The organism is Amycolatopsis sp. CB00013 (genome assembly GCF_001905755.1).
GTDB lineage: Bacteria > Actinomycetota > Actinomycetes > Mycobacteriales > Pseudonocardiaceae > Amycolatopsis > Amycolatopsis japonica.
The window spans coordinates 802,517-857,703 of sequence record NZ_LIWC01000001.1; the positions used below are offsets into that span (position 1 = coordinate 802,517).

The 55,187-nt window shown below is 69.2% G+C and carries 60 protein-coding genes and 1 pseudogene (2 of these 61 running past the window's edge); 41 read left to right on the forward strand and 20 right to left on the reverse strand.

Annotation, left to right across the window (positions count from 1 at the left end; all coding sequences use genetic code 11):
- Both AMK34_RS43090 and AMK34_RS43095 read left to right on the forward strand, forming a co-directional pair.
- Positions 1–572, forward strand: a pseudogene (locus AMK34_RS43090) (MFS transporter); its annotated part reaches 544 nt to the left of the window's first position; the annotation flags it as partial.
- Between the two features lie 138 nt (positions 573–710).
- Entirely contained in the window at positions 711–1,535 is an 825-nt protein-coding gene (locus AMK34_RS43095) for a metallophosphoesterase family protein (protein ID WP_198941658.1), read from the forward strand.
- Between the two features lie 84 nt (positions 1,536–1,619).
- On the opposite strand, the gene AMK34_RS03515 is transcribed toward AMK34_RS43095, so the two are convergent.
- Complete coding sequence (locus tag AMK34_RS03515) at positions 1,620–2,519, reverse strand: PAC2 family protein (RefSeq protein ID WP_037337460.1); 900 nt, start codon at positions 2,517–2,519, stop codon at positions 1,620–1,622.
- A 178-nt stretch (positions 2,520–2,697) separates the two neighbouring features.
- Here AMK34_RS03515 and AMK34_RS03520 point away from each other — a divergent pair, with 178 nt between their 5' ends.
- The 5 genes from AMK34_RS03520 (at position 2,698) to hisG (ending at position 6,618) form a co-directional block, all read left to right on the forward strand.
- Complete coding sequence (locus tag AMK34_RS03520; protein WP_038513912.1) at positions 2,698–3,378, forward strand: HAD family hydrolase; 681 nt, start codon at positions 2,698–2,700, stop codon at positions 3,376–3,378.
- A gap of 56 nt (positions 3,379–3,434) precedes the next feature.
- Positions 3,435–4,898, forward strand: a complete 1,464-nt coding sequence (locus AMK34_RS03525; protein ID WP_073842870.1) for an AlkA N-terminal domain-containing protein — start codon at positions 3,435–3,437, stop codon at positions 4,896–4,898.
- Between the two features lie 14 nt (positions 4,899–4,912).
- Positions 4,913–5,404, forward strand: a complete 492-nt coding sequence (locus AMK34_RS03530; protein ID WP_038513907.1) for a methylated-DNA--[protein]-cysteine S-methyltransferase — start codon at positions 4,913–4,915, stop codon at positions 5,402–5,404.
- A 72-nt stretch (positions 5,405–5,476) separates the two neighbouring features.
- Positions 5,477–5,740, forward strand: coding sequence for a phosphoribosyl-ATP diphosphatase (locus AMK34_RS03535; RefSeq protein ID WP_016334149.1), 264 nt, complete (start codon positions 5,477–5,479; stop codon positions 5,738–5,740).
- 32 nt (positions 5,741–5,772) lie between these two features.
- Positions 5,773–6,618: an ATP phosphoribosyltransferase gene (gene hisG, locus AMK34_RS03540; protein WP_038513903.1), complete on the forward strand. Its 846-nt coding sequence runs from the start codon at positions 5,773–5,775 to the stop codon at positions 6,616–6,618.
- 71 nt (positions 6,619–6,689) lie between these two features.
- Here the strand turns inward: hisG and AMK34_RS03545 are convergent, their stop codons facing one another.
- The 3 genes from AMK34_RS03545 to AMK34_RS03555 form a co-directional block, all read right to left on the reverse strand.
- Complete coding sequence (locus tag AMK34_RS03545) at positions 6,690–7,625, reverse strand: ParA family protein (protein WP_037337476.1); 936 nt, start codon at positions 7,623–7,625, stop codon at positions 6,690–6,692.
- 67 nt (positions 7,626–7,692) lie between these two features.
- Positions 7,693–8,478, reverse strand: coding sequence for a thioesterase family protein (locus AMK34_RS03550; RefSeq protein WP_073842872.1), 786 nt, complete (start codon positions 8,476–8,478; stop codon positions 7,693–7,695).
- A gap of 9 nt (positions 8,479–8,487) precedes the next feature.
- Entirely contained in the window at positions 8,488–9,381 is an 894-nt protein-coding gene (locus AMK34_RS03555; protein WP_038513898.1) for a RecB family exonuclease, read from the reverse strand.
- A 128-nt stretch (positions 9,382–9,509) separates the two neighbouring features.
- On the opposite strand from AMK34_RS03555, the gene AMK34_RS03560 reads away from it, so the two are divergent.
- On the forward strand, positions 9,510–10,661 hold the full coding sequence (locus tag AMK34_RS03560; RefSeq protein ID WP_052120516.1) for a M50 family metallopeptidase: 1,152 nt from the start codon (positions 9,510–9,512) through the stop codon (positions 10,659–10,661).
- Positions 10,662–10,719: 58 nt separating this feature from the next.
- Positions 10,720–11,544 carry a tRNA (adenine-N1)-methyltransferase gene (locus AMK34_RS03565; protein ID WP_007035384.1) on the forward strand — a complete coding sequence of 275 codons (825 nt, stop codon included), beginning with the start codon at positions 10,720–10,722 and terminating at the stop codon, positions 11,542–11,544.
- A 501-nt stretch (positions 11,545–12,045) separates the two neighbouring features.
- On the opposite strand, the gene AMK34_RS03570 is transcribed toward AMK34_RS03565, so the two are convergent.
- Together AMK34_RS03570 and AMK34_RS03575 are read right to left on the reverse strand one after the other, a co-directional pair.
- Complete coding sequence (locus AMK34_RS03570; RefSeq protein WP_083649727.1) at positions 12,046–12,501, reverse strand: hypothetical protein; 456 nt, start codon at positions 12,499–12,501, stop codon at positions 12,046–12,048.
- A gap of 7 nt (positions 12,502–12,508) precedes the next feature.
- Positions 12,509–13,330, reverse strand: a complete 822-nt coding sequence (locus tag AMK34_RS03575) for a hypothetical protein (protein ID WP_038513892.1) — start codon at positions 13,328–13,330, stop codon at positions 12,509–12,511.
- A gap of 362 nt (positions 13,331–13,692) precedes the next feature.
- Between AMK34_RS03575 and arc the strand changes: the two genes are divergently transcribed.
- Entirely contained in the window at positions 13,693–15,495 is a 1,803-nt protein-coding gene (gene arc / locus AMK34_RS03580; RefSeq protein ID WP_037337492.1) for a proteasome ATPase, read from the forward strand.
- Positions 15,496–15,549: 54 nt separating this feature from the next.
- Here arc and AMK34_RS03585 read toward each other — a convergent pair whose 3' ends face one another.
- Positions 15,550–16,461: a DMT family transporter gene (locus tag AMK34_RS03585; RefSeq protein ID WP_073842874.1), complete on the reverse strand. Its 912-nt coding sequence runs from the start codon at positions 16,459–16,461 to the stop codon at positions 15,550–15,552.
- A gap of 144 nt (positions 16,462–16,605) precedes the next feature.
- On the opposite strand from AMK34_RS03585, the gene AMK34_RS03590 reads away from it, so the two are divergent.
- The 3 genes from AMK34_RS03590 to AMK34_RS03600 are packed head-to-tail and all read left to right on the forward strand — an operon-like array spanning position 16,606 to position 18,562.
- Entirely contained in the window at positions 16,606–16,950 is a 345-nt protein-coding gene (locus tag AMK34_RS03590; protein WP_038513887.1) for a hypothetical protein, read from the forward strand.
- A complete protein-coding gene (locus AMK34_RS03595) occupies positions 16,947–17,900 on the forward strand; it encodes an aldo/keto reductase (protein WP_073842876.1) in 954 nt (317 codons plus the stop codon). The genes AMK34_RS03590 and AMK34_RS03595 overlap by 4 nt, the downstream gene beginning before the upstream one ends.
- A gap of 56 nt (positions 17,901–17,956) precedes the next feature.
- Positions 17,957–18,562 carry a hypothetical protein gene (locus tag AMK34_RS03600; RefSeq protein WP_073842878.1) on the forward strand — a complete coding sequence of 202 codons (606 nt, stop codon included), beginning with the start codon at positions 17,957–17,959 and terminating at the stop codon, positions 18,560–18,562.
- On the opposite strand, the gene AMK34_RS03605 is transcribed toward AMK34_RS03600, so the two are convergent.
- Positions 18,559–19,077, reverse strand: coding sequence for an NUDIX hydrolase (locus AMK34_RS03605; RefSeq protein ID WP_037337505.1), 519 nt, complete (start codon positions 19,075–19,077; stop codon positions 18,559–18,561). The genes AMK34_RS03600 and AMK34_RS03605 overlap by 4 nt on opposite strands.
- 43 nt (positions 19,078–19,120) lie before the next feature.
- Between AMK34_RS03605 and dop the strand changes: the two genes are divergently transcribed.
- From dop to prcA, 4 genes are all read left to right on the forward strand, one after another.
- The gene (gene dop, locus AMK34_RS03610; RefSeq protein ID WP_038513877.1) at positions 19,121–20,623 is read left to right on the forward strand and encodes a depupylase/deamidase Dop; all 1,503 of its coding nucleotides are present in this window, start codon (positions 19,121–19,123) and stop codon (positions 20,621–20,623) included.
- A gap of 97 nt (positions 20,624–20,720) precedes the next feature.
- The gene (locus AMK34_RS03615; RefSeq protein WP_005150863.1) at positions 20,721–20,915 is read left to right on the forward strand and encodes a ubiquitin-like protein Pup; all 195 of its coding nucleotides are present in this window, start codon (positions 20,721–20,723) and stop codon (positions 20,913–20,915) included.
- Positions 20,916–20,992: 77 nt separating this feature from the next.
- On the forward strand, positions 20,993–21,829 hold the full coding sequence (gene prcB, locus AMK34_RS03620; RefSeq protein WP_038513874.1) for a proteasome subunit beta: 837 nt from the start codon (positions 20,993–20,995) through the stop codon (positions 21,827–21,829).
- A gap of 52 nt (positions 21,830–21,881) precedes the next feature.
- Positions 21,882–22,643 (forward strand): proteasome subunit alpha, encoded by a 762-nt coding sequence (gene prcA, locus AMK34_RS03625; protein WP_038513871.1) that lies wholly within the window; start codon positions 21,882–21,884, stop codon positions 22,641–22,643.
- Positions 22,644–23,033: 390 nt separating this feature from the next.
- Here the strand turns inward: prcA and AMK34_RS03630 are convergent, their stop codons facing one another.
- Positions 23,034–23,672: an RICIN domain-containing protein gene (locus tag AMK34_RS03630; RefSeq protein ID WP_073842880.1), complete on the reverse strand. Its 639-nt coding sequence runs from the start codon at positions 23,670–23,672 to the stop codon at positions 23,034–23,036.
- 286 nt (positions 23,673–23,958) lie between these two features.
- Between AMK34_RS03630 and AMK34_RS03635 the strand changes: the two genes are divergently transcribed.
- Entirely contained in the window at positions 23,959–24,933 is a 975-nt protein-coding gene (locus AMK34_RS03635; RefSeq protein ID WP_073842882.1) for an ArsR/SmtB family transcription factor, read from the forward strand.
- Here the strand turns inward: AMK34_RS03635 and AMK34_RS03640 are convergent.
- The gene (locus AMK34_RS03640; RefSeq protein ID WP_038513863.1) at positions 24,930–26,408 is read right to left on the reverse strand and encodes a bifunctional phosphatase PAP2/diacylglycerol kinase family protein; all 1,479 of its coding nucleotides are present in this window, start codon (positions 26,406–26,408) and stop codon (positions 24,930–24,932) included. The two genes, AMK34_RS03635 and AMK34_RS03640, sit on opposite strands and share 4 nt — an antisense overlap.
- Positions 26,409–26,555: 147 nt before the next feature.
- Between AMK34_RS03640 and pafA the strand changes: the two genes are divergently transcribed.
- The 4 genes from pafA (at position 26,556) to AMK34_RS03660 (ending at position 30,326) form a co-directional block, all read left to right on the forward strand.
- A complete protein-coding gene (gene pafA / locus AMK34_RS03645) occupies positions 26,556–27,914 on the forward strand; it encodes a Pup--protein ligase (RefSeq protein WP_037337524.1) in 1,359 nt (452 codons plus the stop codon).
- An 80-nt stretch (positions 27,915–27,994) separates the two neighbouring features.
- On the forward strand, positions 27,995–29,038 hold the full coding sequence (locus AMK34_RS03650) for an oxidoreductase (RefSeq protein WP_073842885.1): 1,044 nt from the start codon (positions 27,995–27,997) through the stop codon (positions 29,036–29,038).
- A 12-nt stretch (positions 29,039–29,050) separates the two neighbouring features.
- Positions 29,051–29,392: an ArsR/SmtB family transcription factor gene (locus AMK34_RS03655; protein ID WP_037337530.1), complete on the forward strand. Its 342-nt coding sequence runs from the start codon at positions 29,051–29,053 to the stop codon at positions 29,390–29,392.
- A gap of 70 nt (positions 29,393–29,462) precedes the next feature.
- Complete coding sequence (locus AMK34_RS03660) at positions 29,463–30,326, forward strand: TIGR03620 family F420-dependent LLM class oxidoreductase (RefSeq protein WP_073842887.1); 864 nt, start codon at positions 29,463–29,465, stop codon at positions 30,324–30,326.
- On the opposite strand, the gene AMK34_RS03665 is transcribed toward AMK34_RS03660, so the two are convergent.
- The 3 genes from AMK34_RS03665 to AMK34_RS03675 are packed head-to-tail and all read right to left on the reverse strand — an operon-like array spanning position 30,323 to position 32,438.
- Complete coding sequence (locus AMK34_RS03665) at positions 30,323–31,021, reverse strand: SDR family oxidoreductase (protein WP_073842889.1); 699 nt, start codon at positions 31,019–31,021, stop codon at positions 30,323–30,325. The two genes, AMK34_RS03660 and AMK34_RS03665, sit on opposite strands and share 4 nt — an antisense overlap.
- Positions 31,018–31,470, reverse strand: coding sequence for an SRPBCC family protein (locus AMK34_RS03670; protein WP_073842891.1), 453 nt, complete (start codon positions 31,468–31,470; stop codon positions 31,018–31,020). The genes AMK34_RS03665 and AMK34_RS03670 overlap by 4 nt, the downstream gene beginning before the upstream one ends.
- Before the next feature lie 32 nt (positions 31,471–31,502).
- On the reverse strand, positions 31,503–32,438 hold the full coding sequence (locus tag AMK34_RS03675; RefSeq protein ID WP_073842893.1) for an NADP-dependent oxidoreductase: 936 nt from the start codon (positions 32,436–32,438) through the stop codon (positions 31,503–31,505).
- 103 nt (positions 32,439–32,541) lie between these two features.
- On the opposite strand from AMK34_RS03675, the gene AMK34_RS03680 reads away from it, so the two are divergent.
- The 7 genes from AMK34_RS03680 to AMK34_RS03710 all read left to right on the forward strand — a co-directional run bounded on the left by AMK34_RS03680 (position 32,542) and on the right by AMK34_RS03710 (position 37,476).
- Positions 32,542–32,973 carry a winged helix-turn-helix transcriptional regulator gene (locus AMK34_RS03680; protein ID WP_073842895.1) on the forward strand — a complete coding sequence of 144 codons (432 nt, stop codon included), beginning with the start codon at positions 32,542–32,544 and terminating at the stop codon, positions 32,971–32,973.
- 9 nt (positions 32,974–32,982) lie between these two features.
- On the forward strand, positions 32,983–33,963 hold the full coding sequence (locus tag AMK34_RS03685) for a helix-turn-helix transcriptional regulator (RefSeq protein ID WP_038513844.1): 981 nt from the start codon (positions 32,983–32,985) through the stop codon (positions 33,961–33,963).
- Positions 33,960–34,937 carry a helix-turn-helix transcriptional regulator gene (locus tag AMK34_RS03690; protein WP_038513841.1) on the forward strand — a complete coding sequence of 326 codons (978 nt, stop codon included), beginning with the start codon at positions 33,960–33,962 and terminating at the stop codon, positions 34,935–34,937. The genes AMK34_RS03685 and AMK34_RS03690 overlap by 4 nt, the downstream gene beginning before the upstream one ends.
- Before the next feature lie 9 nt (positions 34,938–34,946).
- Positions 34,947–35,156: a bacteriophage holin gene (locus AMK34_RS03695; protein ID WP_038513838.1), complete on the forward strand. Its 210-nt coding sequence runs from the start codon at positions 34,947–34,949 to the stop codon at positions 35,154–35,156.
- 38 nt (positions 35,157–35,194) lie between these two features.
- Positions 35,195–35,527, forward strand: coding sequence for a Sec-independent protein translocase subunit TatA (gene tatA, locus AMK34_RS03700; RefSeq protein ID WP_073842897.1), 333 nt, complete (start codon positions 35,195–35,197; stop codon positions 35,525–35,527).
- A gap of 94 nt (positions 35,528–35,621) precedes the next feature.
- On the forward strand, positions 35,622–36,593 hold the full coding sequence (tatC, locus tag AMK34_RS03705) for a twin-arginine translocase subunit TatC (RefSeq protein WP_073842899.1): 972 nt from the start codon (positions 35,622–35,624) through the stop codon (positions 36,591–36,593).
- Positions 36,594–36,600: 7 nt separating this feature from the next.
- Positions 36,601–37,476, forward strand: a complete 876-nt coding sequence (locus tag AMK34_RS03710) for a diacylglycerol/lipid kinase family protein (protein ID WP_073842901.1) — start codon at positions 36,601–36,603, stop codon at positions 37,474–37,476.
- Here AMK34_RS03710 and AMK34_RS03715 read toward each other — a convergent pair.
- Entirely contained in the window at positions 37,460–38,047 is a 588-nt protein-coding gene (locus tag AMK34_RS03715) for a hypothetical protein (protein ID WP_073842903.1), read from the reverse strand. The two genes, AMK34_RS03710 and AMK34_RS03715, sit on opposite strands and share 17 nt — an antisense overlap.
- Positions 38,048–38,159: 112 nt before the next feature.
- Between AMK34_RS03715 and AMK34_RS03720 the strand changes: the two genes are divergently transcribed.
- The 5 genes from AMK34_RS03720 (at position 38,160) to AMK34_RS03740 (ending at position 44,932) form a co-directional block, all read left to right on the forward strand.
- The gene (locus tag AMK34_RS03720; protein ID WP_038513824.1) at positions 38,160–40,937 is read left to right on the forward strand and encodes a DEAD/DEAH box helicase; all 2,778 of its coding nucleotides are present in this window, start codon (positions 38,160–38,162) and stop codon (positions 40,935–40,937) included.
- A 279-nt stretch (positions 40,938–41,216) separates the two neighbouring features.
- On the forward strand, positions 41,217–41,993 hold the full coding sequence (locus tag AMK34_RS03725; protein WP_037337566.1) for a DUF4333 domain-containing protein: 777 nt from the start codon (positions 41,217–41,219) through the stop codon (positions 41,991–41,993).
- A 41-nt stretch (positions 41,994–42,034) separates the two neighbouring features.
- The gene (locus AMK34_RS03730; RefSeq protein ID WP_073842905.1) at positions 42,035–43,234 is read left to right on the forward strand and encodes a GNAT family N-acetyltransferase; all 1,200 of its coding nucleotides are present in this window, start codon (positions 42,035–42,037) and stop codon (positions 43,232–43,234) included.
- 34 nt (positions 43,235–43,268) lie between these two features.
- Positions 43,269–43,667 carry a DUF4333 domain-containing protein gene (locus AMK34_RS03735; protein ID WP_073842906.1) on the forward strand — a complete coding sequence of 133 codons (399 nt, stop codon included), beginning with the start codon at positions 43,269–43,271 and terminating at the stop codon, positions 43,665–43,667.
- A gap of 44 nt (positions 43,668–43,711) precedes the next feature.
- Positions 43,712–44,932 (forward strand): GNAT family N-acetyltransferase, encoded by a 1,221-nt coding sequence (locus AMK34_RS03740; RefSeq protein WP_073842907.1) that lies wholly within the window; start codon positions 43,712–43,714, stop codon positions 44,930–44,932.
- A 614-nt stretch (positions 44,933–45,546) separates the two neighbouring features.
- Here AMK34_RS03740 and AMK34_RS03745 read toward each other — a convergent pair.
- The 3 genes from AMK34_RS03745 to AMK34_RS03755 form a co-directional block, all read right to left on the reverse strand.
- Complete coding sequence (locus AMK34_RS03745; RefSeq protein ID WP_073842909.1) at positions 45,547–46,515, reverse strand: pirin family protein; 969 nt, start codon at positions 46,513–46,515, stop codon at positions 45,547–45,549.
- A complete protein-coding gene (locus AMK34_RS03750; RefSeq protein WP_037337579.1) occupies positions 46,512–47,456 on the reverse strand; it encodes a 5'-3' exonuclease in 945 nt (314 codons plus the stop codon). Before AMK34_RS03750 ends, AMK34_RS03745 begins: the two co-directional genes overlap by 4 nt.
- Before the next feature lie 75 nt (positions 47,457–47,531).
- A complete protein-coding gene (locus AMK34_RS03755; RefSeq protein WP_073842911.1) occupies positions 47,532–48,068 on the reverse strand; it encodes an NADPH-dependent FMN reductase in 537 nt (178 codons plus the stop codon).
- Between the two features lie 118 nt (positions 48,069–48,186).
- On the opposite strand from AMK34_RS03755, the gene AMK34_RS03760 reads away from it, so the two are divergent.
- From AMK34_RS03760 to AMK34_RS03785, 6 genes are read left to right on the forward strand one after another with little or no spacing between them, the layout of a single operon-like run.
- The gene (locus AMK34_RS03760; protein WP_073842913.1) at positions 48,187–48,765 is read left to right on the forward strand and encodes an ArsR/SmtB family transcription factor; all 579 of its coding nucleotides are present in this window, start codon (positions 48,187–48,189) and stop codon (positions 48,763–48,765) included.
- On the forward strand, positions 48,762–50,012 hold the full coding sequence (locus tag AMK34_RS03765) for an MFS transporter (RefSeq protein WP_073842915.1): 1,251 nt from the start codon (positions 48,762–48,764) through the stop codon (positions 50,010–50,012). The genes AMK34_RS03760 and AMK34_RS03765 overlap by 4 nt, the downstream gene beginning before the upstream one ends.
- Positions 50,013–50,022: 10 nt before the next feature.
- Positions 50,023–51,165 carry a M24 family metallopeptidase gene (locus AMK34_RS03770; RefSeq protein WP_038513803.1) on the forward strand — a complete coding sequence of 381 codons (1,143 nt, stop codon included), beginning with the start codon at positions 50,023–50,025 and terminating at the stop codon, positions 51,163–51,165.
- Positions 51,162–51,614 carry an Lrp/AsnC family transcriptional regulator gene (locus tag AMK34_RS03775; protein ID WP_016334198.1) on the forward strand — a complete coding sequence of 151 codons (453 nt, stop codon included), beginning with the start codon at positions 51,162–51,164 and terminating at the stop codon, positions 51,612–51,614. The genes AMK34_RS03770 and AMK34_RS03775 overlap by 4 nt, the downstream gene beginning before the upstream one ends.
- Before the next feature lie 46 nt (positions 51,615–51,660).
- The gene (locus tag AMK34_RS03780; protein WP_007035425.1) at positions 51,661–51,888 is read left to right on the forward strand and encodes a hypothetical protein; all 228 of its coding nucleotides are present in this window, start codon (positions 51,661–51,663) and stop codon (positions 51,886–51,888) included.
- The gene (locus AMK34_RS03785) at positions 51,875–52,174 is read left to right on the forward strand and encodes a hypothetical protein (protein ID WP_005150941.1); all 300 of its coding nucleotides are present in this window, start codon (positions 51,875–51,877) and stop codon (positions 52,172–52,174) included. Before AMK34_RS03780 ends, AMK34_RS03785 begins: the two co-directional genes overlap by 14 nt.
- Here AMK34_RS03785 and AMK34_RS03790 read toward each other — a convergent pair.
- Both AMK34_RS03790 and AMK34_RS03795 read right to left on the reverse strand, forming a co-directional pair.
- Positions 52,171–53,244, reverse strand: coding sequence for a GDSL-type esterase/lipase family protein (locus AMK34_RS03790; RefSeq protein WP_051972825.1), 1,074 nt, complete (start codon positions 53,242–53,244; stop codon positions 52,171–52,173). The genes AMK34_RS03785 and AMK34_RS03790 overlap by 4 nt on opposite strands.
- Before the next feature lie 70 nt (positions 53,245–53,314).
- Entirely contained in the window at positions 53,315–54,217 is a 903-nt protein-coding gene (locus tag AMK34_RS03795; protein WP_073842917.1) for a LysR family transcriptional regulator, read from the reverse strand.
- Between the two features lie 96 nt (positions 54,218–54,313).
- On the opposite strand from AMK34_RS03795, the gene AMK34_RS03800 reads away from it, so the two are divergent.
- Positions 54,314–55,153 carry an oxidoreductase gene (locus AMK34_RS03800; protein ID WP_038513792.1) on the forward strand — a complete coding sequence of 280 codons (840 nt, stop codon included), beginning with the start codon at positions 54,314–54,316 and terminating at the stop codon, positions 55,151–55,153.
- A gap of 1 nt (position 55,154) precedes the next feature.
- Here AMK34_RS03800 and AMK34_RS03805 read toward each other — a convergent pair whose 3' ends face one another.
- Positions 55,155–55,187, reverse strand: partial view of an FAD-dependent oxidoreductase gene (locus tag AMK34_RS03805; protein ID WP_073842919.1) — the 3' portion only. It continues 1,530 nt past the right edge of the window; the window shows 33 of its 1,563 coding nt (coding positions 1,531–1,563); the start codon falls outside the window, past its right edge; it ends in the stop codon at positions 55,155–55,157.

Consider the following 55,187-nt stretch of genomic DNA (forward strand, 5'->3'; position numbering starts at 1 on the left):
CGCGGCCGTTCCATCGTGTCGCGGCGCCGAAAGCGGCCGGACCGCACGAGCCGGTGTGGCGAGCGTGGCTCGACGGGCTTCGCGAGATCGGCCGCGAAGGACGCCTTCGCCTCGCGGGCGTCGTCGTGGTCCTGACGTCGCTGGCGCAAGGGATGTTCCTGGTGCTGTTCGTGGTCTTCGTGCTCGACATCCTCGACGGCACCGAAGGCGACGTCGGCCTCCTGCGCGGCGTACAGGCGCTCGGCGGGCTGGCCGCTGGATTCGCCGTCGCCACCGTCGCCCGCAAGGTCGCACCCGCCGCACTGCTCGGCTGGGGCGGGCTCGCGCTCGGCGTGCTGTCGGCGGTGATCTGGAACCTACCCGCGCTGACCGCTTCGCTGGGCGTCTTCATCGGGCTCTTCGGCCTGGTCGGCGCCCCCGGGGTGCTCGCCGGATCCGGGCTGCTCTCGCTGGTCCAGACCGCCGCGTCGCCGGCCCGCTCCGGTCGCGTGCTGAGCACCGTCTTCGCCGGGACCGCGGGGTTCACGGCGCTGGGCGCCTTGCTGACCGGCTGGCTGCTGAACGTGCTGGGCACGGGGGTCTTGCTGAACGTCCAGGCGGGTTTGCACACCCTTTCGGCGTTGATCGTGCTGGGCGTGTCGGCGTCGGGAAGGCTGCGCGGTAAGGCAATTCCGGCGATTCCCCGGACCGGGTGGAGCTACGGTGGTGGAGTGCCGCATCTCTTCGCCACCAGCGACCTCCACGTCACCCATGAGGGCAACGCCCCGCTCGTCGACGAGGTCGTCCCCCGGACCCCCGACGACTGGCTGCTCGTGGCCGGTGACGTCGCCGAACGCGCCGAATCCGTGATCCGGGTGCTCAAGACCTTGCGCGAACGTTTCGCGAAGGTCGTCTGGGTACCCGGCAACCACGAGCTGTGGACCACCCAGAAGGATGAATGTCAGCTGCGCGGACAGGCGCGCTACGAGCATCTGGTGGAACGCTGCCGCGAGATCGACGTCCTCACCCCGGAGGACCCGTATCCGGTGTGGGAGCACCAGGAGAAGCCGCTGACGATCGCGCCGCTGTTCGTCCTGTACGACTACAGCTGGCGGACCCCGCTGGCCGACGGGCTGCCGATGCTGGCGGCCATCGAGCAGGCGCGTGAGGCCGGCGTGCTGTGCACGGACGAGTTCTTCCTGCACCCCGATCCGTATCCCAGCAGGCAGGCGTGGTGCGCCGACCGGGTGAAGATCAGCACGGAGCGGCTGGAGGCGATCCCCGAGGACCACGGGACGATCCTCATGTCGCACTGGCCGCTGCACCGCCACCCGACCGAACCGCTGTACTACCCGGAGTTCGCGCTGTGGTGCGGGACGACCGAGACCGAGGACTGGCACCTGCGCTTCCGTGCCGAGGTCGCCGTCTACGGGCATCTGCACATCCCGCGCTCCACGGAGGCGGACGGCGTGCGCTTCGAAGAGGTCTCGCTCGGCTATCCGCGTGAGTGGCGGAAGCGGGCGCGGGGGCCGATCCCGCTGCGGCGCATCTTCTGAGGCCCTGTCCCGAACGCTATGAAAGGTCCTTTTCTCGCAAAATTTGCAAGGAAAGGACCTTTCATAGCGCTTGAAGGGACGCGCTCAGCCTCGTCCGGGGCCGTCCTGGCCGGGACGGCGACGCCGCAGGTACCGCTCGAACTCGGCCGCGATCTTGTCCCCGCTGACGTCGTCCAGCGTGAACTCCGTCTCCGCGTCGCCGCGCTCCTCGAGCCCCCGGACGTACTCGCTGATCTCCTCGTCCTCCTCGGCCATCTCGGTGACCGTCCGCTGCCACTCCTCCGCCTGCTCGGGCAGGGCGCCGAGCGGGATCTCGACGTCGAGCACGTCCTCCAGTTTGTGCAGCAGCGCCAGCGTGGCCTTGGGCGACGGCGGATGCGAGACGTAGTGCGGCACGGCCGCCCAGATCGAGACCGCCGGGACACCCGCCTGCACGCAGTAGTCCTGCAGGACCCCGACGATGCCGGTCGGCCCCTGGTAGTTGTTCAGCTCCAGCCCGAACTGCGAAGCGGTGTCCTTGTCGTACGCCGTCCCGGTGACCGGGACGGGCCGGGTGTGCGCGGTGTCGGCCAGGAGCGCGCCGAGGGTGACGACGGTGGAGACCTCCAGTTGCTGGATGTGCTCCAGCAGTTCGGCGCAGAAGGCGCGCCAGCGCATGTTCGGTTCGGGCCCCTGCACCAGCACGATGTCCCGGCTGAAGCCCTCCGGGCGGCACACCGAGAGCCGCGTGGTCGGCCAGTCGACCCGCCGGGTGACGCCGTCCACCATGCGCACGGTCGGTCTGCTGACCTGGAAGTCGTAGTACTCGTCAGGACTCAGCTCGCTCAGTGGGGTCGCATCCCAGTTGAGCTGGAGATGCTCGACCGCCCGGCTGGCCGCGTCACCTGCGTCGTTCCATCCTTCGAAGGCGACGATCATGATCGGCTTGGTGTCATCCGGGTGGTCGCGGCCGGGCCGCTGGGTCTCGTCGACGGGCTCACTCACCGGACCAGCCTACGACCAGGGGGCCGTGCGCCGTTGGGCATGTCCGGTGGCGTTTCGTGGCGGCGAACCGCGCGGAGCCGACGCAATGCGACATTTCGGGCAACCACCTGGCCGTCGACGTGAATCCGTCTCGGCTACCGTGGGCTCCGGAAGGCCTGACCGAACGTGAGGGGGAGCCGTGACCGAACCGTCCACACCGGACGGACTCGCCGCCGTGCTGTGGGACATGGACGGCACGCTGGTCGACTCGGAGAAGCTGTGGGACGTCGCGCTCTACGAGGCCGTCGAAAGCCTCGGCGGCAGCCTGACCGAGGAACAGCGCCTGAGTCTCGTCGGGTCCAATATGGACGACACGGCCGCGTTCCTCCTCGAAGTGTGCGCCAGGCCCGTGACGCCCGAGTCGATCGCCGAGATGGGGGAGTGGATCCGCCGCCGCACGGCCAACCTCTTCGACGGCCCCCTCCCGTGGCGCCCCGGCGCGCAGGAGCTGCTCGAACTGTTGCGCGCCAACGGTGTCCCGATGGCGCTGGTCACCTCCACCGAACGGTCGCTGACCGAACTCGCGCTCAACACCATCGGTCGTGAGTACTTCGCCGCCACGGTCTGCGGTGACGAGGTCGATGGTCTGAACAAGCCGCACGCGAGGCCGTATCAGCTGGCCACGGAGTTGCTGGGAGTCCCGGCTTCCCGGTGCGTGGCGATCGAGGATTCACCGCCCGGCGCGGCTTCCGCGGCCGCCGCGGGCTGCACGGTGGTGGTGATCCCGAACGACGTCGACGTCGAACCGGGAGAGCGGCGGGTGTTCCGTTCGTCGCTGGTCGGGCTCGACGTGCCGGCGCTGACCGCGCTCCTGCCCTGACCGCCATGTCGCATTTCCGCTAGACCGCACCCGGTGCGGTCGGTGATGCTGGCCTGGTGCATGAGGATTTCGAACGCTGCGTCCGGGCGGTCCAGGCGAAGGACGCCCGGTTCGACGGCTGGTTCTTCACCGCCGTCCTGACGACGCGGATCTACTGCCGGGCGAGCTGCCCGGTCGTCCCGCCGAAGCCGGAGAACATGACGTTCTACCCGAGCGCGGCGGCCGCGCAGGAGGCCGGGTTCCGTGCCTGCAAACGGTGCCGCCCGGACGCCAGCCCCGGGTCACCGCAGTGGAACGAGCGCGCGGACCTGGTGGCCAGGGCGATGCGGCTGATCGCCGACGGCGTCGTCGACACCGACGGCGTGAGCGGGCTGGCCGCCCGGCTCGGTTACAGCGTCCGGCAGGTGGAGCGGCACGTACGCGCCGAACTCGGCGCGGGTCCGCTCAGCCTCGCCCGTGCGCAACGGGCGCAGACGGCGCGGCTGCTGATCGAGACGACCGGCCTGTCGATGATCGACGTCGCCCTCGCGGCGGGGTTCGGCAGCGTCCGGACCTTCAACGACACCGTCCGTGAGGTCTTCGCCCTGTCCCCGACGGAACTGCGCGCCCGTGTCCGCACCGCGCCGGCGACCGCGCCCGGGACGCTCAACCTGCGCCTGCCGTACCGGAAGCCGCTGTTCCCGGACAACCTCTTCGGGCATCTCGTCGCGACCGGTGTCCCCGGTGTCGAGGAATGGCGCGACGGCGCGTACCGCCGCACGCTGCGGCTCCCGCACGGCGCGGCCGTCGTCGCGCTCAAGCCGGAAGACGGTTACATCGGCTGCCGGCTCACGTTGTCGGATCTGCGGGATCTCTCGACCGCCATCAGCCGTTGCCGCCGTCTGCTCGACCTTGACGCCGACCCGGCCGCGGTCGACGAAGCCCTGGCCGCGGACCCGCTGCTCGGCCCGCTCGTGGCCGCGGCGCCCGGTAGGCGGGTGCCGAGGACGGTCGACGGTGACGAGTTCGCCGTCCGCGCGGTCCTCGGTCAGCAGGTGTCCACCGCGGCCGCGCGGACCCATGCCGCCCGGCTGGTGCTCGCGCACGGTGAGCCCGTCGACGATCCGGACGGTGGCCTCACCCACGTCTTCCCGGACGCCGCCGCGCTGGCGGGAATCGACCCGGAAAGCCTCGCCATGCCGCAGAGCCGCAAGCGGACCCTGCTCGGCCTCGTCGCCGAACTGAACGACGGCGGGCTCGACCTCGGCGCGGGAAGTGACTGGCAGTTCGCTCGGGAGCGGCTACACGCGTTGCCCGGCTTCGGCCCGTGGACCGTCGAGAGCATCGCGATGCGCTCGCTCGGCGACCCCGACGCCTTCCTGCCGACCGACCTCGGCGTCAAAGTCGCCGCGAAGGGGTTCGGGCTCGGCCCGGCGGCGTTCGCCGCGCACGCCGAACGCTGGCGTCCGTGGCGCGCCTACGCCGTCCAGCACCTTTGGGCGACCGGAGATCACCCGATCAACCGGCTGCCCGCCGCCTGAGCCCGAGGAGCGCCATGCGCACGCACACCGTCATCGACAGCCCGTACGACAAGCTGACCCTGGTCGCGGACGGCGAAAGCCTCTGCGGGGTCTACATGGTCCAGCAACGGCACCGCCCGGCCGAGGAGAGCTTCGGCCATCCGGACCCGGGCGCGCCGATCTTCGCCGACACCGAGAAGCAGCTGAAGGAGTACTTCGCCGGACAGCGGAAGGAATTCGATCTTTCACTGAGCTTCGGCGGCACCGAATTCCAGCGGATGGTCTGGGAAGGCCTGCTCGGCATCCCATATGGCGAGACGGTTTCCTATGGTCAGCTCGCCGACCGTCTTGGCAGGCCCACCGCGTCGCGCGCGGTCGGGCTCGCGAACGGGAAGAACCCCATCAGCATCATCGTGCCCTGCCATCGCGTGATCGGTTCCAACGGCGATCTCACCGGTTACGGCGGTGGTGTCGAACGGAAACGGCACCTGCTCGACTTCGAACGGGGCGGCGCCGCGCTGTTCTGAAGTGTGACGCGAGCGGCAACACACCGGCCCGGGGCAGCGCGACGCGGGCGCGGATGGAAGGATCTCCAGACCGTGAAGACCTTCGATGAGCTGTTCGCCGAGCTTGCCGAGCGCGCCCGCACGCGCCCTGACGGTTCCGGCACCGTCGCCGCGCTGGACGCGGGAGTGCACGCGCAGGGCAAGAAGGTGCTCGAAGAGGCGGGCGAGGTGTGGATCGCCGCCGAGCACGAATCCGACGACAGGCTCTCCGAGGAGATTTCACAGCTGCTGTACCGCGTACAGGTGCTCATGCTCGGCCGAGGACTGTCGACAGAGGACGTGTACCGGTACCTGTGACGCGTTCGCGTCCGGAGAACCAAGGAGAAGCAATGCTGCGTGTCGCCGTGCCGAACAAGGGAGCCCTCGCCGCCGCCGCGACGGAGATGCTCGGCGAGGCCGGCTACCGCAAGCGACATGAGGCCCGCGACCTGACCGTCCTCGACACAGTCAACGAGGTCGAGTTCTTCTTCTTGCGTCCCAAGGACATCGCGATCTACGTCGGATCCGGCGAACTGGACCTCGGCATCACCGGCCGCGACCTCGCGCTCGACTCAGGCGCCCCGGTCGAGGAGATCCTCGGCCTCGGCTTCGGCGGTTCCACCTTCCGGTACGCCGCGCCGGCGGGCCGGGAGTGGCGGGCCGAAGACCTGCAGGGCAAGCGGCTCGCGACGTCGTACCCGCGGCTCGTGCGCGAGAACCTCAAGCAGCACGGGGTGGAGGCGGAGGTCATCCGCCTCGACGGCGCCGTCGAGATCTCGATCCAGCTCGGCGTGGCCGACGCGATCGCGGACGTCGTCGAGTCGGGGCGTTCGTTGCGCCAGCACAACCTCGTGGCCTTCGGCGACCCGATCTGCGTATCGGAGGCGGTGCTGCTGCAGCGTGCGGGCACCGAGCACACCCGGCCCAAGGACCAGCTGAAGGCACGGCTGCAGGGTGTCGTCTTCGCCCAGCACTACATGATGCTGGACTACGACTGCCCGCGGTCGCTGCTCGACGCGGCCATCGCGATCACGCCGGGCCTCGAATCGCCGACCGTCGCGCCGCTGGCGCACGAAGACTGGGTGGCCGTGCGGGCGATGGTGCCGCGCAAGGAGGTCAACCGGATCATGGACGAACTCGCCGAGACCGGCGCCAAGGCCGTCCTCGCTTCGGACATCCGGGCCTGCCGCCTCTGACCTCGCTCCAGACGCCATGAAAGGTCCTTTCCTTGCAAATTTTGCAAGGAAAGGACCTTTCATGGCGTTGGCTAGCGGGGTCGGTTGGGCTTCTTGGGCATCAGGTCGTAGAGCTTCTTGCGCGCCCCGTTGTCCTTCGCGCTGCGAGTCACCGAGACCTCGGTGATGAAATCCTCGAAGACGAACTCCTCGTCCGCGGGCACGATCGCCGCGGCCGGATGGTTCCGCAGGTAGCCGTCGAGTGTCTCCGCGATCTCCCGGAACGACAATGCCTGCAGCGTTTCCGGCGCGTACGTCGTCACCGGCACGCCGTGCGCGGCGGCTTCGTTCATCACGACGCCGAGCGGGACGTGCGACAGCATCGGGATCCCGAACGCGTAAAGCTCCTGCAACGCCGCGGCCGCGTAATGCGAGATCGGGCGGCGGTACAGCCCTGGCACGAGACCGTAGTAGGCGATCGGCGGACGGCCGACGGTCTGTTCGACGTAACGCACCTGGTCCGAAAGCAGGCGCAGCGCGCGGATGCTCGTCCGGTCCGGCTGCACCGGCACGAGGATCCCGTGCGAAGCGGCGAGCGCGTTGTTGGTCAGCACGTCGAGTGCGGGCGGGCAGTCGATGATGATGTGGTCGTAGTTGGCGAACTGGATGACCCTGGCCAGCTGCCAGCCGGGCACCCGGAACTGGTCCAGCCGCCGGATCAGGTCGAACATCCCCGGCGAGGTCGGGATGACGTCGAACGCGCCGCCCCGCCCGAGGTTGCTGCGCGGATGCCGGACGACGAGTTCCTCGATCGGGCCCTTCCACACCTTGGTCAGGGCTTTCGCGAGGCTGGGCATGTCCGGTGCCACCTCGTCCAAGCCGAGGAGTTCAGTGGTCGCGTGGCCCTGTGGGTCGAGGTCGATCAGCAGCACCCGGCGGCCGCGTTCGGCCAGTGCGGCCGCCGCGCCCACGCTGAGTGAGGTCTTGCCGACCCCGCCTTTCTGGTTGACCACCGAGGTGATCTGCATGCCGAAGCGCTCCCTGTGTCTGTTGTTCCGGGAAGGCTATTGGAAACCCGCCGAGAAAGCGCGTCTATCAGCCCGCCTGTCGCGGCCGCACCAGCAAGGCCTGCGCCCCGGAGGCGATCGGCCCCGACGTGTCGTGCAGTGTCGTGGTCGCCGTGCCGATCCCGTTCGGGCCGACCAGGGTGGCCGCGTCGACGCCGATCCAGTCGCCGAGGGGCGGGCGGCGGAGGTGCACCGTCAGCTCGGAGTTGATGAACCACCACTCCCGCGGGTCCAGGAAGTTCGAGATCCCGTTGCCGGAATCCGCCAGCACGAACAACCGCTGCAGCGGGCTCGGCTTCTCCCCGTCCACGAGCGCGACGCGCTGCCTTCCCCAGACGGTCGCGGGGCCGGGTTCGTCCAGTGCGCCCTTGACGCTGCGCCACTCGACGGCCTCCAGGTATCCGCCGTGCCAGCCCTCCGGCCAGTTCGACGCGGGCAGGCCGTCCGGCGACGGCAGCGTGGGAGCATCCGCCGTGGCCACCGCGGTGGTGTCCGACGTCGCGATGCGCCACGCCGAGGCGCGGGCGACGACCCGCTCGCCGTGAGAGAGCTCGGCCGTCAGCCACTCGACCGACCGGCCCGGCCGTTCCACCCGGGCCCGTACCGACAGCTCCTTCAACGGCGCGGGCCCGAGGATCTCGACCGTCACCCGTGCCAGCTGGCTCGCGTGCGGCGCCTCGACCTCTTCGAGCGCGCGGACCAGCAACGCCGAAGGCGGCCCGAAGTGCTGCGCATCCGGGGTCCACGGGCCGGCGGTGTGCGGGGTCGGGAGGAAGACGCCGTCACCTGACGGCACGTAAAACGCTTCTGTCACATACGCACCCTAATCCGCACGGTCCAATACGGACTCCTCGCCGGGATCCGGTTCCGGCCAGCCCGGGTACGGCGGGGGAGTGCCGCCGTACTGCGGGCAGAGGGCCTGGTGATCGCACCACGCGCAGAGTTTGCTCGGGTTCGGCCGGAAGTCGCCGGTCTTGCCCGCTTTGAGGATCGCCTGCCAGATCGCCTCCAGTGTGCGCTCGAAGCGGATCAGCTCGCCCTCGTCGGGTGTGTAGGCCAGGGACTGCCCGTCGGTGAGGTACATCAGTTTCAGCTGGCGCGGCACGACACCGCGAAGCCGCCAGAGGACCACGGCGTAGAACTTCATCTGGAACATCGCCTTGGCCTCGCCGATCTCGCGGGGCGCGGCACCGGTCTTGTAGTCGACGACGCGGATCTCACCGGTCGGCGCCACGTCCAGCCGGTCGACGTAGCCCCGGAGCAGCACTCCGGAGCCCAGTTCGATCTCGACGTGCAGCTCACACGCTTCCGGCTCCAGGCGACGCGGATCCTCGAGGCCGAAGTAGGTGTCGACGAGCTGCTCGGCCGAGGAGAGCCACGAGGTGACGGCGTCGGGGTCCTCCTGATCGAACAGGTCGATCCACTCCGGACGTTCCGAGGAAAGCTCCTCCCACGCCGGCGCGAGCAGCTCCTTGGCCTGCGGAGGGGTGCGATCGGCCTGCGGAAGGGAGAACAGGCGCTCCAGCACGGAATGCACCAGCGTGCCGCGCAGCTGGGCCTTCGTCGGGATCTCGGGGAGTCTGTCGACCGCGCGGAAGCGGTAGAGCAGCGGACACTGCTTGAAGTCGCTGGCACGCGACGGGGACAGGGCCGGCCGACGGCGCGGGACTTCGGCGCCGGGCGGCGGATCGGCGGTGACCGTGTCGGTGTCGGGCATGGGGGAAGCGTATCGCCGGGCACCGACAGTTCCGGGACCGCGACGCACCGGAGCGGCATGACCGACACCACCCGGACGGGAAGGGCGGGTTACCGGCACCCCACACCTGGGCATCTACTCTTCGACACATGGCGGTGACGGGTGAGCAGGGCCCGCCTCGACGAGGCGTGGCACCAGAGGGTGGGCTCCTGCTGTTCCGGGTCTCCGGGATCCCCGTGCTGCTGGCCCCTTCGTGGTGGATCGGCTCCCTGATCATCGTGGTGCTCTACACGCCGCTGGTCGGCCGGATCCTGCCCGGAGTCACCACACTGACCTCCTGGCTGCTGGCCGCCGCGTTCGCGGTCCTACTCGGACTGTCGGTGCTCGCGCACGAACTCGGGCACTGCCTGGTCGCGCTGCGCCTCGGTATCCCGGTCAGGCGCCTCCGACTGTTCCTGCTCGGCGGCCTCTCCGAGGTCGCCAGGACTCCCCGCCAGCCTCGGCAGGAAGGGCTCGTCGCCGCCGCGGGACCGGTCGTTTCGTTGCTGCTCGGCGGATTCTGCGGGCTGCTGATGTTCGCCGTCCCGCCGGAAAGCGCCGCCTGGCTGCTCATCGCCGAATGCGCCGTCGCGAACTTCGCCGTCGGGATCTTCAACCTCCTTCCCGGACTTCCGCTCGACGGCGGACGGCTCGTCCGCGCCGGGGTCTGGGCCGCCACGGGACGCCGCGAGAAGGGCACGCGCGCGGCGGTCGTCGGCGGCGGTGTCGTCGCGGCGGGACTGGTCGTCTGGGCGTTGTGGGGGTTGGCGGCGGGCAGCGAGGACCGTTGGCTCCGCCTCGGTGTCTGCGTCGTGACGGCGTGGTTCGTGGTCCTCGGCGCGCGAAGCGAACTCGCCGCCGAAACACGCCGAGGCTGGCCGGAAGGCGTACGGCTGAGCGAACTCATCCGGCCCGTTCTCCAGCTTCCCGCGGAAAGCCCCGTCTCGGACGCGCTGGCCGCTTCGGCGGGCCGTGGGGTGGTCCTGGTGCGCGCCGACGGCGTCGCCGCCGGGCTTCTCGACGAGACGGCCGCCGCGCAACTGGCCGGGACGTCACCGCACGCGCCCGCGGAGATGGCCGCGGAGCCGATCCGCGCCGACACCGTGCTGCTCTCCTCGGAGTCGGGGGAGGAGATCGCCGAGCGGGTCAGGGAAACCGCCGCGTGGCAGTTCCTCGTCGTGGACGACGAAGGCAGGCCCGCGGGGGTGCTCCGGCGGGAGGACCTGCGCGCCGCGATGACCCGGAGCCGACCCCCGGCGTAGCGCGGCTAGGCCACCTGCGAGGATCGGTCGTCGATCAGTTTGCGGCTATGGAGGTTCAGTGTCGGTCCGTGGGCCGTTTCGTGTTGGTGACCGGGTTCAGCTGACCGACTCCAAAGGGCGGCACTACACCATGGTGCTCGCCGAAGGACAGCAATATCACACCCACCGCGGCGCGCTGGCGCACGACGACGTGATCGGTGCGCAGGAGGGTTCGGTCGTCACTTCGGCCGGCGGCAGCCATTATCTGGCGCTGCGCCCGCTGCTGCCGGACTACGTGTTGTCGATGCCGCGTGGCGCGCAGGTGATCTACCCGAAGGACGCCGCGCAGATCGTGATGTGGGGCGACATCTTCCCGGGCGCGCGGGTGCTCGAGGCGGGCGCCGGTTCCGGCGCGCTGACCTGCTCGCTGCTGCGTGCGGTCGGTTCGGAAGGAACCGTGCAGTCCTACGAGATCCGGGACGACCACGCCGAACACGCCGAGCGGAACGTGGAGAAGTTCTTCGGCCACAAGCCGGACAACTGGTCGCTGACGGTCGCGGACCTTTCGACGCACACCGGTGAGGTCGACCGCGTCGTCCTCGACATGCTCGCGCCTTGGGACCAGCTGGAGACGGTCGCCGCGCATCTGGTGCCCGGCGGCGTGCTCACGGTCTATGTGGCGACGGTCACACAGCTTTCGCGGATCACGGAAGCCCTGCGGGACCAGCAGTGCTGGACCGAGCCGGAGTCGTGGGAGACCCTCATGCGGCCGTGGCACGTCGTGAGTCTCGCGGTGCGGCCGGACCACCGGATGGTCGCGCACACCGCGTTCCTGCTGACGGCACGCCGTCTGGCGGACGGGACCGTGTCGCCGCGGGTTCACCGTCGCTCCGGCAAGGGCTGATCGATACTGGTGGCCGTGCTCGCCTGAAGGACCCTTTCCCGGCACCTGACGCAGGGCACCGGCAAAGTCGTATAAGCGCTGGTCGGTGCCACTCTTGGTGATTCGGACCGGATCTTCGAACGGGGCGGTTGGCAGAGGCTCGACCGGATTATGTCCACAAAGGACACCAGTCGTGTCTTGGGTTCTTCTGGCCTCGGGGTGGCTGAAGGGGCCTTTCACCGCATGGGACGCGGGTAAAGCGCCCTTCGTCGCATGCGATGAGGGGGACGTGCCGTGAATGCCCGCAGGGACGCTCTTCGACGGCTGAATGTCCGATTGATGTCTACATGCCCGATTTGTCGAAGGGGTCGTGAGTGATAAAACGCGTTAGAACGCTCTTTATCACTCACGACCCAGCCCACACGCATCACGACTGGACACCGATACGGACTTAAGGCACGAACTTCTGACGCAGGACACTAGGCGCGAGGAAGGGGTCCTTCACGGATCGCGGGCCGATGCCTACTTCACGCACCATTTGCCGTCTTGTTTCTTCAGCGGGAACGGCGTGTCCTTCTGGCCGCCCGCACCCTCGACGTGAACGGTCACCGAGGCGGAGTCGCCGCTGACCGACGGCGGATCGGGGACGGTCGCGGTGACCTTCCCCGCAGCCGCCCACTTCCGGCCGAGCTCGGCCAGATCGGCCGACGACTGCTGGACGCAGGTGAGCTTCCCGAACGCGGTCGCGTCGTGGTTGACGATGGCCGCGGCGATCGCCTTGCCGGCGACCTCGACCGCGGCCACGTCCGGATCCACCGGCACCGGACGGGACGAACCCGGCCGCTGCTCGGGCGTGACACTGCTCGACGCGGCCGGGTCGGAGCCGGACGGGGCCACCAGCAGCAGCCCCACCACGACCCCGGCCACGACCGCGCCGCAAACCACCGCGACGGCGGTCAGCTTGTGGCTCACCGTCACGGGTAGGTCACTTCTTGTCGGCCTTGATGTCCTTGAGGCACCACAGGTCCGATTCCTTGGCCGCGGTGATGGTGCCTTCCGCGGTCTTGGTGCCCTGGGTGGCGCGGTAACGCCCCGTCGCCCGGTCGCCGCTTTCCTTGGCGGGCTCGATGATCTCGAGCTTGATCGGGTCGAGCGGCTTGCCCTCGTCCTTGGTGTTCTCGCTACGGCAGATCAGGTCGAGGAACGTCTTCTTGTCACCCGCGCTATAGGAAGTCGCGGCGCCTTCGAAGACCTCCTGCGGCGTGGCCTTGCCGCCCGGCGCCGGGCCGGAGCTCTTGGTCGACGACGTGCTCGGCGAGCTGGACCTGGTGCGCGTCGAGCTCGGCTTCTGCGACGAGGACGGGGCCTCCGACGGAGCGGCGCTGCTGGAGGGCGGCGCAGCGACCGGGTTGTCGTCGCCGGAGTTCAGCGCGATGACCAGTGCGGTGACACCGCCACCGACCAGCACGACCGCGCCGATCGCGATGCCGACGATCAGGCCGGTCTTCTTTTTCTTGGGTGGCTCTCCGCCGCCGTAACCGCCTTCCTGCGGGTACGCGTTGAAGCCGCCCTGCTGCCCGTACGGATCCGGCTGGCCGAACTGCTGCGTGCCACCGGGGTATCCCTGCTGGGGCTGAGGACCGCTCTGCGGGTAACCACCTTGCTGCTGGCCGTACGGGTCCTGCTGTCCGTACTGGCCGGCACCGGGGTATCCCTGTTGCGGCTGGGGGCCGCTCTGCGGGTACCCGCCCTGCTGGCCGTACGGATCCTGTCCGTAGCCGCCGGGCTGCTGCGGCGGGTATGTCATGGCTGGTGCCCCCTAGCTGTTCCGCGAAAATGCTCAACATGACCTGCGGGTCCGCCTCCCCGGCGAACGTCGCCCGATGCTAGCCATCGAGCCGGATCGCCGCTCGATTAGGGCCGAACTGAGACCCGAAACCCGTTTGCACCCGGACGGAGCCGGGTATTCCGTCGCAGGTCAGGCCAGGTGGACGGATTGTGACCATGAGTGCGCCGGACCCGGCACCGGGATGGCCCCTTGCGCGTCGCGAAGGTACGTGCTGGTGGGTCGTCCGGAACGCGACGCGCCGATCTTGTGATGCGGAAAGGCCTTTTATTGTCGGTGATCGCCGGTACCGTGGAATGAAAAGCACTCCGAGGAGGTGCCCGATGCATCATGACCTTCCCGGAGGTCGGCGCGAGGAGGCCGACCCTTCAGAAACGACCGGAGCTGGAACCACGTCCGACGAGCAGGCACGTCAAATCCGCTTCCTCGAGGAGGAAGTCGCCCTGCTGCGCCGGAAGCTCACCGATTCCCCACGTCAGAACCGAGTGCTGGAGCAGCGACTCGCCGAGGCGTCGGAACGCGTGAGCCAACTCACGGAACGCAACACGAAACTGGTCGAGACGCTCCGCGAGGCGCGTGGCCAGTTGCTCGCGTTGCGGGAGGAGGTCGACAGGCTGGCCCAGCCTCCGAGCGGTTACGGCGTGTTCGTCACCGCGTACGAGGACAACACGGTGGACGTGTTCACCGCGGGCCGCAAGATGCGGGTTTCGGTCTCACCCGCGGTCGAGGTCTCGTCGCTGCAGCGCGGACAGGCGTTGCGGCTCAACGAGGCGCTCACCGTCGTCGAAGGCGGTGACTTCGAGCGGATCGGCGAGGTCTGCGCGCTGCGCGAGGTGCTGGCCCCGGACGTCGAGGGCGGCAGCCCCCGTGCGCTCGTGGTCGGTCACGCGGACGAGGAGCGGGTCGTCCTGCTCTCCGACCCGCTGGCCGAACAGCCCCTCAAGCCGGGCGATTCCCTGCTGGTGGACTCGAAGGCCGGTTACGCCTACGAGCGCGTGCCGAAGGCGGAGGTCGAGGATCTCGTGCTGGAGGAGGTGCCCGACGTCCGCTACGAGGACATCGGTGGCCTCACCCGGCAGATCGAGCAGATCCGCGACGCCGTCGAGCTTCCGTTCCTGCACGCGGATCTGTACCAGGAGTACCAGCTGCGTCCGCCGAAGGGCGTGCTGCTCTACGGGCCTCCTGGCTGCGGAAAGACCCTCATCGCCAAGGCGGTGGCCAACTCGCTCGCCAAGAAGGTCGCGGAAGCCCGCGGCGACTCGGCGGACGGGAAGTCCTACTTCCTGAACATCAAGGGTCCGGAACTGCTGAACAAGTTCGTCGGGGAGACCGAGCGGCATATCCGCCTGATCTTCCAGCGGGCTCGGGAAAAGGCCTCCGAAGGCACCCCGGTGATCGTGTTCTTCGACGAGATGGACTCGATCTTCCGCACCCGCGGTTCGGGCGTGTCCTCCGACGTGGAGACCACGATCGTCCCGCAGCTGCTTTCGGAGATCGACGGTGTCGAGGGCCTGGAGAACGTCATCGTCATCGGCGCCTCCAACCGCGAGGACATGATCGACCCGGCGATCCTGCGGCCGGGCCGGCTCGACGTCAAGATCAAGATCGAGCGTCCGGACGCCGAAGGCGCGAAGGACATCTTCTCCAAGTACCTGTCCGACGGTCTCCCGATCCACGCGGACGACCTCGCCGAGTTCGGCGGGGACGTGAAGGCGACCTTCGACGCGATGATCCAGCACACCGTCGAGCGGATGTACGAAGAGACGGACGAGAACCGGTTCCTCGAGGTCACCTACGCCAACGGTGACAAGGAAGTCCTGTACTTCCGCGACTTCAACTCGGGCGCGATGATCCAGAACATCGTGGACCGGGCGAAGAAGTCGGCCATCAAGTCGGTGCTGGAGACCAAGCAGCCCGGCCTGCGCGTGCAGCATCTGCTGGACGCGATCGTCGACGAGTTCGCGGAGAACGAGGACCTGCCCAACACCACCAACCCGGACGACTGGGCCCGGATCTCCGGCAAGAAGGGCGAGCGGATCGTCTACATCCGCACGCTCGTCACCGGCAAGAACCAGGATTCGGGGCGGGCGATAGACACCGCCACGAACACCGGTCAGTACCTGTAGTTCGAACCGAAGGGGCCCTTCACCGCATAAGTTGCGGTGAAGGGCCCCTTCGCGTCACACGGCCACGGCTTCTTCGACCTTCTTGCGCGGGCTCAGCCGCCCGTGTGCGGCCAGGATGCCCAGGACGACGAGCAGCGCGCCGACGGGCTGGTTCCACGCCAGGGGTTCGTCGAGTACGAGAACGCCGAGCAGGACACCGACAACGGGTGTGAGGTAGGTCACCGCCGAGGCGTTCGATGCGCCCCACGCCGCGATGATCGACGCGTTCCAGGCGTACGCCAGACCGGTTCCGAGTGCCCCGAGCGCGATCATGCTGAGCACGATCGGCGTGTCGAGGCGCACCGGCGTCGTCGCGATGAACGGCGCCAGCGCCAGCATCACGACGGCGCCACAACAGACCTGCCCAAGCGCGATGGTCGGCGCGTCGAGGTTCCGCCAGGAGATGAACCGTCGCACGTAGACGAACGAGATCCCGTAGCAGGTCGTCGCGCCCAAGCAGGCCAGCTGCGCGGTCAGCTCGTGGGAGACGTCGATCCCTTGCCAGACCCCGACGATGGTGAGCACTCCCAGGAAGCCGAGGATCAGGCCGGTCGTGCGGGCCTTGGTGAACCGTTCCGACGGCAGCGCCGCGGCGGCGATGAGCATGGTGATCAGCGGTGTCGTCGCGTTGAAGATGCTGGCGAGCCCGGACGAGATGTACTGCTCGGCCCAGGAGAACAACAGGAACGGGATGACGCACAGCAGCACGGAGACGACCGCGAGATGGCCCCAGAGCGCCGGATCGCGGGGGAGTGGCTTACGACGCCAGGCGGCGATGGCCATCAGCGCCACCGCGCCGAGGCAAACGCGGGAGAGTGCCACCTGAGCGGGTGACAGGCCGGTGAGACCGACCTTGATGAACAGAAAACTCGCACCCCATACGATCGCGAGCGCCGCGAACCGAATCGCGATACTGAAACGTCCCAATTGTCCTTCTCCTGATTCCGCAAGTCCGCGCTCAGTGAATCCCGGCATCCCCCTTGCGCTCCAGCGGTTTTCGGACGATGTGTCCGACGCCTCCCGCGTGGCGCTCGGCCGAATCGTCCGTATAACGACCTATACTTCCGGGCTGTGAGCGAATCCTCCGGGCGCCCGCGCGCGCCGATCACCGAAGCCGATGTCCTGGCCTGGCTGGAAACCACGGCCGCCGCCGTCCGGTCGGGCGAGGTGAGCGCGCCCGAACTGATCGAGCTGCTCGGCGAGTTGCGCCGCGCTTCCGCGGCTTGCGCCGACGCCTCCGACTGGGCGCTGCTCGCCGCGAGGGAGGAGGGTGCCAGCCTCCGCCAGATCGCGCCGGTGTTCGGCAAGGGTTACGTTCGGGCCCCGGCGGCCCGCCTCGAAAAGCTGCACCGGCAGGCGCAGAATTCGGGCCAGTGGCTCGCGATCCTCCGCCACAAGAACGAAGGAGCCCGGTGACGGACACGGAAATCCCCGTCGGCGACCGGATCGCCGTCGGGCTGGCGGCACTCGGCAGGCCCGCCTACATCAACCTCGGCCGGGCCGAGGCGTTGCCGTCGGGACGTGGGTTCGAGGCGATGCGTGCGGCGACCTACGCCGTGCTGGACGACGCGTACGGCGCGGGCGTCCGCTGGATCGACGTCGCCCGTTCGTATGGTTCTTCGGAAGAGTTCCTGGCCGGCTGGCTCGCCGACCGCGGCCACGCGGACGTGACGGTGTCGAGCAAATGGGGCTACCGCTACGTGGGGGAGTGGAAGCTCGACGCGCCGGTGCACGAGGTCAAGGAGCACACCGCCGCGCGGTTCGCCGGGCAGTGGGCGGAAACCGTTGACCTGCTGGGAAAGGCGGTTTCGCTCTACCAGGTCCACTCGCTCACTGTGGACAGTCCTCTGTTCACCGACGACCGGCTGATCGGCGCGCTCGCCGAACTCGCCGCCGGCGGTGTCCCGGTGGGCTTCTCCACGTCCGGTCCCGCCCAGGCGGACGCGGTACGGCGGGCGTTCGAGCTGGAGGTGGCCGGAACGCCGGTGTTCAGCGCCGTGCAGTCGACGTGGAACCTGCTCGAACCCTCGGTCGGCCCGGCGCTCGCGGAAGCGCACGCCGCCGGGAAACGGGTGCTGGTCAAGGAAACCGTCGCGAACGGACGGCTCGTGGTCGAGCCGCCGTCGCCGCTCGCGCGGATCGTGCGGGAGCGCGGGACGGGGCCGGACGCGGTGGCCATCGCGGCGGTGCTCGCGCAGGACTGGCGGCCGGTCGCGGTCATCGGGCCGTCGAGCACGGCGCAGCTGCGGGAGAATCTCGTTGCCGCGAAGGTAAAGCTGACCGCCGACGAACTCGCGGAACTCGCCACGCTCGCCGAGGAGCCGTCCGCGTACTGGCGGCACAGGTCCTGCCTCGGCTGGCGGTGAAGGGCTGGACTAGTCTCGCGGCAAACGTCAGGCGGGACATCGGGGAGGACTCGAGAGTGCGTCATCGGCAGGTACTCGCGGTGGCGACGGTCGCGCTGTTCGGTCTGTCGGGATGCGCCGACCGTCCCAACGACCTCGACACCTACTACGACGACCCGACACCGACGCCCACGGTCGAGCCCGCACAGCCTTCGGTCAAGCCGCAGGCCAATCCGGTTCCTCCGTCGTCGACCCAGGCTCCCGTCCCCGCGGCCGTCTCCGCCGCGTTGCTGACCGACGAGGACGTCGCCGAGGAAGAGGTCGTTCCCGGTGAGAGCAAGGTGTCCGGCTGTCTGACCGGTCTGACCCGCGGTACGAGCCGTTCGGCATCGTGGTCGTACCCGAGCGGCTCGACGCTGGAACACCAGGTCACCGAATACACCGACCAAGACGCGTCGGACGTCGTCACCCAGGCGGACTGCGAAGGCAGGAAACTCACCCTGACGAAGCAGACCGGCATCGAGGTCCAGCGCGCCTGGTGCGCGGACACGACGTGCACGGTGTTGCTCGCCAAGGGGAAACTCGTCTCCGCCCTCAGCGTGACCGCCGGAACCGAAGCGCGGGCGACGGACGCGGCGAAGCGGCTGTTGCCGATCGTCGCGCAGCGCCTCCGTTCGGCCTAGCGCGAGTCTCGTCGCCGAAACCACTCCAGGGCGCCCAGCCGACCGTCCGGGATGAACCGGCTCTCCGGATCGTCGAGCCACGAACGCAACTCACTCAGCGTCAGCCACCGTCCTTCGACCACTTCGGACGGCTGATGGACGAAAGGGCCGTCCCAGCGCGTTTCGAAGGCGAAGTTGTGGGCCCGGATCGTGTCGTCGTCGGTGACGTGGACGAAAAGCGGGCGCAGTTCCACTCCGTGAACACCCAGTTCTTCAGCCAGTTCCCGGCGTGCGCATTCCTCCGGCGTCTCGCCCGCGGCGACGATGCCGCCTGCCCAGCAGTCCCATGTGGAGGGATAGACGTCCTTGGTGGCCGTACGGAGATGCACGTAGACACGCTCTCCGTCACTCGAACGGACCAACACCACGCCCGCCGCGTGCCAGAGTCCCTCGGCGCGGACCCGGGAGCGCGTGGCCGCACCCACCGCGGTTCCGTCGAGGTCATAGAGCGCAACGAGTTCGTCACTGCCTGACATGGGGGGCATCGTCGCACGCCTCAGACCCCGTAGGGTGGTGGGTATGCGGCGGATCATGGGAACCGAAGTCGAGTACGGCATCGCGGTGCCGGGCGACGCGACGGCGAACCCGGTACTCACCTCGACCCAGGTCGTGCTCGCCTACGCGGCCGCGGCGGACGTCCCGCGGGCGAGGCGGGCACGCTGGGACTACGAGGTGGAATCACCCCTGCGCGACGCCCGCGGGTTCGACCTGACCGGCCCGAGCGGCCCAGGGCACGACCCGGACGTCGAGGACCTCGGCGCGGCGAACGTGATCCTGACCAACGGGGCGCGGTTGTACGTCGACCACGCTCACCCGGAGTACTCGGCGCCCGAGGTGACGAACGCGCGTGACGCGGTCATCTGGGACAAGGCGGGTGAACGGGTCATGGAGGAGGCGGCGCGCAAGGCGGCCACCGTTCCCGGGCAGCCCCCGCTTCAGCTGTACAAGAACAACGTCGACGGCAAGGGCGCGAGCTACGGCACGCACGAGAACTACCTGATGCAGCGGTCGACCCCGTTCACCGCGGTGATCGGGGGACTGACACCGTTCTTCGTCTCCCGACAGGTGATCACGGGTTCCGGCCGGGTCGGCGTCGGGCAGCAGAGCGAGGAAGCGGGCTTCCAGCTCTCGCAGCGGTCCGACTACATCGAGGTCGAGGTCGGCCTGGAGACGACGCTCAAACGCGGCATCATCAACACCCGCGACGAGCCGCACGCCGACGCGGACAAGTACCGCCGTCTCCACGTCATCATCGGCGACGCGAACCTGGCCGAGTACTCGACGTATCTCAAGGTCGGCACGACGGCGCTGGTGCTGGACCTGATCGAGGCGGGTATCCGGTTCGACGATCTGAAACTGGACGAGCCGGTGCGGGCCGTGCACCAGATCAGCCACGACCCCACGCTGAAGGCCAAGGTGTCGCTGGCCAACGGGCGCAAGTACACGGGGCTGGACCTCCAGTTCGCCTACCACGAGATCGCGTCGGCGAACCTGGAGCGCACCGGCGCGGACGAAGCCTCCAAGGAGGTCCTGCGGGTCTGGGGCGAGATCCTCGACGCGCTGGCACGGGACCCCCAGGAATGCGCGGACAGGCTGGACTGGCCGGCGAAGCTGCGGTTGCTCGAGGGCTACCGCGCGCGGGACCAGCTGGCCTGGGGCGCGCCGCGGTTGCGGCTGGTCGACCTGCAGTACTCGGATGTCCGGTTGGACAAGGGCCTGTACAACAGGCTCGTCACCAGGGGTTCGATGAAGCGCCTGGTGACCGAGGAGGAGGTGCTGGAGGCGGTCACGACCCCGCCTTCGGACACCAGGGCCTATTTCCGGGGCCGCACGCTGGAGAAGTACGCCAACTCCATCGCCGCGGCGTCGTGGGATTCGGTCATCTTCGACGTCGGCAGGGAATCGCTGGTGCGGATCCCGACGTTGGAGCCGTTGCGGGGCACGAAGGCCCACGTGGGGAAGTTGCTGGACGACTCCGCGACCGCCGAGGAGCTGGTGGAGGCGCTCACCGGTTCGGACTAGCGGGATTTCCTTTCATCGGGGTTAAGCGATCACGGATCCCACGGAATGTCGGGACCGCTGGGTAGGCTAGGAAACATCGGCCACACCGGGAGGCGAGATGGCTCAGGAAAAGATCGAAAAGCACGGCGGAGGCGACTCGGACGAAGAGTTCGAGGGCGGCGGTCCGGCGGGCCAGGAGCGGCGCGAGAAGCTCGGTGAGGACGTCGACACGATCCTCGACGAGATCGACGACGTGCTCGAGGAGAACGCCGAGGACTTCGTGCGCGCGTACGTGCAAAAGGGCGGCGAGTAGCTCGTTTTCCGGCGGCCCCGGGCCGGGGCCGCCTGTGCGGAGCCGGCGGATCACACAGATTGGAACTTTGAGCACGTATGGAACACACCTCGGGTAAGTCGGCGCTGCCCGCCGCGTACTTCTCGTCGGCGACCTCGTCGTTCTCGGACTTCCTTCGGGCGCAGGCGCCCGAGCTGCTCCCGGAGCGGCGGGTCGCGACGGGCGCGGGCGGGCTGGACGCGCCGCACGGCACGACGATCGTCGCGGTCAAGTTCGCGGGCGGGGTGCTGATCGCCGGTGACCGGCGGGCGACGTCGGGCAACCTGATCGCCTCACGCGACATGGAGAAGGTCCACGTCACCGACGAGTACTCGGCGGTGGGCATCGCGGGCTCGGCCGGGCTGGCGATCGAGATGGTGCGGCTGTACGCGGTCGAACTGGCGCACTACGAGAAGATCGAGGGCGTTTCGCTCTCGCTCGACGGCAAGACGAACAAGCTCGCGGGGCTGGTGAAGTCCAACCTCGAGATGGCGATGGCCGGGCTGGCCGTGCTGCCGCTGTTCGTCGGATACGACCTCGACGCCGAGGACGCGAAGCACGCGGGCCGCATCGTCTCGTACGACGCGACGGGCGGGCGCTACGAGGAGAACGCCGGCTACCACGCCATCGGCTCGGGTTCGCTGTTCGCCAAGGGCTCGCTGAAGAAGCTGTACGACCCCGACGCGGACGCCGAAGGCGCGATCCGGACGGCGGTGGAGGCCCTGTACGACGCGGCGGACGACGACAGCGCGACCGGCGGACCGGATCTGGTGCGCCGGATCTTCCCGACGATCGTGACGGTCACCGCGGAGCAGGGTGCGGTGGCGTTGCCGGTCGAGCAGACGACCGCGGTCGCCGAGGCGGTCGTGGCCGGACGAGCCGAGCGCGGACGCTAGCCAACCTCCCTGTCCCCTTCCCGATGAGAGCCCGAAAGAGCGGAGCACCACAGTGACGATGCCGTTGTACGCCTCTCCCGAGCAGTTGATGCGGGAGCGTTCCGAGATCGCGCGCAAGGGCATCGCGCGTGGCCGGAGCGTGGTCGTGCTCAAGTACCGCGGTGGCGTGCTGTTCGTGGCCGAGAACCCCTCGGCGACGTTGCACAAGGTGTCGGAGATCTACGACCGGATCGGTTTCGCGGCCGTCGGCCGCTACAGCGAGTTCGAGAACCTCCGTGTCGCCGGTATCCGGCACGCGGACCTGAAGGGCTACCAGTACGACCGGCGGGACGTCAGCGCGCGTGCGCTGGCGAACGCCTACGCCGCGACGCTGGGCAGCATCTTCACCGAGCAGCTGAAGCCGTTCGAGGTCGAGGTCTGCGTCGCCGAAGTCGGCGCGACCGCCGCCGAGGACCAGCTGTACCGGTTGACCTACGACGGGTCGATCTTCGACGAGCCGAAGTTCGTCGTGATGGGCGGTCAGGCCGACACGCTCACCACGAAGCTGAAGGAGAGCTTCGAGCCGGACATGGAGCTGGGCGTGGCGCTCGGTGTCGCGGTGAAGGCGTTGCGCGACAACACTCCCACACCCGCGAACGGCGATTCGGACCCGGTGAAGCTCGAGGTCGCCGTGCTGGAGCGGGAGCGGCGGGGCCGCAAGTTCCGCCGGGTCGCCGGTGCGGCGCTGGAGGCGCTGCTGCCCGCCGAGCCCGAAGAGCCGAAGAAGGACGACGCCGACGGCGACAAGCCCGAAGGTGAGTCCAAGAAGGACTGAGCCTCTCTGTACGCGAAGGGCCCTTTCCCACTTTGGGAAGGGGCCCTTCGCGTTCTCGCTGACGTTTGTACACAGTGGAACGCCGTGAAGGCCTCCTTGAGGGACTCTGGGTCCCTCAAGGAGGCCTTCACGGACGCGATGGTCGCCACCAGCAGCCACTGGGCCTGCGCGGGTAGGCACTAGCGGAGTGGTGTGGGCTGAAGGCTCTTTTCACCGAGTCTGATGCGGCGAAAGGAGCCTTCGCCCCCCGGTCGGCTACGGGAGCGGCGGTTCGGTCCTCGGCAGCGAATCAGGGATCACTTGAGCGACGTGGACGCCAGAGGGCCGTGAAGGCCTCCTTCCCTACCTTGAGAGTAGGGAAGGAGGCCTTCACGGAGCGATCAGCCGAGATCAGGCGGGGGTGTCGCCCCACCACTGGCTGCGGCCGCCGGCGATGAAGCTCCACAGCTGGAGCCGCGTGCCGTTGGTGGACGAGTTGCCTTCAGCGGTCAGGTAGCGGCCGCTGGCCGGGCTCTGGAAGCGGACGTAACCCTCGGGGTTGACGGTGCCGCTCCACCACTGGTTCTTGGCGCCGGCGATGAAGTCCCAGAGCTGGACGATGGTGCCGTTGCGGTTGATGCTGTTGAGGTCCGCGTCCAGGTAGCGGCCGCTGGCCACGTTCTGGAAGCGGGAGTAGCCCTCGGGGTTGTCGGTGATGTAGAACGCCTGGTGGTCCGCGTTCAGGTTGCAGTCCCAGAGCTGCATCTTGGTGCCGTTGCGGTTGATGGTGTTCAGGTCGGCGTCCCAGCACTTGTTCGGGTTGAGCCCGGACGGGATGAGGTACATGTCCGCGTCGGCGACACCCGCGGCCTGCGTGCGCGCACCGGTCGAGGTGCGCTTCACCGGGATGAGCTTCATGCCGTGCACGGTGACCGTGTTGAATCCGTCGCCGGCGGGCTTCGGGGCCGCGTTCGCGGCCGGAGCGGTGATCAGGGTCAGGACACCCGCGGCGGCGGCGATGATTCCCGCCAGGCGCTTCATTTTCGTCATTTTCTTTCCCCTTTGTGGAAAGCGTTTTCTCCCAGTGAGGTGAAGGGGAACGGCAGAGGACGACAGGCCGCGACGAAACGCGGCCCGCAGGCCAAGCCGATGAATCCCCCTCGTGGAAGGCTCCGCGTAAACCCCCGAGAAGCGGGCCTTCTCCGAACATCATTCAGGTCTGAACCACGGCCGTCGAGGAGATTTCCGATAGCGGCAATAATGCTGTTCAGCGATGTAACGGAATGGCGCGCCTCGCGATCACACGGCGACGACTTCGAGCAAGGCGAGGACACCCGTGCGCATCGAGCTGACGTTGCAGGACCTGACGCGCGTGCGGCTCGCGCCCGAAGCCGATCCCTTGGCCGAGCTGGTTTCGAGTCTGCAGATCCTGCAACGGCGCGACGCGGGTTCGGCGTTGTTCAACCGGTGGCGGCATCGGGTCCGGCTCGGGCTGGGGGAGTCGGCTTCGGTGCTGTTGTGGTTGTGCCGCCCGTACGCGCCGATTCCGGCGTTCCTCGTGCCGGGCGTGGACGAAAGTGGTTTGGAGGCGGGGCTCGCGGAAGTCGCCCGCACCGACCCGCTGTGCTTGAAATCGGCCTTGCGGGATTTCCCGGTGAACCGGGAGCTGCCGTCGTGGGCGGCGGGATTGCCGGACGGGGACACGGCCGGGCTGCCGAAGCTCGTCCAGGCGATGCAGGACTATTTCGAACTGTCGTTGGCGCCGGGCTGGGAGCCGGCGCGCGCACAGGTGGACGCGGACCGGGGGATGCGGGCGCAACTGCTCCTGCACGACGGCGCCGACGCGATGCTCACGAGTCTGCGGCCGTTGGTGCGCTGGGCTTCGCCGGTGCTGGAGGTCGGCGACGGGATCGTCGGTTCCTGCGGCGCGGACGGCGGCGGGCTGATCATCTCGCCGACGTACTTCGCGGTGTGCCCGGTGATCGTCCCTGCGGCGGGACGATCACCGGTGCGGTTGCTCTACCCCTCGGTGCGGCAGGCGGCCCCGTCGACCGGATACGGCCGCGACGTGCGGAGATCGCCGGACACCGCCCTCGCCGACCTGCTCGGCCCGACGCGGGCGGCGACACTGGCGGTCCTGGCGGTCGGCTGCAGCACGTCGGAGCTGGCCGCCCGGCTGGGCGTGACCCCGTCGGCGGCCAGCAAGCACGCCGCCGTGTTGCGGCGCGCGGGGCTGATCACCACCGAACGGGACCGCAACGCCGTGCTGCACGCGCTGACGCCCCTGGGCACCGCGCTGCTCGGTAATTAGAGCCGGTAGATGGTGAGCGCGCTGGGCCGCGACCGGAAGCGGAAGTCGTTGCCGAGCGGGCCGACCTCGCCGTCGGTGGCGACCCGGCGGTTGCCGTTGAGCAGCCGGACGTGCAGCTCCGGGACGTCGAGCTCCTGGTAGACGTGGCTGGCGTTGAGGCTGTTCGTGATCGTCGCGAGGATGAACCGCGCCCGCGAGTACGGCACGTCGGCGCGCAGGTAGCGCACGTCGAGAAGCCCGGTGTCGAGGGCCGGGCGGCGTGAGGGCGCGAAGCCCTTCGGCGAGTAGGTGCCGTTGCCGACGAACAGCAGCCAGATGCTGGTGTGCTTGCCGTTGAGGGTCACTTCGAGCGGCTTCGCACGCCGGAGGGTGCGGGCGAGCGCGATCGCCGCGGACGGCCACTTCGGATGCCGCTTCTGCAGCTTTTCCCGGATGCGGACCATCTCCGGGTAGCCGCCGAGGCTGGCGGTGTTGACGAAGTAGCGGTGGTCATCGTCGTCGTTGATCTCGACCTCGCCGAGGTCCACTCCGACGGCGTTGCCCGCTTCGGTCGCGGCGTCCGCGTCGGGCATCGAACGCATGCCGACGTCGCGGGCGAAATGGTTGAGGGTGCCCGCCGGGATGAGCGCGAGCGGCAGGTCGTGGTCGGCCGCGACGGCGGCCACCGCGGCCACGGTCCCGTCGCCACCGGCGACACCGAGCGCGCGCACGGTGTTGTCGCGGGCGGCGATCTCGTCGCAGAGCTGATCGCGCAGGTCCCGTTTCGCGTCCGGGTACAGGATGGTGGCCTTGGGCCAGGCGAAGCGGGCTTCCTCGGTCGGGTCCTGGCCGTCGATCCCCGAATGCGGGTTGACCAGGACGAGCATGTCCTCGCCGTCGCGCATCTCGGGCGCCTCGGCGGTGTGCGCGGTGCGGCCGGGGACGTCGTCGTTCAGCGGCCACCAATGCCGCGTCAGCAGGCCCGCGCCGACGCCGATGCCGATCCCCACCCCGACGTCACTGGGCCAGTGGACGCCCGTGTGGATCCGGGAATAGGCGACCGCGGCGGCCAGCGGCGCGAGGGCGGCACCCGCCTTGGGCGATTCCATCGCGACGGCCGTGACGAAGGCGGCCGCCGACGCCGAGTGTCCGGACGGGAACGACGACGAAGTCGGGCGCCGGACGAGGCGCCGGTGCATCGGCACCTCCTCGGCGGCGGGACGGCGGCGCGGGAACAGCGGCTTGCCGATCAGGTTCGCCGCCGCGCTGGCCCCGGCGATGGCGGCCACGCCGCGGAGCGCACCCCGGCGCGTCGGACCCTTCTTCGCGGCGAGAGCGATCGCGACACACCACCAGAGTTTGGACTTGTCCGCACTTTTGGAGAGTGAGGTGATCACGTCGTCGGCCCTGGTCCTCGGCAGGGCCGCACTGCGGGCCATCAGCCGCCGATCGGTCCGTCCGACCTTGCGGAAAGGGCGTTTGAGCTGCTTTAACACGGGTTCCCCACTTCCGGGCCGGGACGTCATGCGCGTGATACCCGATCGGGACTTCCCGCACACCTTTCACCGAATGCAACGTACCGACCGCGTGTCGCCGCCCGAACGGCGCACCTTCAGTGGGTCCTCACCGCCTACTCTGGTGGGATGCAGCGGCGGATCTTTGGCATCGAGACCGAGTACGGGGTCACGTGCACCTTTCACGGGCAACGCAGGCTCTCCCCGGACGAAGTGGCGCGTTACCTGTTTCGGCGTGTCGTGTCCTGGGGGCGTTCGTCGAACGTCTTCCTGTCGAACGGCTCGCGGCTCTACCTCGACGTGGGCTCCCACCCCGAGTACGCGACGGCCGAATGTGACGACCTCGTCCAACTCGTCACGCACGACAAGGCCGGTGAGCGCATCCTCGAGGACCTCCTGGTCGACGCCGAGCGGCGGCTGGCCGACGAGGGCATCGGCGGCGACATCTTCCTGTTCAAGAACAACACCGACTCGGCGGGCAACTCCTACGGGTGCCACGAGAACTATCTGGTGACCCGTGCCGGGGAGTTCTCGCGGATCGCCGACGTGCTGCTGCCGTTCCTCGTGACCCGGCAGCTGATCTGCGGCGCGGGCAAGGTGCTGCAGACGCCGCGCGGCGCCGTGTACTGCCTGTCCCAGCGAGCGGAACACATCTGGGAAGGCGTCTCCAGCGCCACCACGCGTTCGCGGCCGATCATCAACACCCGCGACGAGCCGCACGCCGACGCGGAGCGCTACCGGCGCCTGCACGTGATCGTCGGCGACTCGAACATGGCCGAGCCGACCACAATGCTCAAGGCGGGCTCGGCGAACCTGGTGCTGGAGATGATCGAGGCCGGCGTCCAGTTCCGCGACTTCACGCTGGACAACCCGATAAGGGCCATCCGCGAGATCAGCCACGACCTCACCGGCCGCCGCCAGGTGCGGCTCGCCGGCGGTCGCGAGGCGTCGGCGCTGGACATCCAGCGCGAGTACCATGCCCGCGCCGTCCAGCACGTCAAGGAGACCGGTTCGTCGCCGCAGTCCGAGCGCGTCGTCGAGCTGTGGGGCCGGGCGCTGGAGGCGGTCGAGCAGCAGGACTTCAGCAAGATCGACACCGAGATCGACTGGGCGATCAAGCACCGGCTGGTCGAGCGCTACCGCAACAAGCACGACCTCGATCTGTCGAGCCCGCGGATCGCCCAGCTCGACCTGGCCTACCACGACATCCGGCGTGGCCGCGGCATCTTCGACCTGCTGCAGCGGAAGGGCCTCGTGCGGCGGGTCACCGACGACGGCGAGATCGAACTGGCCAAGGACACCCCGCCGCAGACCACGCGGGCGAAGCTGCGCGGTGACTTCATCGCCGCCGCGCAGGCCGCCGGGCGCGATTTCACCGTGGACTGGGTGCACCTCAAGCTGAACGACCAGGCGCAGCGGACCGTGCTGTGCAAGGACCCGTTCCGTTCGGTGGACGAACGCGTCGAGAGGCTCATCTCCTCGCTCTGAATTACTCCGTGAAGGCCATCTTGGAGGGCGCCGCGCGCTCTAAGGTGGCCTTCACAGATCTTCGAGGGAGAGGTGCGCCGATGCGCCGTGCGTTGCTGGTCCTGCTGGGAGCGGTCGTCCCGCTGGCGTTCACCGGCGTCGCGCACGCCGCGCCGGAGTGTCCCGATCCCGCGTGGGTGGAGACCCCGACGGGCACGGACGCGCAGCTTCGCGGTCTCTCCGCGGTGGATTCCCGTACGGCGTGGGTCAGTGGCAGCAGGGGCACCATCCTGCGCACCACGGACCGCGGACGCACTTGGAAGCCTGTCGCTCCGGCCGGTACCGAGGCGCTCGACTTCCGCGACATCGAGGCCTTCGACGCCGAGCACGCGGTGGCCCTGTCGATCGGGCCCGGCGACGCGTCGCGGATCTACCGTACGGACGACGGCGGCGCGAGCTGGCGACTGTCCTTCCAGAACAGCGAACCGGCAGCCTTTTACGACTGTCTCGCGTTCTTCGACCACCGGCGCGGTCTCGCGATGAGCGATCCGGTGGACGGCAAGTTCTGGCTGCAGTCCACTTCGGACGGCGGCCGCACCTGGAAGCCCGTACCCGCCGAGGGCATGGTGCCTGCGCTCGACGGTGAGTTCGGCTTCGCTGCCAGTGGACAATGCCTCACGACGTCGGGTCCGCGTGACGCTTGGATCGCCACCGGCGGCGGTGCCCGCGCCCGGGTCCTGCATTCCGGCGACGGCGGGAAGACCTGGGAGGCGGCCGACACCCCGTTGCCCAGCGGCGCGTCCGCGGGCGTCTTTTCGGTGACCTTCCGGGATCCGCGGCACGGCGTGGCGATCGGCGGCGACTACGCGGCGCCGAACGCGCCCGGCCCGGCGGTCGCGCTCAGCTCGGACGAGGGCCGCACCTGGCGGACGCCGTCCGAGGCGCCGGTCGGGTACCGCTCAGGCCTGGCGTGGCTGGGGAACACGGTGCTCGCCGTCGGCCCCGGTGGAAGCGACGTGAGCCCGGATGGCGGACGCCACTGGAGGTCGTTCGACACCGGCTCGCTGGACTCCGTCGACTGTGCCCGCGGTGCGTGCTGGGCGAGCGGGGCGAAGGGGCGGGCCGCTCGCCTCGGGACGACCTAAGCTCGAAGGACTATGACCGCACAAGCCGAACCGGTCCCGCAGACCACCGAGCAGCTGGTCGAGGTGCTGAAGGCGCTCGCCAACCCGATCCGGCTCCAGGTGCTCGGGTGGCTGCGTGAGCCGGACCGCCATTTCCCGCCGGAGAAGGCGATCGCCGACCAGAACGAGGTCGGCGTCTGCGTCAGTCATCTCCAGGCCAAGCTGGGGCTCGCGCAGTCCACGGTGTCCGCGTACATGGCGTTGCTGCAGCGCGCCGGGCTCGTCGAGTCCACGCGCGTGGGGAAGTGGACGCACTACCGTCGCGACGAGCGGCGGATCGCGCAGCTCGTCGACCTGCTGGGACGCTCCATCTGACCGCGCCGGGAATAACATATCGAAAATCTGCGATACTTCGATATGTTGGACTCGACCTGAGGAGAGACAGATGGAACTGGGGCGTTTCGGGATCTGGACGTTCGACTTCGAGGATCAGCCCGCGAGCATGCTGCGGGATTCCGTACAGGAACTGGAAGAACTCGGCTGGCCTGCGATCTGGATCCCGGAACGGGACGGGCGCGAAGCGCTGACCCACGCCGGATTCCTGCTCGCGTCCACCGAGCGCATGGCCGTGGTCAACGGGATCGCGCGCATCGGCTCCCGCGGCGCGCGCTGGACCCACGGCGCGGCGCTGCTGCTCGCCGACGCGTATCCCGGCAGGCATGTCCTGGGGCTCGGCTTCGGTGGCGCGCAGCCTGGCGTCAAGCCGCTCGACGCGATGAGCGAGTACCTCGACGAACTCGACACCGTCACCAGCGCGAACCCGTTGCCCGAGGCGCCGATCCAGCGGCTGCTCGCGGCGTACGGACCGAAGATGCTCGGCCTGGCACGCGACCGGTCCGAGGGCGCGCACACTTACCACGTGACGGTGCCGCACACCGCCCAAGCGAGGGAAGTGCTGGGGGAGAAGGCCCTCCTCGGTGTCGAGCACGCCGTGCTGTTCGAAACCGATCCGGGCAAGGCGCGCGAGATCGCCCGTGAACACCTGCACGACTACCTGACGTCGGAGTACAACGTCGCCAAGTTCCGTCGTCTCGGCTACACCGAAGCCGACATCGACGGCGGCCGCGGCAGCGACCGGCTCGTCGACGACCTCGTGTTCTGGGGCGACCTCGACACCATCGTCGCGAAACTGCACGGGCACCTCGACGCCGGCGCCGACCATGTCGGCGTCCAGGTCATCGGTGTCGAACCCGGCGAGTCGGCCATGCCGCATTGGCGGCGGCTGGCCGAGTCGCTGCTGCCGCGCTAGCGGAGCTGGCCGGTCGGGCGGACCACGATCTCGTTGACGTCGACCGAGGGCGGCTGCTCCAGCGCGTAGAGCACCGCCCTCGCGATGTCGTCGGGCTCCAGTTTCGGCTTGGACTTCGAGTCCTCGGGGATCATCGAGGTGTCGACCAGGCCCGGCTGCACGACCGTGACCCGGACGCCGGTGCCGACGGCCTCCTCGCGGATGGAGCCGGCGAGCCCGGTCACCGCCCATTTCGTCGCCGAATAGAGGTTGCCCGGCCGGTGGTAGCGCCCGGCGACCGAGCCGGTGAGCACGAGGTGCCCCTTCGATTCGGCGAGCGACGGCAGGGTCGCCCGCGCGGTGAGGGCGGTGCCGTAGACGTTCGTCAGCACCATGTCCCGCCACTGTTCGGGGTCCGCGCCGCCGTCGCCGAAGAACGAGACGACGACGCTCTGCCCCGCGTTGGCGAACACCGCGTCCAGCCTGCCGAAGGTGTCCTTCACCGTTTCGACCGCGGCGGACAGCGAAGCCCAGTCGGTGACGTCGGCCGCGAGCGCCAGCGCGCGATCCTCGCCGAATTCGGCGACGAGCGGGAGCAGCGCCTCGCGATCGCGGGCGAGCAACGCCAGGCGGAATCCGGCCGCCGCGGCCCGGCGTGCGGTGGCTTCGCCGAGACCGCGGGAGGCGCCGGTGATCAGCAGTACTCGATCGTTCATGCCTCCAAACTAGGCGGCGTGTAGGTGTCCCAATCCGGCACCGGTTCGCCTACGAGCGTGGCGCCCAGCCGGTCGAGGTAGAAATGCCAGCCCTTGAGGATGTCCGAGGTGTCCCAGTCGGTCTTGGGCAATAGGTGCACGAAATCGAGCACCGTTCCTTCACCGCGTTCGGTCAAGGTCAGCTCGACCCGCCACGCGGGCTGATCGGTCACGCCCAGATCCATCACCAGGCGCTTCGGCGGATCGCATTCGCGGATGACGGCCGGCCCCGGTTCGGAACCCTCCTCGGCGGTCATCGTCAGCATGATCGTGTTGCCGACCCCCGCCTCGCCCGTCCACGGGCCGATCCACCGTGCCGTCCGGTCGGATTCGGTGAGCGCCGACCAGACGTCTTCGATCGGGTCCGGGTACTCGCGCCGGAGTTCGAGCCGGGTCACGTCGTTGTCCATGATGCGAAGATAACCGTGGACTTAATTAAGCGTCAACTTATGAGAACCAGCCGTCCGCGGAGACCGCCCGCCGCCAGGAGTTCGTGGGCTTTCATCGCCTCACTCAACGGCAGGGTGTCCGCGACCCGCAGGACGAGCGTGCCGTCGTCGACCATGTCCGCCAATCCGGTGAGTGCGGCGCCGTCGGCGTGGATCCAGACATGCTCGACCGTGATGCCGCGCAAGGGGATCGGCGCCGCTCCGGCCGCGAACACCACGAACCGGCCACGGCTCGCCACGGCGTCCAAGGCTTCGAGCCCGAGCAGGGCCGTGTCCAGTGCGGCGTCGACACCGCCGGGGATCGCCGCCCGCACGCGATCGGCGAGGAAATCCCCACGGGGCACGAAAATCTCCGCGCCGAACCCGCGGACCAGTGCCTCGTCGGCGGAACCGGCGACCGCGACCACCCGGAAGCCGCGTGCCTTGGCCAACGTGACCGCGTAGCCGCCGACGGCCCCCGCCGCACCGGTCACCAGGACCGTCGCTCCCGGCGGGAGATCGAGAAGATCGAGCGACTGGACCGCGGTGAGACCGTTCAACGGCAGGGTCGCGGCCTCCTCGGGAGACGCCGTCCGCGGTGCCGCGGCGAGCGCGTCCGCGTCGAGGACGACGAACTCGGCGTACGTGCCGAGCGCCGCCGACGGCCGGTCCCGCAGGCCGATCACGCTGTCGCCGGTGGCGAATCCGGTGACCCCGTCGCCCACGGCGTCGACCGTTCCCGCCACGTCCCACCCGAGCCCGAGCACCTCACGCGGCGGGACGATCCCCGCCTCGGTCAGGAAACCCGACCGGGTCCCGGCGTCGACCGGGTTGACGCCGGCCGCGGCCACTTTCACCCGTACCTGCCCGATTCCCGGTTCGGGCACCGGGATTTCGGCGAACTCCAGGACTTCCGGGCCGCCGAACCGGCGGACCACCACTGCACGCATCGTTTCTCCTCCAGGTGATCGTTCTCCACGAACGTATGGGGAGTTACTCTCCATCGGGAAGTACGCACTTCGAGGTGCCCAACCCACACGGAGGTACGCGCACGTGGTCACGCGCACGGCACAGGAACGGCGAGACGAGGATAAACGGGCCTACGACGCCTATCTCGCGGCCTGTCCCGCCCGGAAACTGCTCGACGAGGTCTCGGGCAAATGGGTCAGTCTCGTCCTCGTGGCGCTCGGCGACGGGCCCCAGCGCTACAGCGACCTCTCCCGCCGGATCGCCGGTGTCAGCCAGAAGATGCTCACGCAGACCCTGCGGACCCTGGAGCGGGACGGTCTGCTGACCCGCACCGTCACTCCGTGCGTGCCGGTGCGGGTGGACTACGAACTGACCGAACTCGGCCGGAGCCTCCGGCAACTGCTGGCCGGGATCAAGGACTGGGCCGAGACCCGGTTCGACGAGGTCGAGACGGCCAGGGATCGTTACGACGCGCGATCGGCGGCTGTCACCATCGGGTCGGACGGCGCGGGCTAGGGTAGCCGGGTGTCCACCGCACGCGCCGAACGTCTGGTCAACCTGGTTCTGGCCCTCCTGTCCACCCGGCAGTACCTCACCGCCGAGCGGATCCGGGGCATCGTGCCCGGGTACGCCGACGCGGCCAGCGACGAGGCGTACTTCCGCATGTTCGAGCGCGACAAGACCGAACTGCGCGAGCTCGGCATCCCGCTGGAGACCGGCCGCAACTCGGCGTTCGACGCGATCGACGGCTACCGCATCGCGCGGCGCGACTACGAACTCGGCGAGATCGACCTCGCGCCCGACGAAGCGACCGCGGTCGGGCTCGCCGTCCGGCTGTGGGATTCCCCGGAACTGACCGGTGAGGCCCAAGGCGCGCTGGTGAAACTTCGCGCAGCCGGGGTCGAGGTCGATGACCACGCCCCGACCGTCGTCGAACCCCGTGTGCGGGCCGAACCGGCGTTCGGTCCGCTGCTGGCCGCCGTCCAAGCCGGACAGGCGGTGCGCTTCGAATACCGGCGCAGTGGTTCGGCCGAGCGCAAGATTCGCACCCTCGAACCGTGGGGCGTGGTGTCGTGGAAGGGCCGTTGGTACGTCGTCGGGCATGACAGGGACCGTGGCGCGTCCCGCTGCTTCCGCCTCTCGCGCGTGACCGGGAAGGTCGACGCCTTCGGAGAAACCGGCGTCGTCGAACGCCCGGAAGGGGTCAACCTGCTGAAGATGGTCTCCGCCAGCAGTGGCGAGGACCCGTCCGCGCCGACCATCGCCAGTGTCTGGGTCGCCGACGGCCGGGCCGCCGGGGTCCGCCGCCGCGGCCGGGTGGTCGGCCGCAGCGACGCCGGGGGAGAAGAAGGCGACCTCGTGGAGATCGAGCTGTACTACCCGGAATCGGCCGCGGACTGGCTCACCGCCCACGGCCCGGACGTCCTCGTCCTCGAACCCGACGTCCTCGCGAAGTCGGTCTTCAGCCGTCTCGAAGCCATCGCGCACGCCGGTGGTGCCCGATGAGCACCACCGGACGGATGCCGCGCTTGCTCGCGCTCGTGCCTTACCTCCTCGCCCGGCCCGGCATCAAGATCGACGACGCCGCCCACGACTTCGACGTCACGCCCAAGCAGCTGCGCAAGGACCTCGAGCTGCTGTGGATGTGCGGGCTGCCCGGCTACGGGCCTGGCGACCTGATCGACCTCTCCTTCGAGGGCGACACGATCGTCGTCACGCACGACGCCGGGATGAACCGTCCGCTGCGGCTCACCGGCGGCGAGGCGACGGCGATGCTCGTCGCGCTGCGGGCCTTGGCCGAGACACCCGGAGTGGTCGACGCGGACGCCGTTCGCCGCGCCATCGCGAAAATCGAAGCCGCCGCGGGTCAGGCGCAGCCGTCGGGGATCGTCGTCGGTGGAGGAGTGCGCGAAGGCAAGAAGACCGCCGGGACGCGCGAAGCCGTCCGAGCCGCCCTCACCGCGAAGCGCGCGCTGCGGATCCGGTACTACACCGCGTCGAAGGACGAGATCACCGAACGGACCGTCGATCCGATGCGGCTGCTCATCGTCCAGGCGGTCGGCTATCTCGAAGCGTGGTGCCGCCGCGCCGAGGGCGTCCGGTTGTTCCGGCTCGACCGCATCGACGAACTGACCGTGCTCGACGAACCCGCCGTCCCGCCGGCACACGCCCGGCCCACTGACATTTCCGATGGTGTTTTCCGGCCGCGTCCCGACCAGCAGGAAGCCGTCCTCGTCCTCGATCCCGACACACGCTGGGTAGCCGAGTACTACCCCTGCGAGGAGCTCGACGAGCTCGACGGCGGGCGGCTGCGCATCCGGATGCGCTACGCCGACGAGTCCTGGATGGTCCGGCTGATCCTCGGTCTCGGCGGGGACGCGCAGGTCGAGAGCCCGGCCGCGCTCGGAGAGGCAGTTCGTCGACGAGCGGCCGACGCACTGGCCCGGGTTCGTCACCTAACGTCAACCTACGAGCAGTAGGGTGACGCCGTGTCGTACCTGCCGAGCATCGCGCTCGCCGTCGCCGGGCTGATCCTGCTCTTCGTTCTGCTAATCAAATTACGCAGAGTCTTGCGCGTGCTCACCCATACGGTGAGCATGGTGGCTACGAACACCCGAAAACGGACAGGGCTTCTTCGTGCCAGGTCGGCCGCGCTCCGCGTGGCGATCGCGCAACGACGCGAGCCCGAAGACCGGTAACATCACCTACGACAGACTCGAGAAGGAGGCCGCAAACGATGAACGCGCTGCAGCCGTGGCACATCATCATCCTGGTGCTCGTCGTTGTTCTGCTGTTCGGCGCCAAGAGGCTTCCGGACGCCGCGCGGTCCATCGGCAAGTCCATGAAGATCTTCAAGGCCGAGACCAAGGACATGGCCGGGGACAAGGACAAGGCCGCCGAGACCGAAGAGGTCGAGACCAAGCAGCTGCCGCAGGCCACCACGCCCGCGCCCGCCGCGAACGCGCAGGACAAGCAGGTCGCCGACCTCCAGCGTCAGCTCGACGAGCTCAAGAAGCAGCAGGCCGCCACGCCCGCTCCGGCCGAGCAGGCGCAGAAGAACGCCAGCTGAGCGGTCTTACTAAGCCAAGCGGAGCCTGTTCGCGGATGAGCGCGCCGAAATCACGGCGCGCTCATGGTGGACCCTGACGAGAACGGACTGTCCAGTGGCGGATTCCGCCTCAGGTGAGGAGCGCCGCGGGTCGACGCGGCGTAAGCGCAGCCGTCGGAAGAACCCCGACGGCACGATGACGCTCATCGAGCACATCTACGAGTTCCGGCGCCGCCTGGGCTTCGCGCTGCTCGCCATCCTGGCGGGCGGGATCATCGGCTTCATCTGGTTCCAGACCAGGGTCGGCCCGATCCCGTCGCTGGGCGACATCATGACCGGCCCGTACTGCGGTATCCCTTGGGAGCGCAGGCTCGGAGCCAAACCGGACGGTCATTGCCAGCTGCTCCAGACGGTGCCGTTCGAAGCCTTCATGATCCAGCTGAAGGTCGGTCTGGCGGCAGGCGCGGTGCTGCTGGCGCCGCTGTGGCTCTACCAGATCTGGGCGTTCATCGCGCCCGGCCTCTACTCGAAGGAGCGCAAGTACGCGCTCACCTTCGTCTTCTTCGCGTCGATCCTCTTCGCCTTCGGCGCGGTGCTCGCGTACCTGCTCATCCCGCACGCTCTCGAGCTGCTGATGAACTTCGGTGGCGACCAGTTCATCACCGCCCTCACCGGTGACAAGTACATCTCGTTCATCCTGTCGCTGCTGCTGATCTTCGGCGTCAGTTTCGAACTCCCGCTGTTCGTGGTGATGCTGAACCGCGTCGGCGTCCTGAAGTACCAGACGCTGAAGAAGTGGCGCCGCGGCCTGATCATGGTCGTGTTCGTCTTCGCCGCCTTCGCGACGCCGGGTTCGGACCCGTTCTCGATGCTCGCCCTGGCGGGCGCGCTGGTGGTGCTCCTGGAGCTGTCCATCCAGATCGCGCGCTTCCACGACCGCAAGCTCGACAAGGAACGCGGCACCGAGGGCTGGGACCAGCTCGCCGACGACGAGGCCGCGCCGTTCGACTACACGCCGAGCACGATCGACGAGGAGCCGTCGGCCGCCACGAACGGCAAGCGCACCAGCACCGACGACGTCACCTGAGCCGGGGATGCACGCGGCACTGGCCGTCCACCCCGCCTCGGGTAACGGGGCCGCGGAACGGCTGATGGAGTCGGTCGCGGCGCGGCTGCGGCCCGTCGTCGACCGGCTCGACGTCCTCGTCGCGCACACGGTCGAGGAATCCCGCGCGCTGATGACCGACTCCCGCGCGGCCGGTCTGGACGTCCTCGTCGTGCTCGGCGGTGACGGCGCGGCGCATCAGGGCGTTCAGTTCTGCGCCGAATCCGGTGTCGCGCTCGGGCTCGTCCCCGCGGGCACCGGCAACGACTTCGCCAGGGCGCTGGACATCCCCGAACGGCCGCACGCCGCCGCCGATCTCGTCGCCAGGCGGATCGCGGAGGGGAAACGGCGACGAGTCGATCTCGGACGGGCCGGTGGCGAATGGTTCGCCACCGTGCTGTGCTCCGGCTTCGACGCGCTGGTCACCGAACGCGCCAACCGGCTGACCTGGCCGCGCGGCCCGCGCCGCTACGACGTCGCGATCCTGGCCGAACTCGCCGCGTTCCGGCCCCGGCCGGTGGTGCTCCGCACGGACGTCGAGACGCTCGAACTCGACGCCACCATGATCGCCGTCGGCAACACCCCCTTCTACGGCGGCGGCATGCGGATCTGTCCTGGAGCCGATCCGGAGGACGGGCTGTTCGACGTCACCGTCGTGGGCAACGCGACCCGGCGCGACCTGCTCCGCATGCTGCCCGGTGTCCGCTCCGGGCAGCACATCGAGCATCCGGCGGTCCGGACCCTCAAGGCCGCCCAGATCCACCTGGCGGGCAGCGACCTGCCCGTCTACGCCGACGGTGAGCCGGTGGGCAGGCTGCCGCTCGACGTCACGTGCGTCCCCGGAGCGCTCACCGTCGTCGGGTGAGCCCGGCGTAGTCACCCGCCCGCCACACCTGCCCGCGGAACGTCATGGCCGACATCAGGTCCCCGCGCGGGAAGAACACCCCACCGCAGCGATGGCAGAACCACGCCTGCCGCCAGTACGCCAGGGCGTCCGGGATACCTCGCCGGATCCGCGCGTTGCGCCGTAACCGGAGTACGAACAGCATGGCGAACAAGCCGACCAGCGCGAAGGCGCCGAAGGGGAAGATCCAGGCGCCGATGGCCGCACCGACACGGCCGCTCGCGGTCGGCGCGGGGTTCTCGGCGAGCGAGTCGGTGGCGAAGGAGACGAACGCGAACGCGGGGATCAGCAGCACCAACGCGAGCGTCAAGAAGCACCCGCCGCCGCGAAGTACCGGATACGGGTTGAGCGACGCCGCGGTCGCGGTCACCGACACACCCGTGTGCGTCGTCGCGGTGTAGACCACGCCGTCACCGGCGGGGATGGCCGTCATACCGCCTTGCACCCGGTAGGTCGTCTGCCCGCTCTGGAACACCGCCGGCACACTCTGCACCTGGTCTACCTGCGCGCACTGCGGGCAAGCGATCTCCATGCCGTCCCCTCTCGATCACGAATCCGCCCCTTGGATGACAGAGGCGTGGCGGCCGTTCCCGAGATCGTCACACCGAGTGCGAACTGTCGGTGGGGTATGGAACCCTGACGAAGTGGTCAATAGCCCTTCTCAGACCCCGGCCGAGGCCTACGCGGCCTCCCAGCGCCGCGCTCGATACCCCCAGCTGACCCGCTTCGCGGCCGAATCGTCGTTCGAGTTCGACGACTTCCAGGTCCGCGGCTGCGAGGCGCTCGAAGACGGTCACGGTGTGCTCGTCTGCGCGCCCACCGGCGCCGGGAAGACCGTGGTCGGCGAGTTCGCGGTGCATCTCGCCCTCGCCGAGGGGCGCAAGTGCTTCTACACGACGCCGATCAAGGCGTTGTCGAACCAGAAGTACGCCGACCTCGTCGGCCGTTACGGCGTTGACGCGGTCGGGCTGCTGACCGGCGACACGTCGATCAACGGCAACGCGCAGGTCGTGGTCATGACCACCGAGGTCCTGCGCAACATGCTCTACGCCGGGTCGTCGACCATCGGCGAGCTCGCGTACGTGGTGATGGACGAGGTCCACTACCTCGCCGACCGGTTCCGCGGCGCCGTCTGGGAAGAGGTCATCCTCCACCTGCCCGAGCACGTCCGCGTCGTCGGCCTGTCGGCCACGGTGAGCAACGCCGAGGAGTTCGGCGAATGGCTCGTCGAGGTCCGTGGCGACACCACCGTCGTCGTCGACGAGCACCGCCCGGTGCCGTTGTGGCAGCACATGCTGGTCGGCAACCGCCTGCTTGACCTGTTCGCCGGCCAGGAGGAACACGCGCCCGGCGCCGAACTGCGGATCAACCCCGGCCTGCTGCGCCGCACCGAGGAGATCGGTGGACGGTTCGCCCCGGCCGGGTTGCGCGGACCGCGCGGGCGGCGAGGCGCGCCGTCGCGGATGCCGCGGTTCCGGCCCACGTCCCGCACGGACACGGTCGAGCGGCTGGACAACGCCGGTCTGCTCCCCGCCATTGTGTTCATCTTCTCCCGCGCCGGCTGCGACGCCGCCGTCGGTCAATGCGTCCGGTCGGGTCTGCGGCTCAACGGCCCCGAAGAGGTCGAGAAGGTCCGTCGGATCGTCGCTGAGCGCACCAAGGACCTGCCCGAAGGCGACCTCGGCGTCCTCGGCTACTGGGAATGGCGCGAGGCGCTCGAACGCGGTATCGCCGGGCACCACGCCGGGCTGCTCCCGGCGTTCAAGGAGACCGTCGAGGAGCTGTTCGTCCAGGGGCTGGTGAAGGTCGTCTTCGCCACCGAGACGCTCGCGCTCGGCATCAACATGCCCGCGCGCACCGTAGTGCTGGAACGGCTGGTCAAGTACAACGGCGAGGCGCACGTCGACCTGACGCCGGGGGAGTACACGCAGCTCACCGGGCGGGCCGGGCGGCGCGGGATCGACGTCGAAGGCCACGCGGTCGTCGTCTGGCAGCCGGGGATCGACCCGAAGCAGGTCGGCGGCCTGGCCTCGACCAGGACGTATCCGCTGCGGTCGTCGTTCCGGCCCGGGTACAACATGGCGGTCAACCTGGTCGCCCAGGTCGGCGCCGACGCAGCCCGTGACCTGCTGGAACAGTCGTTCGCGCAGTTCCAGGCCGACCGGTCGGTGGTCGGGACGGCGCGGCGGATCGAGCGGAACAAGGAGGCCCTGCGGGGCTATACCTCCGCCATCACCGGCGATTTCGACGAGATGCTGGAGTACGTCGAGCTGCGGGCGAAGATCTCGGCACGGGAGAAGGCGCTGTCGCGGCAGAACACGTCCGCTCGCCGGGCGGGCACCGCCGAGTCGCTGGAGAAGCTCCGCAAGGGTGATGTCATCGCCGTGCCCGCGGGACGGCGCGCCGGGCTGGCGGTCGTCGTCGACCCGGGGCTCGACCCGATCCGCGAGCCGCGGCCCGTCGTGGTCACCGAGGACCGCTGGTCCGGACCACTCTCGGTCTCGGACTTCCCGTCGCCGGTCGAGGCGCTGGGGAACATCAAGCTGCCGAAGCACATCGAGCTCCGCTCGCCCAAGACAAGGCGCGACATCGCCTCCAGTCTGCGCAACGCGGGAATCTCCTTGCCCGGCAGGCAAAAGCGGCGCGCCGGGGCCAATGAGGACGGTGAGCTGGCCGCGCTGCGGCGGGCGCTGCGGGCGCATCCGTGCCACGGTCTGGCCGAACGCGAGGCGAATCTGCGCTGGGTCGAGCGCTACCAGCGGCTCACGGCCGAGACCGAGCAACTGGAACGCAAGGTCGCCGCGACCACGCACTCGCTGGCGCGCGCCTTCGACCGCATCCTGCGGCTGCTCGGCGAGCGCGGTTACCTCGGCCCCGCGTCGAAGGGCGACGGCGAGGACCGGGTCACCGAACACGGCAAGCGGCTCACCCGGCTCTACAGCGAGTCGGATCTGCTCGCCGCCGAATGCATCCGGCACGACGTCTGGAAGGGCCTGGCCCCCGCCGAACTCGCGGCCGTCGTCTCGACGCTGGTTTTCGAGGCACGCCGAGACACCGCGGGAGAGCCTCGCCTGCCCGCGGGCAAGGTGGTCGACGCCTGGCAGGCGACCACGCGCCTGTGGATGGAGCTCACCGAAGACGAGCGGCGGCACAAGCTGGACCGCACCCGCGAGCCCGACGCCGGTTTCGCCTGGCCCGTCTACCGGTGGGCGCGCGGCGAATCGCTGGAGAAGGTCCTCACCGCCGCCGAAGCGAACGGGCAGGAGCTCTCGGCCGGTGACTTCGTCCGGTGGTCGCGGCAGGTCATCGACCTGCTCGACCAGATCCGCGACGTCCTCGGCAAGGCGGATCCGGTCGGCGCGGCGGCTTCGGACGCGGTGAAGGCTTTGCGCCGCGGAGTCGTGGCGGCCGGCGGCGCGTGACCGGAGGCGTGACTCGCGTGATCAGGGACGTGACTCGCGTGATCAGAGGCCGCACTCGGCGTGTTCCGCCTCTGATCACGCGAGTTCCGGCTTCGATCACGTGAGTGCGGCGTTGGGCTGACCGGCGGAACGGACGCACCTCCGGTGTGAGCACGGTCGCGGGGAGATGGCCCGACACCACCCGGGAACAGTGGGCAGGGGCGCCGACCTGTGGTTGGATCGCCCACGACGGCCATGCAGGTCGGCCGGTGACGATGGCGGAACAGGCGGAGGCGAACGATGAGCACGCCGTATGGCGGCAACGACCCGCAGCAGCAGCCCCAATGGGGGCAGCAGCCGGGCTACGGCCAACAGCCGGGCGGCGCTCAACCGCCGAGCGGCCCGCAGCAGCAACCGCAGTGGGGCCAGCAGCCGCAGTACGACCCGTCGCAGACCCAGCAGCAACAGCCTCAATGGGGTCAGCAGCCCGCGCCGTACGACCCGTCCCAGCAGCAGCCCGGGTATCCGCAGCAGGATCCCTCCCAGACGCAGCAACAGCAGCCGCAGTGGGGCCAGCAACCGCAATACGGCCAGCAGCCGGGCTATCCGCAGAGTGGGCCCCAGCAGCAGCCGGGCTACCCGCAGAGCGGCCCGCAGCAGCAGCCCCAGTACGGGCAGCAGCAGCCCGGCCAGTACGACTACGGCCAGAGCCAGTTCCCGGGCACCCAGGGCGAGGCGCAGGACAAGCCGAAGTCCAAGAAGGGCCTCTTCATCGGCATCGGCGCGCTCGTGGTGATCATCGCCGCGGTCGGCATCCTCGGGTTCGTCACGCCGGGCTGGTTCAACACCCAGGTCTTCAACAACACCCAGATGCAGACCGACGTGCAGAAGCTGCTCACCGAGACCTACGGGATCAAGGAGATCAGCGCGGTCACCTGCCCCTCCGGCCAGGAGGTCAAGGACGGGGTGAAGTTCACCTGTACCGCCACGATCGAGGGCAAGCCGCAGGAGGTGCCGATCACCGTGAAGGGTGACACCGGCAACTACGAGGTCTCGCCACCCGCCACCACCAAGTAAACCGCGGGCGCCTGACACGGTCGATCCTGCATGATCGTGTCATGAGCGACTTTTCAGTGCGGCCGCTGCGGTCCGACGAGGAACGAGCCGCGACGGATCTGTTCAGGCGGGCCTTGCACGTCAAGGAGATGACCGACGAGGAATGGTCGGCCTCGTCCGTGTCGTTGCAGCCGGGCCGCGGGTTCGGCGCGTTCGATCCGGAGCTGATCGGGACCCTCCGATCCTTCGATTCGGAAGTGACCTTGCCCGGTGGCGCCACCACGCCGCTCGCCGCGGTCAGCCTCGTCGGTGTCCGTGCCGACCGAACCCGCCGTGGCGTGCTGACCGCGTTGATGCGTGCCCAGTTCGAGGATTTCGCCGCCCGTGGGGTTCCCGCGGCGATGCTGCACGCGTCCGAGGGCGCCATCTACGGCAGGTTCGGATACGGCGTCGCCGTGCGGGCCAAGTCGATCGAGATCGACCGGCGCCGCGCCCGGTTCCGTCCCGAGGTGCCCGCCGGTGGGGAGATCTCCGTCCTCGACCTGGAGAGCACCATCGAGCAATGGCCTTCGCTCTTCGACGCGCTCCCACGCACTCGGCCCGGCATGATCGCGCGGAGTCCGAATCTGTGGCCGGGCTACGTCCGGGAAGTCCGCCGGGCGACCACCCCGATCTCGACCGCGGTGCACCAAGGCGCGGATGGTGTCGACGGCTATGTCACCTACACCGTCGAGCGTGCCCAGTTCGGCTCACCGGCACTGCTTAAGGTCCAGTCCTTCCACTACGCGAGTCCCGACGCGTTCGCCGGGCTGTGGCGCTACCTGCTGTCCGTGGACCTGGTCGACCGCATCACCGCCGAGAAGCGGCCGCTCGACGAACCGGTGGAGCTGCTGTTCACCGACCCGCGTGACGTGGCGGTGAACAAGGTCCAGGACGAGGGCTGGTTCCGGCTGGTCGACGTCGAGACGATGCTCGGCGCCCGCACGTACCGGGGTGAACCGGTCGTCATCGAGGTCACCGATCCCTTCCTGGAGCACAACTCCGGCCGCTATCGCCTGTCCGAGGACGGCGCCGCCCGCACCACCGACCCGGCGGATCTCGAACTGCACGCCGACACCCTGTCGATGGTGTACCTCGGTGGCTGGCGTCCCTCGGATCTCGCGTTCGCCGGACGCGTCCGCGCGACCGGGGAGACCGCCCTGGAGCGAGCGGACCAGCTGTTCGGCACGCGGGTGAACCCCTGGTGCGGTACCTTCTTCTGACGTTGGATGATCACACAGGTGGGGGTGCAGAAGCTTGAGCAGGCGAGCCGTCGCGACGGTCGGTCTGTGTGGTGCCGCTTTCGCGGTGCTGGTGGCGTGTTCGGACACCCCGGCGCCCGCGCCGGCGACGAAGACCGTCACGGTACCGCCGACGTCGAGACCTTCGTCGAGCGCGCCCGCGACCTCCGGCGGTTCGTCCTCCAACGCTCCGGGCAGGGTCTTCGACCCGAGGACGATGCAGGCGGACGTGCGGAAGATCCTCACCGAGACCTATCAGGTGAACGAGGTCGGCGACGTGCTCTGCCCGTCGAACCAGAAGGTCGAGGACGGCAGCACGTTCACCTGCACCGTGCAGGTCGCCGGCGAGGGCAAGACCGTCACGATCACCGTCACCGGTGAAGACGGCCGCTACGAAGTCGGCGCTCCCGCCTGAAAAACCGGTTGGGGCTCCCCGGGCCGGACGGCAGGATCCACGGTATGAGCGAATTCCTTGTGCGTGCCGTGGCCGAAGGCGAACAGCGAGCCTGCCTCGACGTCCTGGCGGAGTCGTTGCACGGCAAGCCCGCCACGGACGAGGTCTGGGCGAAGATGGCTCCGTCCTGGACCGCCGCGGGCAAATTCGCCGCGTTCGACGAGCACGGCGCCCCGGTGGGGATCGCGAGTTCGTTCGACGTCGAGCTGACCGTCCCGGGTGGACAGAAGCTCGTGACGGCGGCCGTCGACGGTGTCGGCGTCCGTGCCGACTGGACCCGCCGCGGGATCCTCACCACGATGATGGCCGTACAGCTCGAGGATTTCGCGGCGCGAGGTGTCCCGCTGGCCGCGTTGCACGCTTCCGAAGCCGTCATCTACGGCCGCTTCGGGTACGGCGCGGCGACGTTCGGCAAAGGCGTGTCGATCGAACGCCCGCGCGCCCGGCTTCGGGACGGCGTCGGCCGGACCGGCGAGGTCAGGTTCATCACCCCCGATGAAGCGGTGGAGCGCGTTCCCGCGCTGTACCACCGCTTCGAGGGAGCACGACCGGGGTTCGTCTCCCGGCCGCCGGCTTGGTGGCCGGGCTTCTTCGAGCGCGTGGTGAAGGGGGACGGCGGCTACCGGGTGGCGGTCCACAGTGGACCGGACGGTGACGACGGTTTCGTCGTCTACCAGACCATCGACGCGCGCGACCGGCAGGCGCCGGAGCGCGGGGCGATCCTGGACATTCGCGAACTCCATGCCGCCACGCCACAGGCCTGGGCGGGGCTGTGGCGTTTCCTGCTGTCGGTCGACCTGGTCTCGGAGGTCTCCGGACGGGGCCGCCCGCTGGACGAGCCGATCGCCGAACTGCTCACCGACCCGCGCGCGGTGAACACCACCGAGATCATCGACGACCTGTGGCTGCGGCTCGTCGACGTCCTCGCGGCGCTGCGGGCGCGCTCCTACGGCACCGCCGAACCCGTGGTGCTAGAAGTGCACGACAAGCAGCTTCCGGACAACAACGGCCGTTACGCCGTCGGCCCGGACGGCGTGGAACGCACGACCGCCGAGGCCGATCTGCGGCTGGACGTGGCCACCTTGTCGTCGCTGTACCTCGGCCATGGTCTCTTCAGCGATCTGGCGCTGTCCGGGCGGGTCGAGGTGCTGGACGAGGCGGCGGTCGCCCGGGCCGACGTCCTGTTCCACACCGCGCGCTCGCCGTGGTGCGGGACGTTCTTCTAGGCACTCGGGCCCCCTGCAGTACGTGAAGGCCCCCTTCCTTGCGTCTAGCGCAATGAAGGGGGCCTTCACGTACTTGGGAAGGTGTGAAGGTCGAGTTTCCTCGGCTGAGCCGAGGGAAGGGGGCCTTCACGCGCATCCGCTGTGACTGCTGAGACTGGTGTTATTGCTGAGGCTGCGGATGGCGATCGTGTAGTCCGTGAAGGCCTCCTTGGGAAACCCGTATTTGCTGACCCGCTGGTCGACCCGTTGGTGAGGGAGACGGGGCAGTGAAGCTAGTGCCGGCTGTCGTCTTGGGCGAGTGGGGAAGATTGCGGCCGTCCAACGTCCAGGATCTTCCCCACTCGGTCGTCCACCCCGGGGCGTGACCGGCACGATCAAGGGTTCAAGACCAGGACGGCCACCGCCACGATGAAGGAATCGGGACACTCAACGTCCCCATTCCTTCATCGTCATCCCTCGACGACAACCGGACTCTCGCTCCCACGCAGGTCGGACGTAAGTACACAAATGCTGGTTCGCCTTGAGAGACCCAGAGTCCCTCAAGGAGGCCTTCACGGACTTGCGACCTACGGCTCCACGGCCAGTAGGTAGCTAAGACACTCACGAAGCGGGGGCTAGGACGGGTTGCGCCGCGGTTTGATCCGTACCTGCGGTAACGCGGGCGCGGGCAGCCAAGCCGTGCTGCCCTGGTAGCCCTCCACCCGGCCGAACCGGTCCGCCTGCGCCTGCCACGCCTCGCGGTACTCGGCGATGTCCTCGTGGCTGCGGCCCACGAAGTTCCACCACATGACGAGTTCCTCGGTGAACGGCGTCCCGCCGAGCAGGAGCACCCGAGCCGGTTCGGTGCCGGGGTTCGCCAGCTCCACGCGCCCGGCGCCGGGCGCGAGGTAGGCGAGTTCCCCCGTGTCCAGCGCGACTCCGGCGACGGTGACGGAGCCGATGTCCTGCAGGACACCGTGTTCGAAGGCCGGATCGACGTCGAGGGCCAAGGTCGCGCCGGGCTCGACGGTGAGTTCGGCGCCCAGCAGGGGAGTGAACGCCGGGACCGGCGAGGTGGTCCCGGCGAGGCTGCCCAGGAACACCCGCGCCGTGGCGCCGGGCAGATCGAGCAGCGGCGGCGCGTAGTGCCGGAAATCCCGTGCGGTGTCGCGATGTTCGTCCGGCAGCGCGATCCAGAGCTGGACTCCGTGCAGGGTCGAAGTGTCCGGTGTGGACACTTCCGAATGCGCGATACCGTGTCCGGCGGTCATCAGGTTGAGCTCACCCGGCCGCACCATGGCGTGGGTGCCGATGCTGTCGCGGTGCTCGATCTCGCCGCTGAACAGCCAGCTCGCGGTCTGCAATCCGGTGTGCGGATGCGGTGCGACGTCCATCCCACCGGACGCCGAAACGTCCTGCGGGCCGTAGTGGTCGGCGAAACACCACGCGCCGATCAGCGACCGCTGCCGCTGCGGAAGGGTGCGGCGGACCCGGATCGCGCGCGGGCCGCCGAGCGGGACGTCGCGCGGGGTCAGCACGGTGACGCCTTCGCCCGGCCGCTCTGAGCACAGCAGCTCGGCCGGGTCGGCCTCGGTGTTGCTCATGACTTCGGGAGCGCGGCCAGCAGACGCTCCACCGAACGGCCGAGATTCCAGCGTTCCGCGAGTTCCGCGACCTTGTCCGGGTCGGCGGGCTCGGACGGGACGATGTCCGGGCGAGACTGCTCGACCGGCGCGTCCGCCGCGACCCGGACGACGGTCGGGGCCACCGCGAGGTAGTCGGCGGCGTCGGTCAGCCGCAGCCGGGTCTTGAGCGGAACCCGCGAGTCGCCGGCGTTCGACGCCTCGATCAGCTCCTGCAACGAACCGAACTGGGTGATCAGCTTCGCCGCGGTCTTCTCGCCGATCCCGGCGACACCGGGCAGCCCGTCCGACGGGTCTCCGCGCAGCGCGGCCATGTCGGCGTATCCGGGACCGGCGTTCCCCGCCGGGATCCCGTACTTCTCGGCGATCTCGTCCGGGCCGAGGACTTCGGCCTTGTTCCAGCCCTTGCCGACGTAGATGACCACAGTGGACGTCGGCTCATGACGCACCAGCTGGAACAGGTCGCGGTCACCGGTGATGACCTCGACCGGGGACTCCTGTTCGCGGATCGCGAGGGCGCCGATGACGTCGTCGGCCTCGTAACCGTCCGCCTCGGCCGTCGCGATGCCGAAGGCCTCCAGCAGTTCGAGGATGATCGGCACCTGCGGGGTCAGGGTGTCCGGCACCTCTTCGACGTCGCTGCCTTCCGGGACCTCTTCGGCCACCCGGTGCGCCTTGTAGCTGGGCAGCAGATCGGTGCGGAATTTCGGCCGCCAGTCGGCGTCGAGGCACGCGACCAGCCGGGAAGGCCGCCGGTCGACGAGGATCCGCGCGATCGTGTCGGTGAACCCGCGCACGGCGTTGACCGGTGTCCCGTCCGGGGCGGTCATGGAATCGGGCAGTGCGTAGAACGAGCGGAAGTAGAGGCTCGCGGAATCGAGGAGAGCGAGTGGTCCGGTCACGCGGACAGCCTGCCATGTTCCGCCCCGGATGTCCGTGAAGGACCCGACCCCCAGCCGAGTCCTCCACGGACATCGTCAGGCCGCGTAGGGCCGCACCTGGCGTGCGTTGCGGAGGGCGTTGGCCCACCAGTTCAGCTGGTTCAGCAGCGTGGTGGCCGCGAGCGAGGCGCCTTCGAAGTCGTCGTGCTCACCGTCCGGGCCGAAGTGGTTCCAGGCGTACGGGAAGCTCACGGTCTCGCGGATGGTGGCGGCGTGGAGCTCGGCGAAGACCGGGCGCAGGTGCTCCACCGCGCGCAGGCCGCCCGAGATACCGCCGTAGGAAACGAAGGCGACCGGTTTGCCGTGCCACTCGGGACCGGTGGCGTCGAGCGCGGTCTTGAGCGGGCCGGGGTAGCTGTGGTTGTACTCGGGGACGATCACGACGACGGCGTCCGCGCCGGCGACGCCGGGGGAGAGGTCGCCGGGGGATTCGGCGAGGTCGATGACGGACAGGGTGACGTCGTCGCGCTGTTTGGCGCGGTCGAGGAACCAGTTCGCGACGACGGGGGCGAAGCGGCCCTCGCGGACGCTGCTGATCACGACGGCGAGCTGATAAGGCGAGTTCGTTGTCATGGCACAGACCGTAAAACCTGGAGTTAAGTTGAAGTCAAACTCCAGAATCGCCGCATAGTGGTAACTAATCGCAGAGAAGTCTTTGCAAAGAGTCCTCTGCAGTCGTAGGGTGACGGGTATGGGGAAGACCGAGCGCTATCTCGCGCGGGTCGACGGCCGCATCTTGCGGGCGTTGTCGCATCCGTTGCGGGTCGAGATCCTGGAATTGCTGCGAGAGGACGGTCCGGCCACGGCGTCCGGGCTGGCGAAGCGGGTGGGGGAGAGTTCCGGGACCACGAGCTGGCATCTGCGCCAGCTGGCCGAATCCGGGCTGATCGCCGAGGACACCGAACGCGGCAGCAGGCGCGACAGGTGGTGGAAGGCGGTGCACGAAGGCGATCAGATGAGCGCCGCGGATTTCCTCGACGATCCCGACTTGGCCGGTCCGCTCAACGCGTACGCGCACACGATGATCGAGCGGCGTTACGCCGCCGAATCGCAGTTCGTGGCCGAGGTGCGGGACTGGGCCGACGACTGGATCGACAAGGTCAACTTCCACGACTCGTCGCTCCCGCTGACGCCCGACGAGGCGGCCGCGTTGAGCGACGAGATCCTTGAGGTGATCAGCCGCTATCGCCGTCCGGAGAAGGACGGCGACACCCCGGTCCGGGTGCATTGGGCCGCCTTCCCGAGGAAAACCCGGCCGGAGACGCCATGAGCCGGATGCCACTGGGGGCCTTGGTCGTGGCGTCGGGGTTCTCCTCGGCCGGGGTGATGATGACGCTGCTCGCGATTCCCTGGTTCGTCCTGCAGAGCACCGGGAGCGGCACCAAGACCGGCATCGTGACTGCGGCCGAGGTGCTGGGCCTGATGGTCGCCGCGTTGCTGGGCGGGCCGGTCGTGGACCGGGTCGGCACCCGCCGGGCAAGTGTCGGCGCCGATCTGCTGACCACGGTGACGGTGCTCCTGATCCCGCTCGCGATGGCCACCACCGGGCTCAGTCTGCCCGGACTCGTCGCGTTGTCGTTCGTGATGGGTGTTTCCCGTGGCCCTGCCGACACAGCCAAGCAGGTCCTGCTTCCCGGTGTCGCCGAACTCGGCGATGTCCGCGTGAGCCGGGCGGCGAGCGCCGTCGAGGCGGCGATGAGGACCGGCAGGATGGTGGGCGGACCCGCCGCCGGTGCGCTGATCGCGCTGATCGGGCCCATTCCGGTCCTGTTCGTGGACGCGGGCACGCTCGTGCTGTCCTCGGCGCTGGTGTTCGCGCTCATCCCGGTCGCGGCCGGTCCGCCGAGGCCGCCGTCGGGCGGCTATCTCAAGCAACTGCGCGAAGGATTGGGATACGTCAAACGCGACGCGGTGCTGCGGGCGATCGTCGGCATGCTGATGCTCACCAACAGCCTCGACTTCGGGCTGCTCGGCGTCCTGTATCCGGCTTACGGCGACCAAGTCCTGCACAGCACCGCGCTCATCGGGGCCATGATCACCGCGGTCGCGGTCGGCGCGCTCATCGGCTCTGCGCTCTACGGCTGGGCGGGCCACCGTCTTTCGCGGCGGACGGCGATCCTCGTGGCCGTCGGTATCGAAGGCGCGCCGAGATTCGCCTTGCTCGCGCTGGAACCGGCACCGGCCGTCTTGCTCGCCGGTCTGGTGGTCGCCGGGATCGGGGCGGGCGCGCTCAACCCGATCCTGCTCCCCGTGGTGTACGAACGGGTTCCCGAAGCCGTCCGCGGCCGCGTGCTCAGCCTTCTCGTGGGCGGGGTGCTCGCCGCGATGCCGCTCGGTTCGATGGCGGCAGGGTTGCTGCTGGACGGGATCGGGCTCGTCGGCGCGCTCGCCGTGTTCGGTGGTCTGTACCTGATCGCCGGCACGTTCCCGGCGATCTTCCGGGTCTGGCGCGGCCTCGACGATCCCGCCCCGATCGGGGGTGACCGGCCGGTGAGCCAAGGGGCGCGGACCGACTAGGCTCGCCATCATGTCGCGCCGTTCCCTTCACAACCCAGCCCCCGACGCCGCCAGCCTCCGCGCCCGCCTCGACCGGGCCCGCGCCGCGGCGGCCGCCGCCGACACCGACGCCCTGCTGATCGCACCCGGCTCGGACCTGCGCTACCTCATCGGCCAGGCCGGGGGCTCCTTCGAACGGCTGACCACGCTGGTGATCCCGGCCGACGGCGTCCCGGCGCTGGTCCTGCCGAAGCTGGAGGCCCCCGGCTACGCCGACGTCCCGGCCGACGAACTCGGCATCGAGATCGTCACCTGGGTCGACGGCGACAACGCCTACGAACTGGTCGCCGACCGGCTGGGTAAGCCGGGCCGCGTGGCGGTCAGCGACTTCACCCCGGCGCTGCACGTGCTCGCCTTCCGCGGCGCGCTCGGCGACGCCGAGCAGACGCTGGCCGGCCCGATCGTGCGCGAACTGCGGATGCGCAAGGACGCGGCCGAGATCCAGGCGCTGCGCGACGCGGGAGCGGCGATCGACCGCGTGCACGCCCGCGTGCACGAATGGCTGCGCCCCGGCCGCACCGAGGCCGAGGTCGGCGCGGACATCACCGCCGCCATCGTCGAAGAGGGCCACACTCACGCCGACTTCGTGATCGTGGGCTCGGGCCCCAACGGCGCCAGCCCGCACCACGACGTCTCCGAGCGGGTGATCGAGCGAGGCGACGTCGTCGTGGTCGACATCGGCGGCCCGATCGCCGAGGGCTACAACTCCGACTCCACCCGCACGTACGCGGTCGGCGAGCCGCGTGACGCCGACGTCGCCGAGACCTATGCCGTGCTGCAGCGCGCCCAGAAGGCCGCCGTCGACGCCGTCCGCCCCGGTGCCACCGCCGAGTCGATCGACGCCGCCGCGCGCGACATCATCGCCGAGGCCGGGTACGGCGAGTACTTCATCCACCGGACCGGTCACGGCATCGGCCTCGACGTGCACGAGGAGCCCTACATCATCAAGGGCAACGCGCTGCCGCTCGAGCCGGGCATGGCCTTCAGCGTCGAGCCCGGCATCTACCAGCCCGGCCGCTGGGGCGCGCGCATCGAGGACATCGTCGTGGTCACCGAGGACGGCGTCGAATCGGTCAACCAGCGTCCGCACGACCTGATCGTGCTCGACGCATGACCGGTTCCCTGGAGCCGCTGGACCAGGCCATCGTGCAGGAGCTGGCCGCCGACGGGCGGCGCAGTTTCACCGATCTGGCCGAACGGGTCGGGCTTTCGGTGTCGGCGGTGCACCAGCGGGTGCGCCGCCTGGAGCAGCGCGGGGTCATCCTCGGCTACACGGCGCGGCTCGACGGCGAGCAGATCGGCCTGCCGCTCACGGCGCTGATCTCGCTGACGCCGAACGATCCGGCCGCGCCGGACGACTATCCGCAGCGTCTGGAGCACATCAAGGAGATCGAGTCCTGCTACTCGGTCGCCGGCGACGAGTCGTACATCCTCCTGGTCCGGGTGGCGTCGCCGCTCGGCCTGGAGGATCTGCTCCGCCGGATCCGCGAGTCCGCCAAGGTGTCGACCCGGACCACGGTGGTGCTGTCGACGCCGTTCGAGGGGCGCTCGCCCACCCTGTGAGACGAGAGGAGGGGTGGGCTTGCGCGGCGCTGGTACGATAAAAGGTATGGCAACACGTAAGGTCACTCTCTCACTCGACAGTGGTGCGCTCGAGTTCGCCGAGCGGGCCGCGAAGGCACACGGGATCTCGGTCTCGTCGTGGTTGTCCAAAGCGGCCCGCAGGGAGGCCGTGCGCACCGGATACACCCCGCAGCGCGCCCCGGTCGAACCGTCCGCCGAATCGGACGAGGCCGAGCTGACCGCCGCGGAGAAGGATCTGCGTGCACAGGGGTGAAGTCTGGACGTACCACCCCCCGACCGAACCGGCACGGCAGCGCACTGTCGTCCTGCTGTCCTCGGACGGGGTGAACGAATCCGAGCGGCCGTGGCTGCTCGGCACCGAACTGCTGGACCGTGATCCGCAGGACATCCTCGGTGTCGCCGTCGACGCGCGGTACTGGGTCTCCACGCTGAACCTCACGCGCCTGTACCGGCCGTGGTTCGACGAGAAGATCGCGGAGATCGACCAAGAGGTCCAGGAGCGCATCGACATCGCGTTGCGCGCCGCCCTCGATCTTTAGCGCGCGACCACTTCGGGTGCCGCGTGCAGTTTGCCGTCGGGGCCGGAGAGGCACGACGCGTTGCCCGCGCGTGCGGCGAGGAACTCGTTGAGGCAGTTCGCGATCTGCGCGTGGCCGTTGGCGTTGGGGTGGAAGGACTCCTGCAGCGCGTGGCTCGCGCGGTCGACCTGGCCGAGGTCGCGTAACTGCAGTGTCAGCCTGCTGAACCACTCGTTCGCCGGTTCGCTGCTGCACGCCTCGTGCCCGGCGCCTGCTCGCGAGAGGTCGAGGAATCGCGCGCTGGTCGCCCTCGACGCCTGTTTGAGCCCGTCCGACAGGACGGAGACGCCGTCACGGCGCATCCACTCCAGATCCTCGGTGCGGAACGGGCAGCCGTTCAGGCTGCGCAGCGCCTCCGGGATCTGCGGGCCGACAGGCGAGGCGTAGGACATCAGCACGAGCTGGTAGTCCGCCGGGACGTAGCCTGCCTGCGCGAGCACCTTCTTGACGTCGGCGACCGCGTTGGTCACCTTCGGCACCATGGCGTCCACTTTGGACTTCCAGGTGGTGCGAAGCGCCGCGCTGCACGGCGGGTTCTGCGGTGAGAACCAGGCCTTGAAGCATTCGTTGACCTGAGCGGAGAACTTCGGCTCGTCGTTCGCGCCGACCGCGATCACCACCGCGGCGACCCGGTGATCCTTGATCAGGTTCGCGAGCTGTTGCGCCTGCGACGGCTCCGTCCACTGCTTGGCCTCGCCCAAGGCGATCTGCTCCGAGGGCGCTCCCGAACACGCGAGGTTCACGCGTGCGGTGACGTCCGGGATCTTGATCTGCTCGACGAAGGCGTTGGGGGAGCGGTGACACCAGTTGCCGCCCTGCCCGTTGGTGGTGGGCGTGTAGTCACCCGCGCCCTCACCGGAAACGGTGCTGTCGCCGATGGAGACGACCGTCAGCGGCCCCGTCCCCGGCGGTCCTTGGCGCGGGGACGGTTGCCCTGGGCGGCTTTCCGACCCGGTAAAGGCAATGAACCCGACGAGAACCACCACGAACGTGAGCGCGAGAGCACCCCACCACCACCGGAAACGTCGCATCGTCACCGGATTCTACGGACCCCGTGGCCCGAGAGGGTGATCATGGCGGTGTGACGGTCGCGATGCCCGGTCAGCCCGCCTCCGTCAGGTCCGTTCCGGCCGCCAGTTCCGTCACGATGTCGAGTACGCCGGGCAGCGCGGGCTTGTCGTTCTCCGGCGACCAGGCCACCACTGTCCGGGCGGTGTCGCCCGTCAGCGGGACGAACACCACCCCGCTCCGGCGCAGGCTGCGCGAAGACCGGGCCAGCCTGGTCACGCCGATACCCGCGGCGACGAGACCGAGCAGTCCTTGTACGGTCGCGGCCCGCTGGACGACGCGCGGCGTGAAGCCCGCCGCCTCGAATTCGCCGTCATAGCGGCGATGCCAGGGCTCCCAGGAACTTCGTGGAGTGAGCACCCACGGCTCGTTCGCCAGGTCCGAGAGCTTCAGCTCGGTCGCGGCGGCGAGCCGATGTCCCTCCGGGAGGACGGCGCAGACCTCTTCGGTGATCAGGGTGCGGGTCTCGAAGCCCTCGATCAGCGGAGGCCGCGTGAAGATCAGGTCGTAGCGGCCGCTGCCGAGTCCGTCGACGAGCGGCGCGATCTGGGTGTCGTCGGTGGTGAGGGTGAGATCGGGGAGGCGTTCGCGGACCGCGCGCACCACCGGTGGGAGCAGATAGTTGGCCGTGGTGGTGAGGAAACCGAGATGCAGCGTGCCGAGTTCGCCGCGCACCGCCCGGTCCAGTACCGCCAGCGCCTCGTCGTTGCGAGCCAGGACCGCTCGGGCCTCGGGAAGGAACAGCGAGCCGATCTCGGTGAGCCGGGTCCCGCGGCTGTCGCGTCGCAGCAGCCTCGCGCCGAGAACCCGTTCCAGCACGGTGATCTGCTGCGAAAGGGACTGCTGGGCGATATGCAGGCGCCGCGCGGCCTTGGTGAAGCTCGCGTCCTCGGCGACGGCGACGAAATAGCGCAACTGCCGCAACTCGGGGGTCACAGGCGCTGACTGTAGCCGCACCAGGGAACCGGTGTTGGCGGTCCAGGCGCGGCCTTCGCAGGATGGGTCGCAGGAACTTCACTGGAGGAAACAGGAATGACGAAGGAAACCGACGGCCGCGTCTGGCTGATCACCGGCTGCTCGTCCGGGTTCGGCAGGCACCTCGTCCTGGCCGCGCTCGACGCGGGTGACCGCGTGATGGCCACGGCGCGCCGTCCGGAGACGCTGGCGGAACTGGAAGCCCTCGGCCAGGGCCGGGTGCGCACCGCGGCGCTCGACGTCACCGACCCGGCGCAGGTCGAGACAGCCGTGCAGGCGACGCTCGCCGAGTTCGGCCGGATCGACGTCCTGGTCAACAACGCCGGCCATGGTTCGGTCGGCGCGGTCGAGGAACTGACCATGGCCGAGCTGCGGTCGCTGATGGACGTGATGTTCTTCGGCGCCGTCGAGGTGACGAAGGCGGTCTTGCCGCATCTTCGGGCGCAGGAAAGCGGTGCGATCGTGCAGATGAGCTCGATGGGCGGTCAGCAGAGCCCGCCCGGGTTCGGGGCTTACTGCTCGGCGAAGTTCGCGCTGGAGGCGATGTCGGAGTCCCTGGCCGCGGAAGTCGCGCCGTTCGGCGTGAAGGTGCTGATCGTGGAGCCCGGCGCGTTCCGGACCGAGTTCGGCGGCAGCCGGCTGCACCGTTCCCGAGTGATCGACGCCTATCGCGAATCCACGGGCGAGATCCGGGATTTCGTCGAAGGGATGGACGGTTCGCAGCCCGGTGACCCGGCGAAGGCCGCTGCCGCGATCCTGAAGGTGCTGGACAGCGACGACGCTCCGCTCCGGCTCGCGCTCGGCGACGACGCGGTCGACGGGCTGCGCGCCACGCACGAGGTGAGGGCGGCGGAGCTGGCCGCCTGGGAAGAGCTGAGCCGCTCCACCGCCCTCTGAATCAGCCGAGCCAGCGCTGGATCGCGACGTCGAG

What these genes read in the sequence shown, in the direction of transcription:
- AMK34_RS03530 (WP_038513907.1), top strand. Translation starts at nt 4,913, where the DNA reads ATGCGCACGCACACCGTCATCGACAGCCCGTACGACAAGCTGACCCTG.
- hisG (WP_038513903.1), top strand. Translation starts at nt 5,773, where the DNA reads ATGCTGCGTGTCGCCGTGCCGAACAAGGGAGCCCTCGCCGCCGCCGCG.
- AMK34_RS03545 (WP_037337476.1), bottom strand. Translation starts at nt 7,625, where the DNA reads ATGCAGATCACCTCGGTGGTCAACCAGAAAGGCGGGGTCGGCAAGACC.
- AMK34_RS03555 (WP_038513898.1), bottom strand. Translation starts at nt 9,381, where the DNA reads ATGCCCGACACCGACACGGTCACCGCCGATCCGCCGCCCGGCGCCGAA.
- AMK34_RS03560 (WP_052120516.1), top strand. Translation starts at nt 9,510, where the DNA reads ATGGCGGTGACGGGTGAGCAGGGCCCGCCTCGACGAGGCGTGGCACCA.
- AMK34_RS03575 (WP_038513892.1), bottom strand. Translation starts at nt 13,330, where the DNA reads ATGACATACCCGCCGCAGCAGCCCGGCGGCTACGGACAGGATCCGTAC.
- arc (WP_037337492.1), top strand. Translation starts at nt 13,693, where the DNA reads ATGCATCATGACCTTCCCGGAGGTCGGCGCGAGGAGGCCGACCCTTCA.
- AMK34_RS03605 (WP_037337505.1), bottom strand. Translation starts at nt 19,077, where the DNA reads ATGTCAGGCAGTGACGAACTCGTTGCGCTCTATGACCTCGACGGAACC.
- dop (WP_038513877.1), top strand. Translation starts at nt 19,121, where the DNA reads ATGCGGCGGATCATGGGAACCGAAGTCGAGTACGGCATCGCGGTGCCG.
- AMK34_RS03615 (WP_005150863.1), top strand. Translation starts at nt 20,721, where the DNA reads ATGGCTCAGGAAAAGATCGAAAAGCACGGCGGAGGCGACTCGGACGAA.
- prcB (WP_038513874.1), top strand. Translation starts at nt 20,993, where the DNA reads ATGGAACACACCTCGGGTAAGTCGGCGCTGCCCGCCGCGTACTTCTCG.
- AMK34_RS03630 (WP_073842880.1), bottom strand. Translation starts at nt 23,672, where the DNA reads ATGACGAAAATGAAGCGCCTGGCGGGAATCATCGCCGCCGCCGCGGGT.
- pafA (WP_037337524.1), top strand. Translation starts at nt 26,556, where the DNA reads ATGCAGCGGCGGATCTTTGGCATCGAGACCGAGTACGGGGTCACGTGC.
- AMK34_RS03650 (WP_073842885.1), top strand. Translation starts at nt 27,995, where the DNA reads ATGCGCCGTGCGTTGCTGGTCCTGCTGGGAGCGGTCGTCCCGCTGGCG.
- AMK34_RS03655 (WP_037337530.1), top strand. Translation starts at nt 29,051, where the DNA reads ATGACCGCACAAGCCGAACCGGTCCCGCAGACCACCGAGCAGCTGGTC.
- AMK34_RS03660 (WP_073842887.1), top strand. Translation starts at nt 29,463, where the DNA reads ATGGAACTGGGGCGTTTCGGGATCTGGACGTTCGACTTCGAGGATCAG.
- AMK34_RS03665 (WP_073842889.1), bottom strand. Translation starts at nt 31,021, where the DNA reads ATGAACGATCGAGTACTGCTGATCACCGGCGCCTCCCGCGGTCTCGGC.
- AMK34_RS03670 (WP_073842891.1), bottom strand. Translation starts at nt 31,470, where the DNA reads ATGGACAACGACGTGACCCGGCTCGAACTCCGGCGCGAGTACCCGGAC.
- AMK34_RS03675 (WP_073842893.1), bottom strand. Translation starts at nt 32,438, where the DNA reads ATGCGTGCAGTGGTGGTCCGCCGGTTCGGCGGCCCGGAAGTCCTGGAG.
- AMK34_RS03690 (WP_038513841.1), top strand. Translation starts at nt 33,960, where the DNA reads ATGAGCACCACCGGACGGATGCCGCGCTTGCTCGCGCTCGTGCCTTAC.
- tatA (WP_073842897.1), top strand. Translation starts at nt 35,195, where the DNA reads ATGAACGCGCTGCAGCCGTGGCACATCATCATCCTGGTGCTCGTCGTT.
- AMK34_RS03710 (WP_073842901.1), top strand. Translation starts at nt 36,601, where the DNA reads ATGCACGCGGCACTGGCCGTCCACCCCGCCTCGGGTAACGGGGCCGCG.
- AMK34_RS03715 (WP_073842903.1), bottom strand. Translation starts at nt 38,047, where the DNA reads ATGGAGATCGCTTGCCCGCAGTGCGCGCAGGTAGACCAGGTGCAGAGT.
- AMK34_RS03725 (WP_037337566.1), top strand. Translation starts at nt 41,217, where the DNA reads ATGAGCACGCCGTATGGCGGCAACGACCCGCAGCAGCAGCCCCAATGG.
- AMK34_RS03730 (WP_073842905.1), top strand. Translation starts at nt 42,035, where the DNA reads ATGAGCGACTTTTCAGTGCGGCCGCTGCGGTCCGACGAGGAACGAGCC.
- AMK34_RS03740 (WP_073842907.1), top strand. Translation starts at nt 43,712, where the DNA reads ATGAGCGAATTCCTTGTGCGTGCCGTGGCCGAAGGCGAACAGCGAGCC.
- AMK34_RS03745 (WP_073842909.1), bottom strand. Translation starts at nt 46,515, where the DNA reads ATGAGCAACACCGAGGCCGACCCGGCCGAGCTGCTGTGCTCAGAGCGG.
- AMK34_RS03755 (WP_073842911.1), bottom strand. Translation starts at nt 48,068, where the DNA reads ATGACAACGAACTCGCCTTATCAGCTCGCCGTCGTGATCAGCAGCGTC.
- AMK34_RS03760 (WP_073842913.1), top strand. Translation starts at nt 48,187, where the DNA reads ATGGGGAAGACCGAGCGCTATCTCGCGCGGGTCGACGGCCGCATCTTG.
- AMK34_RS03765 (WP_073842915.1), top strand. Translation starts at nt 48,762, where the DNA reads ATGAGCCGGATGCCACTGGGGGCCTTGGTCGTGGCGTCGGGGTTCTCC.
- AMK34_RS03770 (WP_038513803.1), top strand. Translation starts at nt 50,023, where the DNA reads ATGTCGCGCCGTTCCCTTCACAACCCAGCCCCCGACGCCGCCAGCCTC.
- AMK34_RS03775 (WP_016334198.1), top strand. Translation starts at nt 51,162, where the DNA reads ATGACCGGTTCCCTGGAGCCGCTGGACCAGGCCATCGTGCAGGAGCTG.
- AMK34_RS03780 (WP_007035425.1), top strand. Translation starts at nt 51,661, where the DNA reads ATGGCAACACGTAAGGTCACTCTCTCACTCGACAGTGGTGCGCTCGAG.
- AMK34_RS03790 (WP_051972825.1), bottom strand. Translation starts at nt 53,244, where the DNA reads ATGCGACGTTTCCGGTGGTGGTGGGGTGCTCTCGCGCTCACGTTCGTG.
- AMK34_RS03800 (WP_038513792.1), top strand. Translation starts at nt 54,314, where the DNA reads ATGACGAAGGAAACCGACGGCCGCGTCTGGCTGATCACCGGCTGCTCG.